Origin of the sequence: Embleya sp. NBC_00896, assembly GCF_045207785.1 — a bacterium.
In the GTDB taxonomy this organism is placed as follows: domain Bacteria; phylum Actinomycetota; class Actinomycetes; order Streptomycetales; family Streptomycetaceae; genus Embleya.
Map to the genome: position 1 here is coordinate 5,152,694 of NZ_CP108776.1, position 57,671 is coordinate 5,210,364.

General features: G+C 71.9%; 45 protein-coding genes (2 of these 45 running past the window's edge). 34 read left to right on the plus strand and 11 right to left on the minus strand.

Going from position 1 to position 57,671, the window contains the following annotated elements:
* The 3 genes from OG928_RS23470 to OG928_RS23480 form a co-directional block, all read left to right on the plus strand.
* Nucleotides 1-1,286 carry the 3' portion of a gamma-aminobutyraldehyde dehydrogenase gene (locus tag OG928_RS23470; RefSeq protein ID WP_406286965.1) on the plus strand. The gene continues 145 nt to the left of window position 1, outside the view, so only the last 1,286 of its 1,431 coding nucleotides appear in the window; its start codon lies off the left edge, out of view; the stop codon is at nucleotides 1,284-1,286.
* A 223-nt stretch (nucleotides 1,287-1,509) separates the two neighbouring features.
* Entirely contained in the window at nucleotides 1,510-2,727 is a 1,218-nt protein-coding gene (locus tag OG928_RS23475) for a spermidine/putrescine ABC transporter substrate-binding protein (protein ID WP_406286968.1), read from the plus strand.
* A gap of 103 nt (nucleotides 2,728-2,830) precedes the next feature.
* On the plus strand, nucleotides 2,831-4,051 hold the full coding sequence (locus OG928_RS23480) for a geranylgeranyl reductase family protein (protein ID WP_406286970.1): 1,221 nt from the start codon (nucleotides 2,831-2,833) through the stop codon (nucleotides 4,049-4,051).
* Between the two features lie 97 nt (nucleotides 4,052-4,148).
* Here the strand turns inward: OG928_RS23480 and OG928_RS23485 are convergent, their stop codons facing one another.
* Entirely contained in the window at nucleotides 4,149-5,300 is a 1,152-nt protein-coding gene (locus OG928_RS23485) for a hypothetical protein (protein ID WP_406286973.1), read from the minus strand.
* A gap of 251 nt (nucleotides 5,301-5,551) precedes the next feature.
* Between OG928_RS23485 and OG928_RS23490 the strand changes: the two genes are divergently transcribed.
* Complete coding sequence (locus OG928_RS23490; protein WP_406286975.1) at nucleotides 5,552-7,306, plus strand: serine/threonine-protein kinase; 1,755 nt, start codon at nucleotides 5,552-5,554, stop codon at nucleotides 7,304-7,306.
* A 130-nt stretch (nucleotides 7,307-7,436) separates the two neighbouring features.
* Here the strand turns inward: OG928_RS23490 and OG928_RS23495 are convergent, their stop codons facing one another.
* On the minus strand, nucleotides 7,437-9,050 hold the full coding sequence (locus OG928_RS23495) for a PucR family transcriptional regulator (protein WP_406286978.1): 1,614 nt from the start codon (nucleotides 9,048-9,050) through the stop codon (nucleotides 7,437-7,439).
* A 326-nt stretch (nucleotides 9,051-9,376) separates the two neighbouring features.
* Between OG928_RS23495 and OG928_RS23500 the strand changes: the two genes are divergently transcribed.
* From OG928_RS23500 to OG928_RS23535, 8 genes are all read left to right on the plus strand, one after another.
* Nucleotides 9,377-10,873 (plus strand): gamma-aminobutyraldehyde dehydrogenase, encoded by a 1,497-nt coding sequence (locus OG928_RS23500; RefSeq protein WP_406291149.1) that lies wholly within the window; start codon nucleotides 9,377-9,379, stop codon nucleotides 10,871-10,873.
* A 107-nt stretch (nucleotides 10,874-10,980) separates the two neighbouring features.
* Nucleotides 10,981-12,132, plus strand: coding sequence for an ABC transporter ATP-binding protein (locus OG928_RS23505; RefSeq protein WP_406286981.1), 1,152 nt, complete (start codon nucleotides 10,981-10,983; stop codon nucleotides 12,130-12,132).
* 5 nt (nucleotides 12,133-12,137) lie between these two features.
* Nucleotides 12,138-13,067: an ABC transporter permease gene (locus OG928_RS23510; protein WP_406291151.1), complete on the plus strand. Its 930-nt coding sequence runs from the start codon at nucleotides 12,138-12,140 to the stop codon at nucleotides 13,065-13,067.
* Nucleotides 13,067-13,867, plus strand: coding sequence for an ABC transporter permease (locus OG928_RS23515; RefSeq protein ID WP_406286984.1), 801 nt, complete (start codon nucleotides 13,067-13,069; stop codon nucleotides 13,865-13,867). The genes OG928_RS23510 and OG928_RS23515 overlap by 1 nt, the downstream gene beginning before the upstream one ends.
* A 106-nt stretch (nucleotides 13,868-13,973) precedes the next feature.
* Nucleotides 13,974-15,404 carry an NAD(P)/FAD-dependent oxidoreductase gene (locus OG928_RS23520; protein ID WP_406286986.1) on the plus strand — a complete coding sequence of 477 codons (1,431 nt, stop codon included), beginning with the start codon at nucleotides 13,974-13,976 and terminating at the stop codon, nucleotides 15,402-15,404.
* Nucleotides 15,405-15,586: 182 nt separating this feature from the next.
* On the plus strand, nucleotides 15,587-17,134 hold the full coding sequence (locus OG928_RS23525; RefSeq protein ID WP_406286987.1) for a CoA-acylating methylmalonate-semialdehyde dehydrogenase: 1,548 nt from the start codon (nucleotides 15,587-15,589) through the stop codon (nucleotides 17,132-17,134).
* Between the two features lie 188 nt (nucleotides 17,135-17,322).
* Nucleotides 17,323-18,282 (plus strand): metallophosphoesterase, encoded by a 960-nt coding sequence (locus tag OG928_RS23530; RefSeq protein WP_406286988.1) that lies wholly within the window; start codon nucleotides 17,323-17,325, stop codon nucleotides 18,280-18,282.
* 67 nt (nucleotides 18,283-18,349) lie between these two features.
* Nucleotides 18,350-19,144: a tyrosine-protein phosphatase gene (locus OG928_RS23535; protein ID WP_406286991.1), complete on the plus strand. Its 795-nt coding sequence runs from the start codon at nucleotides 18,350-18,352 to the stop codon at nucleotides 19,142-19,144.
* A gap of 92 nt (nucleotides 19,145-19,236) precedes the next feature.
* On the opposite strand, the gene OG928_RS23540 is transcribed toward OG928_RS23535, so the two are convergent.
* Together OG928_RS23540 and OG928_RS23545 are read right to left on the minus strand one after the other, a co-directional pair.
* Nucleotides 19,237-20,652 (minus strand): APC family permease, encoded by a 1,416-nt coding sequence (locus tag OG928_RS23540; protein ID WP_406286992.1) that lies wholly within the window; start codon nucleotides 20,650-20,652, stop codon nucleotides 19,237-19,239.
* Between the two features lie 322 nt (nucleotides 20,653-20,974).
* On the minus strand, nucleotides 20,975-21,628 hold the full coding sequence (locus OG928_RS23545; protein ID WP_406286994.1) for a phosphatase PAP2 family protein: 654 nt from the start codon (nucleotides 21,626-21,628) through the stop codon (nucleotides 20,975-20,977).
* Nucleotides 21,629-22,163: 535 nt separating this feature from the next.
* Here OG928_RS23545 and OG928_RS23550 point away from each other — a divergent pair.
* Nucleotides 22,164-22,610: an anti-sigma factor antagonist gene (locus OG928_RS23550; protein WP_406286996.1), complete on the plus strand. Its 447-nt coding sequence runs from the start codon at nucleotides 22,164-22,166 to the stop codon at nucleotides 22,608-22,610.
* A 132-nt stretch (nucleotides 22,611-22,742) separates the two neighbouring features.
* Here OG928_RS23550 and gabT read toward each other — a convergent pair whose 3' ends face one another.
* A complete protein-coding gene (gene gabT, locus OG928_RS23555; protein WP_406286999.1) occupies nucleotides 22,743-24,098 on the minus strand; it encodes a 4-aminobutyrate--2-oxoglutarate transaminase in 1,356 nt (451 codons plus the stop codon).
* A gap of 269 nt (nucleotides 24,099-24,367) precedes the next feature.
* Between gabT and OG928_RS23560 the strand changes: the two genes are divergently transcribed.
* The 11 genes from OG928_RS23560 (at nucleotide 24,368) to OG928_RS23610 (ending at nucleotide 40,609) form a co-directional block, all read left to right on the plus strand.
* A complete protein-coding gene (locus OG928_RS23560) occupies nucleotides 24,368-26,737 on the plus strand; it encodes a hypothetical protein (RefSeq protein ID WP_406287001.1) in 2,370 nt (789 codons plus the stop codon).
* A gap of 45 nt (nucleotides 26,738-26,782) precedes the next feature.
* Nucleotides 26,783-28,294 carry a PucR family transcriptional regulator gene (locus OG928_RS23565; RefSeq protein ID WP_406287003.1) on the plus strand — a complete coding sequence of 504 codons (1,512 nt, stop codon included), beginning with the start codon at nucleotides 26,783-26,785 and terminating at the stop codon, nucleotides 28,292-28,294.
* Nucleotides 28,295-28,401: 107 nt separating this feature from the next.
* The gene (locus tag OG928_RS23570; protein WP_406287005.1) at nucleotides 28,402-29,844 is read left to right on the plus strand and encodes an aldehyde dehydrogenase family protein; all 1,443 of its coding nucleotides are present in this window, start codon (nucleotides 28,402-28,404) and stop codon (nucleotides 29,842-29,844) included.
* Nucleotides 29,845-30,042: 198 nt separating this feature from the next.
* Nucleotides 30,043-31,968, plus strand: coding sequence for an acyl-CoA dehydrogenase family protein (locus tag OG928_RS23575; RefSeq protein ID WP_406287008.1), 1,926 nt, complete (start codon nucleotides 30,043-30,045; stop codon nucleotides 31,966-31,968).
* 138 nt (nucleotides 31,969-32,106) lie between these two features.
* Entirely contained in the window at nucleotides 32,107-33,369 is a 1,263-nt protein-coding gene (gene dxr / locus OG928_RS23580; RefSeq protein WP_406287011.1) for a 1-deoxy-D-xylulose-5-phosphate reductoisomerase, read from the plus strand.
* Nucleotides 33,370-33,377: 8 nt separating this feature from the next.
* The gene (locus tag OG928_RS23585) at nucleotides 33,378-34,670 is read left to right on the plus strand and encodes a M50 family metallopeptidase (protein ID WP_406291153.1); all 1,293 of its coding nucleotides are present in this window, start codon (nucleotides 33,378-33,380) and stop codon (nucleotides 34,668-34,670) included.
* Nucleotides 34,671-34,826: 156 nt separating this feature from the next.
* Nucleotides 34,827-35,984 carry a flavodoxin-dependent (E)-4-hydroxy-3-methylbut-2-enyl-diphosphate synthase gene (gene ispG, locus OG928_RS23590; protein WP_406287013.1) on the plus strand — a complete coding sequence of 386 codons (1,158 nt, stop codon included), beginning with the start codon at nucleotides 34,827-34,829 and terminating at the stop codon, nucleotides 35,982-35,984.
* A 136-nt stretch (nucleotides 35,985-36,120) separates the two neighbouring features.
* Nucleotides 36,121-37,572, plus strand: coding sequence for an alpha/beta hydrolase (locus OG928_RS23595; protein ID WP_406287016.1), 1,452 nt, complete (start codon nucleotides 36,121-36,123; stop codon nucleotides 37,570-37,572).
* On the plus strand, nucleotides 37,569-39,065 hold the full coding sequence (locus OG928_RS23600; RefSeq protein ID WP_406287019.1) for an alpha/beta hydrolase: 1,497 nt from the start codon (nucleotides 37,569-37,571) through the stop codon (nucleotides 39,063-39,065). Before OG928_RS23595 ends, OG928_RS23600 begins: the two co-directional genes overlap by 4 nt.
* 125 nt (nucleotides 39,066-39,190) lie before the next feature.
* Nucleotides 39,191-40,048: a GNAT family N-acetyltransferase gene (locus OG928_RS23605; protein WP_406287021.1), complete on the plus strand. Its 858-nt coding sequence runs from the start codon at nucleotides 39,191-39,193 to the stop codon at nucleotides 40,046-40,048.
* Nucleotides 40,049-40,081: 33 nt separating this feature from the next.
* On the plus strand, nucleotides 40,082-40,609 hold the full coding sequence (locus OG928_RS23610; RefSeq protein WP_406287024.1) for a GNAT family N-acetyltransferase: 528 nt from the start codon (nucleotides 40,082-40,084) through the stop codon (nucleotides 40,607-40,609).
* A 159-nt stretch (nucleotides 40,610-40,768) separates the two neighbouring features.
* Here the strand turns inward: OG928_RS23610 and OG928_RS23615 are convergent, their stop codons facing one another.
* Genes OG928_RS23615 through OG928_RS23625 form a run of 3 tightly spaced genes read right to left on the minus strand, consistent with a single transcriptional unit; the run spans nucleotide 40,769 to nucleotide 42,644 of the window.
* On the minus strand, nucleotides 40,769-41,686 hold the full coding sequence (locus OG928_RS23615; protein WP_406287026.1) for an aminoglycoside phosphotransferase family protein: 918 nt from the start codon (nucleotides 41,684-41,686) through the stop codon (nucleotides 40,769-40,771).
* Nucleotides 41,683-42,168, minus strand: a complete 486-nt coding sequence (locus OG928_RS23620; protein WP_406287028.1) for a ferritin-like domain-containing protein — start codon at nucleotides 42,166-42,168, stop codon at nucleotides 41,683-41,685. Before OG928_RS23620 ends, OG928_RS23615 begins: the two co-directional genes overlap by 4 nt.
* Complete coding sequence (locus OG928_RS23625; protein ID WP_406287029.1) at nucleotides 42,165-42,644, minus strand: hypothetical protein; 480 nt, start codon at nucleotides 42,642-42,644, stop codon at nucleotides 42,165-42,167. The genes OG928_RS23620 and OG928_RS23625 overlap by 4 nt, the downstream gene beginning before the upstream one ends.
* Before the next feature lie 223 nt (nucleotides 42,645-42,867).
* Between OG928_RS23625 and rimP the strand changes: the two genes are divergently transcribed.
* From rimP to OG928_RS23670, 9 genes are all read left to right on the plus strand, one after another.
* Complete coding sequence (gene rimP, locus OG928_RS23630; protein ID WP_406287030.1) at nucleotides 42,868-43,422, plus strand: ribosome maturation factor RimP; 555 nt, start codon at nucleotides 42,868-42,870, stop codon at nucleotides 43,420-43,422.
* Between the two features lie 3 nt (nucleotides 43,423-43,425).
* Nucleotides 43,426-44,448, plus strand: coding sequence for a transcription termination factor NusA (gene nusA / locus OG928_RS23635; protein WP_406287032.1), 1,023 nt, complete (start codon nucleotides 43,426-43,428; stop codon nucleotides 44,446-44,448).
* 8 nt (nucleotides 44,449-44,456) lie between these two features.
* The gene (locus tag OG928_RS23640) at nucleotides 44,457-44,825 is read left to right on the plus strand and encodes a YlxR family protein (protein ID WP_406291155.1); all 369 of its coding nucleotides are present in this window, start codon (nucleotides 44,457-44,459) and stop codon (nucleotides 44,823-44,825) included.
* A gap of 98 nt (nucleotides 44,826-44,923) precedes the next feature.
* Nucleotides 44,924-48,109 (plus strand): translation initiation factor IF-2, encoded by a 3,186-nt coding sequence (infB, locus tag OG928_RS23645; protein ID WP_406287034.1) that lies wholly within the window; start codon nucleotides 44,924-44,926, stop codon nucleotides 48,107-48,109.
* A 202-nt stretch (nucleotides 48,110-48,311) separates the two neighbouring features.
* The gene (locus tag OG928_RS23650; protein ID WP_406291156.1) at nucleotides 48,312-48,605 is read left to right on the plus strand and encodes a DUF503 domain-containing protein; all 294 of its coding nucleotides are present in this window, start codon (nucleotides 48,312-48,314) and stop codon (nucleotides 48,603-48,605) included.
* Nucleotides 48,606-48,725: 120 nt separating this feature from the next.
* Complete coding sequence (rbfA, locus tag OG928_RS23655; RefSeq protein ID WP_406287035.1) at nucleotides 48,726-49,211, plus strand: 30S ribosome-binding factor RbfA; 486 nt, start codon at nucleotides 48,726-48,728, stop codon at nucleotides 49,209-49,211.
* A complete protein-coding gene (locus OG928_RS23660) occupies nucleotides 49,208-50,341 on the plus strand; it encodes a bifunctional oligoribonuclease/PAP phosphatase NrnA (RefSeq protein WP_406287037.1) in 1,134 nt (377 codons plus the stop codon). The genes rbfA and OG928_RS23660 overlap by 4 nt, the downstream gene beginning before the upstream one ends.
* A complete protein-coding gene (truB, locus tag OG928_RS23665) occupies nucleotides 50,338-51,231 on the plus strand; it encodes a tRNA pseudouridine(55) synthase TruB (RefSeq protein WP_406287039.1) in 894 nt (297 codons plus the stop codon). The genes OG928_RS23660 and truB overlap by 4 nt, the downstream gene beginning before the upstream one ends.
* 136 nt (nucleotides 51,232-51,367) lie before the next feature.
* Complete coding sequence (locus tag OG928_RS23670) at nucleotides 51,368-52,303, plus strand: bifunctional riboflavin kinase/FAD synthetase (RefSeq protein ID WP_406287042.1); 936 nt, start codon at nucleotides 51,368-51,370, stop codon at nucleotides 52,301-52,303.
* Between the two features lie 72 nt (nucleotides 52,304-52,375).
* Here the strand turns inward: OG928_RS23670 and OG928_RS23675 are convergent, their stop codons facing one another.
* Nucleotides 52,376-54,793, minus strand: a complete 2,418-nt coding sequence (locus tag OG928_RS23675) for an AAA family ATPase (RefSeq protein ID WP_406287044.1) — start codon at nucleotides 54,791-54,793, stop codon at nucleotides 52,376-52,378.
* 537 nt (nucleotides 54,794-55,330) lie between these two features.
* Between OG928_RS23675 and OG928_RS23680 the strand changes: the two genes are divergently transcribed.
* A complete protein-coding gene (locus OG928_RS23680) occupies nucleotides 55,331-55,627 on the plus strand; it encodes a hypothetical protein (protein ID WP_406287047.1) in 297 nt (98 codons plus the stop codon).
* Nucleotides 55,628-56,347: 720 nt separating this feature from the next.
* Here OG928_RS23680 and OG928_RS23685 read toward each other — a convergent pair.
* Nucleotides 56,348-57,187, minus strand: a complete 840-nt coding sequence (locus OG928_RS23685; protein WP_406287049.1) for a hypothetical protein — start codon at nucleotides 57,185-57,187, stop codon at nucleotides 56,348-56,350.
* A gap of 40 nt (nucleotides 57,188-57,227) precedes the next feature.
* Nucleotides 57,228-57,671 carry the 3' end of a type VII secretion protein EccE gene (gene eccE / locus OG928_RS23690; protein WP_406287052.1) on the minus strand. The gene runs 711 nt beyond the window's last position, so only the last 444 of its 1,155 coding nucleotides appear in the window; the start codon falls outside the window, past its right edge; it ends in the stop codon at nucleotides 57,228-57,230.

Consider the following 57,671-nt stretch of genomic DNA (forward strand, 5'->3'; position numbering starts at 1 on the left):
CGATGCGCGCGGCGGCCACGGCGTTCGAGAGCTGGAGCGAGACCACACCCGCCGAGCGTCAGCTCGCCCTGCTCAAGATCGCCGACGCGGTCGAGAAGCGCGCGGACGAGCTGATCGACGCCGAGTGTCTCAACACCGGGAAGCCCCGGGCGCTCACCGCGTCCGAGGAGATCCCGCCGATGGTGGACCAGATCCGCTTCTTCGCGGGCGCCGCGCGCATGCTCGAGGGCAAGTCGGCCGGCGAGTACATGGCGGGGCACACCTCCATGGTGCGCCGTGAGCCGGTCGGGGTCTGCGCCCAGGTCGCGCCGTGGAACTACCCGATGATGATGGCCGTGTGGAAGTTCGCGCCGGCGATCGCCGCGGGCAACACCGTGGTCCTCAAGCCGTCGGACACCACTCCCGCGTCCACCGTGCTGCTCGCCGAGATCATCGGCGAGATCCTGCCCGCCGGCGTGTTCAACGTGATCTGCGGCGACCGGGACACCGGGCGCCTGATGGTCGAGCACAAGACCCCGGCGATGGCCTCGATCACCGGTTCGGTACGGGCCGGCATGTCGGTCGCCGAGAGCGCGTCCAAGGACCTCAAGCGGGTCCACCTGGAGCTCGGCGGCAAGGCCCCCGTCGTGGTCTTCGAGGACGCCGACGTCGACGCCGCGGTCGCGGGCATCACCGGCGCGGGCTTCTTCAACGCCGGCCAGGACTGCACCGCCGCGACCCGCGTGCTCGTGCACTCCTCGATCCGCGACGAGTTCGTCACGGCCCTCGCCGCCGCCGCGAACGCCACCTCGACCGGCCCGCACGACGACGCGGACTACGGCCCGGTCAACAACATCAACCAGCTCAAGCAGGTCAGCGGCTTCATCGAGCGCCTCCCCGCGCACGCGAAGGTCGAGGCCGGCGGGCACCAGGTCGGCGACAAGGGCTACTTCTACGCCCCCACCGTCGTCTCCGGCCTCAAGCAGGACGACGAGATCATCCAGCAGGAGGTCTTCGGCCCGGTCATCACGGTCCAGTCGTTCGAGGACGAGGCCGAGGCGCTCGCCAACGCCAACGGCGTCGACTTCGCGCTCGCGTCCTCGGTGTGGACCAAGGACCACAGCCGGGCCACGCGGATGGCCAAGCGACTCGACTTCGGCTGCGTGTGGATCAACACGCACATCGTGCTGGTCGCCGAGATGCCGCACGGCGGCTTCAAGCACTCCGGCTACGGCAAGGACCTCTCCGGCTACGGCTTCGAGGACTACACCCGGGTCAAGCACGTCATGACGAACTACGACGCCTGATCGAGGCGACTTCGCCCGCGCGGCCGCCCGCCGCGCGGGCGGCCCGCGGCGCCCCGACACGCACCCTGTCAACTCCTGTCCGTGAGGGTTGACAGGGTGCGTGTTGCCGTCGGGGGTACGGCACGGCCACGATGCGGTGGGCCTTTCCGGCTCGGCTCGCGGCCCGGCTCACCCCACAGCCTCGCCCGCGGGCCCGCACCCGTCCCTCGCCAAGGAGTCGCCGATGACCCGCGCCCGCAATCGCGCCCAGTCCCCGATGCGGATCACCGGGCACGCGGTCGATCGCCGGATGTTCCTGCGCGGCACCGGCGCCGCCGCCGCCGTCGGGACCCTGGCAGCGTGCGGCGTGCCGTCCGCGTACGTCGAGGAGAGCAAGCGCGGCGGTCCGGACAAGTCGACCAAGGAGAAGCTCGTGCGCTTCTCCAACTGGGCGCTGTACATCGACATCGACGACGACGACGAGCAGAAGCACCCCACGCTCGACGCGTTCACCGAGAAGACCGGGATCAAGGTCCGGTATTCCGAGGAGATCAACGACAACGACGAGTTCTTCGGCAAGATTCACCCGGCCATCCAGGCCGGCAAGGAGCCGGGGCGCGACGTGATCGTCATCTCGGACTGGATGTGCACCCGCTTCGTCCGGCTCGGCTGGGTGCAGAAGCTGGACAAGGCCAACCTGCCGCAGGTCCAGGCGAACCTCGCCGAATCGCTGCGCAGCCCGGGCTACGACCCCCGGCGCGAGTACACCGTGCCGTGGCAGAGCGGGATCACCGGCATCGCGTACAACAAGAAGCTGGTCGGTCGCGAGATCACGTCGGTGAACGACCTGTGGCGGCCCGAGCTCAAGGGCCGGGTCACCGTCTTCGCCGGCTTCATGGAGGCCGTCGCGCTGCTCATGCTCGGCGAGGGCGCGGACATCAAGGCGTTCACGGACGCCGACGTGGACAAGGTCATGGAGCGGATGCAGAAGCTCGTGGACAAGGACCACATCCGCAGCTTCACCGGCAACGACTACACGTCCGGCCTGGCCAGTGGCGACATCCTGGCCTGCCAGGCGTACTCCGGCGACGTCGGTCAGCTCCAACTGGACAACCCCGACATCGAGTTCGTGGTGCCCGAGGAGGGTGCCGAGCTGTGGTCGGAGAACCTGATGGTCCCGAACAAGGCCGCGCACAAGAGCAACGCCGAGAAGCTGATGGACTTCTACTACGACCCCGAGGTCGCGGCGGAGCTCGCGAACTACGTGGCGTACGTGTGTCCGGTGCCGGGCGCGCAGCAGGTCATGGCCGAGTCCGAGGACGCGGAGATGCGCGAGTCGGCGACCAACCCGCTGATCTTCCCGGACGCCGAGATGACCGCGAAGCTGCACGGCATGCGCGAGACGACCGAGGACGAGGAACGGCGCTGGGAGAAGGCGTGGGGCGCCATCATCGGTCTGTGAGGGCCGGGTCGATGCGCATTCGGTAGATATCGGGACGGGCGCGCAGACCCGCGGCCGACCACCCCGGAAGAGCCGCCCGGTGGACGCACTAGGGTCGATGGCCATGACAAGCAGCTCCCCCGAGGCCGCCTCCGGGCCCGCCGTCGAACTGCCGGAAAACGCCGATACCGAGCCTGTGAGCTGGGATGTCGTGGTGATCGGAGCCGGCCCCGCCGGGGCGTCCGCGGCGCTGGCCGCCGCTCGCGCGGGGCGCCGCGTACTCGTCCTGGAGCGGGCCGAGTTGCCGCGCTACAAGACCTGCGGCGGCGGCATCATCGGCCCGTCCAAGGGCGCACTGCCGCCCGGGTTCGAACCGCCCGTGGCGGACCTGGTCCGCGAGGTCGAGTTCACCCTGCGCGGCCGCCGCCGGCGGGTGCGCTCGTCCCGGACCACGCTGATCGGCCTGGTCGACCGGGCCCGCTTCGACGAGGCGCTGACCCGCGCGGCCGTCGACGCGGGCGCGGTCCTGCGCGAGGGCGTCGCGGTGTCGCGGATCGCCGAGCACGACGGCGAGGTCACCCTGACCCTCGCCGACGGCGACACCGTGCGGGCCCGCGCTGTGGTCGGTGCGGACGGCAGCGCGGGGCGCACGGCGGCCTACGTCGGGGTCACGTTCGAGCAGGTCGACCTCGGTCTGGAGGCCGAGGTGCCGGTGCCGGCCGAGGTCGCCGAGCATTGGCGCGGCCGGATCCTGCTCGACTGGGGCCCGATCCCGGGCTCGTACGGCTGGGTCTTCCCCAAGGGCGACAGCCTGACCGTGGGCGTCATCTGCGCGCGCGGCGAGGGCGAGGCGACCCGCGCGTACCTGCGCGACTTCATCGGGCGGCTCGGCCTCGCCGGGTTCCGGCCGGCGATCGAGTCGGGCCACCTGACCCGCTGCCGCACGGAGAGCGCGCCGCTGTCCCGCGGCCGGGTCCTGGTCGCGGGGGACGCCGCCGGGCTCCTGGAGCCGTGGACGCGCGAGGGCATCTCCTACGCGCTGCGCTCGGGCCGGATGGCGGGGGAGCGGGCCGCGGCCGTCGCCGGGGTCGGGACCGACGCGGAGGTGGAGAAGGCCGGCGCGGACTACCACGCCGAGATAGACGCGGTGCTCGGCCGCGAGATGCGCGCCGGTCGCATCCTGCTCGGCGTGTTCGAGCGGCACCCGGCGATGCTGCACCGCGCGGTCACCACGCTGCCCCAGGGATGGCGGGTGTTCCGCAAGGTCGTGCAGGGCCGTACGACGTTCGCCGACCTGCTGGAGCGGCCCGCCGCGCGGCGGGTCCTGGAGTTGACCCGGCACTGACGTCGAACGACCCCGGGCCCGCCGTTCACGGGTCCGGGGTCGTCCGGTCCGGGGCGCTTCCGGCCGCGTACTCGCGTTCGCCGTCGGCGCCTTGCGCTCAGTCCCGCTCGACCTCGTCGGCCTCGGCGGATCGCACGCGCCGCAGGCGGGCGCCCTGGAACAGCGCGTTGCCCACGAGCATCAGGCCGAGCGCGCCGCCCGCGAGCGACACGGCGTCGTCGTCGGGTCCGGTCTTGGGCAGTGTGGTCGGGGGCGTCGGCTCGCCGGTCGTGCCGCCGGTCGTCGAACCGCCGGTGTCACCGCCGCCGGTGGTGCCGCCGGTGGTGGTTCCCCCACCCGTGGTCGTGCCGCCCGTCGTGCCTCCTCCGGTGGTCCCGCCGCCCGTCGTACCGGGGATGCCCGGGTTGGCGGTGTTGACGGTGTAGCCGATGAACGACGGGTCGTTGTTGTTCTCCCGGTTGACGAGCGTCAGCGGCCCGGCCCGGCCCAGGACCACGGTCGTGTCCGTCGCGCCCTCGGGCACCACGAGCACGCAGAACGTGGAGATGTCGGTCTCCGGGGCGAGCGGCAGCCGCACCTCGGCCCGCGCCGCCCGTTGCAGGGCCGGCGGGTATTGCACCGACGCCGACCAGCTCCTGGTCTCGTGCGGCTTCAGCGCGCCCGGGGTGCACTTGAACGTGCTCGTCCACGCCGGGCCCGGGTCCCGCAGAGCGGGCGCGGCCGAACACCCGGCCACCGAGAGGATCTTGAGCTGCCCCGTGCTGCGCGCGTACACGTCGCGGGCCGGTTGGACCTTGTCGGTGCTGTTCGTGACGGTGAACGCGATCGTGGCCCGGCCGTTGGCGTCGAAGGTGATCTGCGAGGACGCGCTCACCGCGAACTGCGGGGTCGCGGGCGGCTCGGTGGGCGGCTTCGAGGTGGTCGGCGGCCTGGTCGTCGGCGGCTTGTCGGTGGGCGGCGTCGTGGTCGGCGGGGCGGTCGTGGGCGGCTTGGTCGTCGGTGGGACGGTGGTCGGCGGCCGCGTGGTGGGCGGCTTCGTGGTCGGCCGCTGGGTGGTCGGCGGAGCGGTGGTCGGTGGTTTCGTGGTGGCCGGTGGTTTCGTCGTGGCGGGTGGCCTCGTCGTGGCCGGCGGCTTCGTCGTGACGTCGCCGGTCGGGGTCTGGGGCCGGGTGTGGTGCCCGCCGGCGGTTTGGTGCGCGGCCCCGGTTCCCTCGGTATCCGCGACGGCGAGCCCGGCGTTCAGAATCATCGCTATTCCGACCGGAACAGAAATGATCAACGCCGCTCTCTTGGCGTTTTCTGATCGAAGTTTTTTCGGGACGAACATGCGGTATCCCCCTCCCGCTATGCGTGACGATTCGTTCTACCATGTCCGTCCTAAGCTTTCGCAGGGCCTTTCCGGGGTAATCCCACGAAAGTGGCAATGGTCTGATCTTGAAAAGCGGCGGGACCTGGGGGAAGCCGATGCCGGGCGGGCCTGGAGACGGTTGGGCGGGGTTCGTGGTGGGAGCCCGATACGAGCTGGTGAGCGTGCTCGGCAGCGGCGGCATGGGCACCGTCTGGCGAGCCCGGGATCGGCTGCTCGATCGACCCGTGGCGGCCAAGGTCATCACGACCGGTTGGGGTCGCAGCGCCTCGCAGCGGTCCTTTCGCGAGCGCAGTCTGCGCGAGGCGCAGGCGACCGCGCGGATCAATCACCCCAACGTCGTGCGGGTCTACGACTACGTCGAGGACGACGACCGGTTGTGGATCGTGATGGAACTGCTCGACGCCCGCTCCCTGGACACGATTCTGGAGGAGGACGGCCCGCTCACCCCGCACGCCGCGGCCGCGGTGGCCGTACAGATCGCCCGGGCGCTCGCCGTCGTGCACGCGCACGGCGTCATCCATCGCGACGTCAAGCCGGGCAACGTGCTGATCGAGCGGGACGGGCACGCCGTGCTGACCGATTTCGGCATCGCCGCGCTCGAAGGGGTCAGCGGGCTGACCGGGACGGGCGCGATCCTCGGCTCGCCCGAGTTCATGGCGCCGGAGCGGATCGAGAGCGAACACCCGGGACCGGCTTCCGACCTGTGGTCGCTCGGGGTCACCCTGTGCGCGGCGGTCACCGGCGCGTCGCCGTTCCGGCGGTCCACGCCGGTGGCGACCATGCACGCGATCGTGATCGCCGAGCCCGAGGTGCCCGAGGAGATCGGCCCGCTCGAACCGCTCGTTCGCGCCCTCTTCCGCCGGGACCCGGCGCTGCGGCCGGGCTCGGCGGAGGTGGAGGCCCGGCTGAGCGACCTGCTGGCGATCGAGGGCCGCCGGCACGTGGGCGACTCGACCCGGCCGATCCCGCCGACGGCGCTCGGCCGGAGCCCGGACATCCGGCCGACCGAGCCGGAGGACGACGAGACGCTCGTGCCGACCGCCGGTGCGCCGCCGCGGCGCGACGTCGTACCGCCCGCCCGGGTCGCCCCGGACGACGCGGCCGGGGCCGACCCCTTCCCCCGGGTTCCGGCGCCGCCGCCGGATCAGCGCCCGCACCCCCCGAGCGAGTCCGCCGGCGCGCACGCGCCGACCTTCCTGCTGCCGCGCGGCGGGCAGCGGCGGCCGCCGTCGCGGCGTCGTCGACTGGCGATCCTGATGCCGATCGTCACGCTCGTCCTGGCCGGCGCGATCGTGGCCGCGGTGCTGCTCGCCAACGGAAACGGGGACGGGGACAAGGGCTCGACCGGGACGGGCGCGCCGACCGGCCGCTCGGGCAGCGTCGAACCGTCGGCGAACCCGGTCGCCAACCTCGCGCCGTATCCGACGACATCGCCGGGAACCCCGCCGATTCCGGTGCGCAAGGCGGACGAGAGCACCTTCACGTGGCTGATTCCGACGGGGTGGACCCGCAAGGAGCAGAGCCAGAGCATCGTCTACAGCGATCCGGCCGGCGCGAGCGTATTGTCCGGACGCACCGCGTTCCAGCAGACCACGGATTTGTTGGAACAGTGGCGCGACGACGAACAGAACGCCCCCGCGGTTTTTCGCGACTATCGAAAAGTGGTCTTCGAGGAACGCGCCATTCATGGCGAGAAAGGCGTGGTCTGGGAATACACGTGGACCGAGTCCGGCATTCCCCGACACGCGACACTGGCCGCGGTGATCATCAAGGGCATCTACATCGAGGTGGACCTGTTCAGCACCGAACAACAATGGCCCCGAGACTCGGCCCTACACGCCACCGCACTCACCGACTTCACCCTCAGCACCACCCACCCAGGCTGACCTCGCGCGGTGCTTGAGGACAGGCTTTTTAAGCCCGCCCGGTGCTTGAGGGCAAGCTTCCCGAGCCCGTCCGGCGTTTGAGGACAAAGCGGGCCGCAGGCCGGCCGACCACTACCGGGAAGCCCAAGCGCTAGCGCCTGAGCGCTTCCAGCCCCAACAGCGCCACGTGCAACGAAAGGCAGCTCTCGACCTGGTCGAGATCCACGCCGAGCACGCGCTCGATCCGATGCAGCCGCTCGTAGAACGACGGCCGCGACAGATGCGCCGCGTCCGCCGCCGCCGACTTGTTGCGGCCGTGCTCCAGGTACACCTGCAGCATCGGGACCAGTTGCGTGCCCTGCTGGGCGTCGTACGCGAGCAGCGGCCCCAGTTCGCGCTCGACGTACGTCTGAAGCCGCGCGTCGTCGCGCAGCAGATGCAACAGGCCGCGCAACCGCACGTCCGGCAGCCGATAGAACGCGGCCTTGCCGCCCTGGTGCAGCGCCGCGTCGGCGACCTGGGTGGCCTCCAGCAGCGAGCGCCGAGCGTCCCGCACCGCCCCCACCGACGAGCCGACCGCGACCACGATGTCGTCCGCGAGGTCCGGCGCCAGCCGCCGGACCGCGGCCGAGAAGCCTTCGAGCGCGCCGTCCTCGGTGTCCTGCGAGGCGAGTGCGACCAGCAGCCCGACGTTCTCGTCGTCGAGCCCGCCGACGAGGGCGGCCAGCCGCCGCTCCCGCACCGCCGCGGCGGCGATCTCGGTGAAGTCGCGCAGCCGCGCCTGGGATTCCAGCGCCGCGGGGGTCACGCTCCGCCGCAGCCGCAGCACCACGCCGACCAGCCGTCGCCCCTCCAGCGGGACGCCCAGCGCGCGGGCCCGCAGGGTCACCTCGGCCACGGTGTACGAGTGGGTCAGGATTCCGGAGAGCAGCGTGCGATGGGTCTGCCGTTCCAGGCTCTCCCGATCCCGCACCACGAGCCGGTTGAGCGCGAGCGTGGACGCGGCCCGCTCCAGGAGCATCGTCTGCTGCGGGGGCGGCGGCGTGCCGTCACCGACCAGAACCAGCCGGCCCCAGTCGTGGCCGCGGGCGCCGACCGTGGTCACCAGCCACCCCGTGCGCTCGTCGAAATCGGTCCGCGCGGTCAGCCGGAGCCGGCGTGAGCGGTCCTCCCAGTTCTCCAACAGGGTCTCGGCGACGATGCCGGCCGCGTCGTACGCGAGCACCTGGTGCGCGAGGTTCTCCAGGATCACCGGCCGGCCGGCCATCCGGGACGCCTGCCGGACGATCTCGGCGGGCTCGGCGCCCTCGACCGCGAGCTCGTTGAACGCCTGGTGCACGGCCTCGGACGCCTGCAGTTCGGCCAGCTGCGCGTCGATGATCAGCCCGTGCACGGCCTCCGTGATGCCGATGAACCGGGTCTCGTTGCGCAGCGTGATCACCGGCAGGCCGGCCTGCTCGGCCGCCGCCACCAGCGCGCGCGGGAGCTGATCGGTGTAGCGCCGGCCCAGTTCGAGCACGAGCCCGGCCGCGTCCACTTCCACAAGATCGCGGATGTACCGTTGCAGACCTTCCCGCTCCTCGGGCAGCGCGATGCCGGTGGCCATCACCAGCTCGCCGCCCTTGAGCAGCCGGGTCACGTCCGGCAACTCGCTGATGTGCACCCAGCGGACCGGCCGAGCCAGGCCGCGCTCGCCCGCGACCACCTGCGGACGGCCGCGCTGGACGGTGTCGAGGGCCAGTACGTCGGCGACGGTGGGGAACATGTGAACTACCTCCGCGAGCTGACCACGGCCCGACCGCACGTGCGGTTGGTTCCCGGGGGAAGCGGGAATCCGTATGCAATCTGTAAGCGGCTCGGCCGCCGGCACTTCCATGGTGACAGGTCGCCGACGATCTTGAGCCTCGCCCCCGGGTCCCCGGGAGGCGGTTCACGACGTGTAAAGCCCACGTCGTCAGACCTGTCGGTGTGCCTGTTGCGGCACCCCGTGTCGAAACGGCATCGTCCTACGCTGACGCGGCTCACGCGCATAACCACCCCGCACGGTGCCCGTCGGCTCATCGAAAATCCCCTTGGAGGGCTCCCATGCCTATGCAGGACTTCGGCAAAGGTCATCAGTACGTCGGGGGACAACTGCGGCAGGGCTCGTCCGGGGAGACCTTCGACGTCACCAACCCCGCGACCGGCGAGACGGTCGAGACGATCACGCTCGCGAGCACCGCGGACGTGGACGCGGCGGTAGCCGCCGCCAAGGGCGCGTTCCAGGAGTGGTCGCGGGCCACGCCGGGCGAGCGCGCGACGGCGCTGAACAAGCTGTCCGTGCTGCTCGAAGAGCGCGCCGACGACTTCGCGCGGGTCGAGAGCGCGCAGGCCGGCAAGCCGATCCGGCTCACCACCGAGTTCGACGTGCCGGGCACGATCGACAACACCGCGTTCTTCGCGGGTGCGGCCCGCAACCTCGAGGGCAAGGCGGCCGGCGAGTACTCCGCCGGATCCACCTCGATGGTGCGCCGCGAGGCGATCGGCGTGGTCGGCTCGATCGCGCCGTGGAACTACCCGCTTCAGATGGCCGCGTGGAAGATCCTCCCGGCGATCGCCGCGGGCAACACGATCGTCCTCAAGCCCGCCGAGATCACCCCGTTGACCTCGCTGATGTTCGCGCGGGCGTGCACCGACGCGGGCATCCCCGACGGCGTCGTCAACGTGATCACCGGCAAGGGCCGGGTCGCCGGCGAATACCTCATGGGCCACGGCGACGTGTCGATGATCTCGTTCACCGGCTCGACCGGCGTCGGCAAGCGGGTCGGCGAGGTCGCCCTCCAGACCGTCAAGCGCCTGCACCTCGAACTCGGCGGCAAGGCCCCGTTCGTGGTCTTCGACGACGCCGACCTCGACGCCGCGATCAACGGCGCGGTCGCCGCGTCGCTGATCAACTCGGGCCAGGACTGCACCGCCGCGACCCGCGCCTACGTGCAGCGCCCGCTGTACGACGCGTTCGTCGCCGGTGTCGCGGAGCTGTACGACACCGTGCGCCTCGGCGACACGATGGACCCCTCGACCGACCTGGGCCCGCTCGTCTCGCGTCGCCAGCAGGAGTCGGTGGCCGGCTTCGTCGAGCGTGCCCGCGGCTACGGCGCCACCATCGTCACCGGCGGCGAGATCCCCGGCGGCGAGCTCGCCAAGGGCGCGTTCTACCGCCCGACCCTGGTCACCGACGTGGCGCAGGACAGCGAGATCGTCCAGGACGAGATCTTCGGCCCGGTCCTTGTCGTGCTGCCGTTCGACAGCGACGAGGAAGGCATCCGGCTCGCCAACGACACCCCGTACGGCCTGGCCGCGTCCGCGTGGACGCGCGACATCTTCCGCTCGCTGCGCGCGACCCGGGAGATCCAGGCCGGCTGCGTGTGGGTCAACGACCACATTCCGATCATCAGCGACATGCCGCACGGCGGCTACAAGGCGTCCGGCTTCGGCAAGGACATGTCGCAGTACTCCTTCGACGAGTACACCCAGGTCAAGCACGTCATGTACGACGGCACGGGCATCGCCCGCAAGGACTGGCACCGCACGATCTTCGGAGACCGGTAACCACACCCTGTTCGAGACGACGGCCGGGAACGGAAGTTCTCGGCCGTCCTTGTGGCCGGCGGACGGGCCCGGGTCAGGCCCCGGCCCGCCGGGCGGCGAGAGGAATCATGACTGAGCAGCAGCGGGCCGGCGTCTCCGGCGACGTCTCCCTGGTGGGCCTGAGCAAGCACTACGGTGACTTCACGGCCGTCCACCCCATGGACCTGACGATCCCTCAGGGATCGTTCTTCGCCCTTCTCGGTGCCTCGGGCTGCGGCAAGACCACGACACTGCGGATGATCGCCGGACTGGAACAGCCCTCGACGGGCAGCGTTCGCATCGGCGACCGCGACGTCACGGCTCTTCCGCCGTACAAGCGCCCCGTCAACACGGTGTTCCAGAACTACGCCCTGTTCCCGCACCTGACCGTGGCCGACAACGTCGGCTTCGGACTCAAGCGTCGGGGGATCAAGGACACCGCGAAGCAGGTGTCGGACATGCTCGACCTGGTCGAGCTCGGCCACCTGGCCAAGCGCAAGCCCACTCAGCTCTCCGGCGGCCAGCAGCAGCGGGTCGCGGTCGCCCGCGCGCTGATCAACACCCCGCAGGTGCTGCTGCTCGACGAACCGCTGGGCGCGCTCGACCTCAAGCTGCGCCGCCAGATGCAGCTGGAACTCAAGCGCATCCAGACCGACGTGGGCATCACGTTCGTGCACGTCACCCACGACCAGGAAGAGGCCATGACCATGGCCGACACCATCGCGGTGATGAACGGCGGCCGAATAGAGCAGCTCGGTTCGCCGGTCGAACTCTACGAATCGCCCCGCACCACGTTCGTGGCGAACTTCCTGGGCCAGTCCAACCTGCTGGAGGCCAAGGTCTCCGGGCGCGCCGACGGCGACCTGCTGCTCGACGTGCAGGGCAACCGGATGGCGCTGCCCGCCGACCGCTCGGCCGCCGACGGCGACCGGATCGTGATGGGCATCCGACCCGAGAAGATCACCATCACCTACGCGGCGGACGCGAAGGTCGCGGACGACCGCAACCGTCTCGAAGGCGGCGTGATCGTGGACGCCGGCTTCATCGGCGTCTCCACGCAGTACGTCGTCCGGATGCCCTGGGACCAGGAGTTCACCGTCTTCGAGCAGAACATGGAGCGCGACGCGCGCCTCGTGCCCGGCGCGAAGGTGACCCTGCACTGGAACCCGGGCCACGGCTTCGGCCTGGAGCCGGGCGATCCGACCGCGGGCATCGCCGAGGCGATCGAGGACGCCGCGTGAGCGCCCTGGGCACCCTCGGCACCGGCTCGGTGGGGGGTGTGGAGACCAAGGCACCGACGCGGGAGCCCAAGCGGCGCGGCAGATGGGTGCCGTACGCGTTGCTCGCGCCCGGCCTGCTGTGGCTGGTCGTGTTCTTCGCGGTCCCGATGGCCGTCCAGGGCTCCACCTCGCTGCAGACCGGCAACCTGACCAAGGGCTACGACCTCACCTGGCACTGGGCGACCTACTGGGACGCGATCGACCAGTACTACCCGCAGTTCCTGCGCTCGTTCGGGTACGCGGCCGCCGCGACCGTGCTGTGTCTGCTGATCGGCTACCCGGTCGCGTACGCGATCGCGTTCAAGGCCGGCAAGTGGCGCGGCATGTGGCTCGTGCTGGTCATCGCGCCGTTCTTCACCAGCTTCCTGGTCCGCACGCTGGCCTGGAAGACGATCCTCGCGGACAACGGCATCGTCGTGGACGTGCTCAACACGCTGCACTTCACCAACGTGACGGCGTTCCTCGGGCTCACCCAGGACGATCGGGTGCTCGCGACGCCGCTCGCGGTGATCTGCGGTCTGACGTACAACTTCCTGCCGTTCATGGTGCTGCCGCTGTACGCCTGTCTGGAGCGGATCGACCCGCGCCTGCACGAGGCGGCCGGCGACCTGTACGCGTCGCCGCGGACGACCTTCGCGAAGGTCACCTTCCCGCTGTCGCTGCCGGGCGTGGTCTCCGGCACGCTGCTCACGTTCATCCCGGCGTCCGGCGACTACGTCAACGCCCAATGGCTCGGTTCGCCCGACACCGGCATGGCGGGCAACGTCATCCAGACCCAGTTCCTGCGGGTCCTGGACTACCCGACGGCCGCCGCCCTGTCGTTCATCCTGATGCTCCTGATCGTGCTCATGGTGACGGCGTACATCCGCAAGGCGGGGACGGAGGACCTGGTCTGATGGCCGTCGTCAACTGGTTGCGTCGCAACGTCGTCGTCCTGTTCGGCCTGCTCGCGCTCGGGTACATGACGCTGCCGAACATCGTCGTGCTGATGTTCTCCTTCAACGACCCGAACGGGCGCTTCAACTACAGCTGGAACGGCTTCACGCTCGACGCGTGGAAGGAGCCGTGCGGGGTCGCGGGCATCTGCGACTCGGTCGCGATCAGCATGAAGATCGCGGTCCTGTCCACGATCGTGGCCACCGTGCTCGGCACCGCGATCGCGTTCGCGCTCGGCCGGTACCGCTTCCGCGCCCGCGGCGCGATCAACACCCTGCTGTTCCTGCCGATGTCGATGCCCGAGGTCGTGATGGGCGCCTCGCTCGGCACGCTCTTCCTGAACATGCGGATCAACACCGGGTTCGTGACGATCCTGATCGCGCACATCATGTTCTGCCTGAGCTTCGTCGTGGTCGCGGTCAAGGCCCGCGTGCTCGGCATGGACCCGAAGTTGGAAGAGGCCGCGGGGGACCTCTACGCCTCACCCACGCAGGTGTTCCTGCGGGTGACCCTGCCGCTCGCGGCACCCGGCATCGGCGCCGGCGCGATGCTCGCCTTCGCGCTGAGCTTCGACGACTTCGTGATCACCAACTTCACGTCGGGCAACACCGTCACGTTCCCGATGTTCGTGTACGGCGCGGCGCAGCGCGGCACTCCGCCGCAGATCAACGTGATCGGTTCGGCGATGTTCGTCATCGCCGTGCTGATCGTGATGATCGGGCAGATCCGCGCGACGCGACGGGCCAGACAACGGGCGTAGCCTCGCCCGTTGCATGATGATCAATCCCAGTTCTGTAGCTATGCGGTGAAACCGCCGGGACCCGACAAGGTGGTCCCGGTGGGCGCCGCGAAAGTGGTGAAACCCCATGGGTCCCCGGAACACGTCGGATCCTGCTCCCTCGGTCGAGGCCGTCCGCTCGCTCGCGGACGCCGCACCGGTTCCCTTCTGGCTCGACCAGCCCGCCCGCCCCGAGCCGCTCGCGGCCCTGGTGGGCGACGACCACTGCGATCTCGCGATCGTCGGCGGCGGCTACTCGGGCCTGTGGACCGCGCTCATCGCGAAGGAACGCAACCCTTCGCGCGACGTGGTCCTGATCGAGGCGCACGAGATCGGTTGGGCGGCCTCGGGCCGCAACGGCGGATTCTGCGCCGCGAGCCTGACCCACGGCTTCTACAACGGGCTCGACCGCTGGCCGAACGAGCTCGCGAAGCTGGAGAAGCTGGGCGAGCACAACCTCGACGAGATCGAGGCGGCGGTGAAGCGGTACGGCATCGACTGCGCGTTCGAGCGCACCGGCGAGCTGAACGTCGCGACCCAGCCGCACCAGGTCGAGGAACTGCGCGAGGAGATCGAGCTCGCGGGGCGGTACGGCACCGAGCTGACCTTCCTGGATCAGGACCAGGTGCGGGCCGAGGTGGCCTCGCCGACCTACCTGGCGGGCGTCTGGGACAAGACCGGCTGCGCCATGGTCGACCCGGCCCGGCTCGCGTGGGGCCTCAAGGCCGCGTGCGAGTCGCTCGGCGTGCGGATCTACGAGCGCACCAAGGCCACCGAGCTGGCCGAGCACGGTTCGGGCATGGTGCTCAAGACGGCGTACGGCCGGGTGTTCGCCGGCAACGTGGCGCTCGGTACGAACGTGTTCCCGTCGCTGGTCAAGCGGCTTCGACCGTTCGTGGTCCCGGTCTACGACTACGCGATGATGACCGAGCCGCTGAGCGAGGAGCAGCTCGCGTCGATCGGGTGGCGCAACCGCCAGGGCATCGGCGACACGAACAACCAGTTCCACTACTACCGGCTCAGCGCGGACAACCGGATCCTGTGGGGCGGCTACGACGCCATCTACCACTACGGCTCCAAGCTGTCCTCGGACCTGGACCAGCGGCCGGAGACGTTCGCGAAGCTCGCGCAGCACTTCTTCGACACGTTCCCGCAGCTCGACGGTCTGCGCTTCACCCACACGTGGGGCGGCGCGATCGACACGTGCAGCCGCTTCTCGGCGTTCTTCGGCACGGCGTACAAGGGCAAGGTCGCGTACGCGATGGGCTACACCGGCCTGGGCGTGGGCGCGACCCGGTTCGGCGCGGAGGTCATGCTCGACAAACTCGACGGCCGCCCCACCGAGCGCACCGAGCTCAAGATGGTCCGCACCAAGCCGCTCCCGTTCCCCCCGGAACCGATCAAGTGGGCCGGCGTCTCGATGACCAAGTGGTCGATGGACCGCGCCGACAAGAACGGCGGCAAGCGCAACCTGTGGCTCAAGGCCCTGGACAAGGTCGGCATGGGCTTCGACAGCTAGCAGCGCGCCGGTGAGCCGGGTGGGCAGGCGTCCCACCCGGCTTCCGGAACGCCCTTCAGCGGCCCCGGCAGGCCGTGGAAGGGTGGTGTCGAGACGGTCTGTAAGGCGAACGTGCCAACCGCCGACAGTCTGAAGCTTGAGGCGCGTTCAACGGGCGGCGAGACTGGCCCTGTACGGGGCTTATGCGGCCCCTCGGCCAAGCACCGTATCCCCGGAAGGCAAGACCCTTGACGAAGCACGTAACCCACTGGATCGCCAACGCGGAGTGGACCGGCACCTCGGAGCGTCGGGGCGACATCCACAACCCCGCCACCGGCAAGGTCACCGGCACGGTCGACTTCGCCTCGGTGGCCGAGGTCGACGAGGCCGTCTCGGTCGCCGTCCGCGCGTTCGCCACGTGGAAGAACGCCTCGCTGGCAAAGCGCTCCCAGGTGCTCTTCAACTTCCGCGAGCTGCTCAACTCCAAGAAGGACGAGCTCGCCGCGATCATCGTCGAAGAGCACGGCAAGGTGCACTCCGACGCGCTCGGCGAGATCGCCCGCGGCCAGGAGGTCGTGGAGCTCGCCTGCGGCATCCCGCACCTGCAGAAGGGCGGCCACTCCGAGCAGGCGTCGACCGGCATCGACGTCTACTCGATCCGCCAGCCGCTGGGTCCGGTCGCGATCATCTCGCCGTTCAACTTCCCGGCGATGGTCCCGATGTGGTTCTTCCCGATCGCGGTCGCCACCGGCAACACGGTGATCCTCAAGCCGAGCGAGAAGGACCCCTCGACCGCGAACTTCCTCGCGGACCTGTGGAAGCAGGCCGGCCTGCCCGACGGCGTCTTCAACGTCGTGCACGGTGACAAGGTCGCCGTCGACCGCATCCTGGAGCACCCGGACATCAAGTCCGTGTCCTTCGTGGGCTCGACCCCGATCGCCAAGTACGTCTACGAGAACGGCACCCGCTACGGCAAGCGCGTGCAGGCCCTCGGCGGCGCCAAGAACCACATGCTGGTGCTTCCGGACGCCGACCTCGACCTGGTCGCCGACGCCGCGGTCAACGCCGGCTTCGGTGCGGCCGGCGAGCGCTGCATGGCGATCTCGGCCCTGGTCGCGGTCGAGCCGATCGCCGACGAGCTGATCGCCAAGATCAAGGAGCGGATGACCAAGCTCCGCGTCGGCGCGGGCTGCCAGGCCACCTCCGAGATGGGCCCGCTGGTCACCCGGCAGCACGCGGACAAGGTGCTGTCGTACGTCGAGGCCGGCGTGAACCAGGGCGCGACGATGGTCGTGGACGGCCGCGAGCACCCCATCGACGGTGACGACACCGCCGACGGCTACTGGGTGGGCCCGACGCTGTTCGACAACGTCACCCCCGAGATGTCGATCTACACCGACGAGATCTTCGGCCCGGTCCTGTCCGTCGTCCGGGTCGAGTCGTACGACGAGGGTCTGGCCCTGATCAACGCCAACCCGTACGGCAACGGCACCGCGATCTTCACCAACGACGGTGGCGCGGCCCGCAAGTTCCAGAACGAGGTCGAGGTCGGCATGATCGGCATCAACGTGCCGATCCCGGTCCCGGTCGCCTACTACTCGTTCGGCGGCTGGAAGAACTCGCTCTTCGGCGACCTGCACGCGTACGGCGCCGACGGCGTGCAGTTCTTCACCCGCGGCAAGGTCGTCACGCAGCGCTGGCTCGACCCGAGCCACGGCGGCATCAACCTGGGCTTCCCGACCAACGACTGACGTCGGTCGAGCACCCTCGCAACACCGCAAACCCAGCTGGAAAGCACTCCGGGCGAAGCCCGCCGGACCCCAATGACGTGGTCCGGCGGGCTTCGCCATTTCTTCCGCACGCCTTCCCTGGCAGCATGCGTGACGGGTCGTCAGATGATCAGTCGACGGCCGCCGCGCACGTGACAGGGGAACGGCACATGCCCATCGAAGACAGTACGACCGGCGCCGGCGCCGTCCGCTTGATCCAGATCTCGGACGTGCACTACCGGGACGCGCCGGGCGGCCACGGTCTGGTGCGACACGATCCCGCGGACGGCCTGGCCGCGGCACTCGCCGACGCCGCCGACGCGATCGCCGCGGCCGATGTGCTGATCGCGTCCGGAGACCTGGCCGACACCGGCTCCGCGGGCGCCTACAACGCCCTCGGCGACATCCTGGACGCGCTTCCGCTCCCGGTGTACTGCCTCCCGGGCAACCACGATCGGCACGACACCTACACGGCCTGCCTGCCGCGCACCGGCGTCCACCTCGAACCGGCCGTCCGGGTGGGCCCGTGGCTGCTGCTCATGGTCGACACCAACGCGCTCGGGCGCGAGCACGTCGGCGAGGGCGTGTACCGCGACCTCGACGAGCGGATGACGCTGGCCTCGGGCCCCGAGGTGAGCGCCCCCGACGCCGCGCGGGCCAGGGAGATCCTGACCGGGTCGGACGCCGAGCACGTGCTCGTGTTCGTGCACCAGCCGCCACTCGCCGAGATCTGCCCGACCCTGGACCCCTCCGGCCGACTCGCCGCACTGGTGCGCGACTTCCCGCGGATCCGGGCGATCGCCGGCGGCCACCTGCACGGCGGCCTGGAGGGCGAGTTCGCGGGGGTGCCCGTCTTCGTGGCGCCCTCGACGACCTTCAGCATCGACTACGTCGGCGGGACCTTCGACGGCCCCGGCTACCGCACCTTCACGCTGCACCCCGACGGCCGGGTCGACACCCTCGCGCACACCGCTCCCGGCCCGATCACCGATGCCCTGCGGAGCACCCCCGCGCCGCGCTTCCTCACCGAGCTGATGACCGGCCTGGTGCGGGTGGAGGAGTTGCGCGCGATGACCGACGAGCAGTTCGAGCGGCGCTTCGGGGAACCGCGTCCCGTTCGCGAGCACTGAGATCCCGGCGCCGATCGCGGTCGCGACCGGCGCCCGCACGGACCCGGACACCAGCACGAGGAGACACGTGACACAACATCAGGCGGACGCCGGACTCACTCTCGAAGGGGTCCGCAACTTCCGCGACATCGGCGGCCTGCCGACCGCCGACGGGCGACGGGTGCGCTCCGGTCGCTACTTCCGCAGCGGCCACCTGGCCAAGCCCACCGAGGCGGACCGCGCGACCATCGCGGGCCTGGGCATCCGGCTCGTGGTGGACCTGCGCAGCCCGGCCGACATCGAGCTGGACGGCGCCGACGTGCTGCCCGAGGGCGCGACGTGGCTCAACCTGCCGATGAGCGACCCGGCCCGGCACTCCGACTTCTGGGGGCAACTGCGCAGCGCCGACATGAGCGTGCTGCGCGAGCGGCTCGGCAACGGGCGCGCGGAGCAGTCGATCGCGGCGGACTATCGCGACCAGGTGTCGAATCGTGTCGACAAGCACGCCGCGATGCTGCGCGCGATGACCGAGGCCGACGGCCTGCCGGTGGTCGTGCACTGCTCGGCGGGCAAGGACCGCGCGGGCATAGCGGCGGCCCTGATCCAGCGGATCGTCGGGGTCTCGCACGACGACGTGGTGGCGAACTACCTGGTGAGCAACGAGCCGGGCAACCGCTACGAGCCGAACACCGACAAGCTCGCGATGCGACCGGGTCTGCTGGAGCTGTTCCAGCCGTTCCTGGAGGTGCGCGAGGAGTACCTGCGCGGCGCCCTGGAGGTCATGGACACGCACTGGGGCGGCTTCGACGCCTACCTGGAGCGGGGCCTGGGCCTGGACGCGGACCGGCTCGAACGGCTGCGGGCGGCGCTGGTGGAGGACTGAGCGCGCCCGACCGAGCGCGCGGAGGACGACGCCCCGGTGCGGTGACTCGCGGAGGAGACACCGCACCGGGGCGGGCGACGGTCGCGGACCGATCAGGAGTCGTCGGCCATCAGTTTGATCTTCCAGCGGGTGTCCTGGCGCGGGCGCAGGTACAGCAGCCAGTACAGCGAGGCGACCACCAGCACCCCGCCCGTGATCAGCAGCGCGCGGATCGGCTGTTCGGTCAGCACGTAGACCATGGACGCGATGAGCGCGATCGGCACCACCGGCCACAGCGGCATCCGCCACGCCTGCGTGCCCTTGTGCGTGCCGCGGCGGGCGGCCAGCGCGGCGCCGGCCACGACCAGGTAGAGCGCGGCGACCGCGACACCGGTGACCTCGCCGAGGATCTCCAGGTCCACGAAGCACAGGAGCGCGCCGGGCACCCCGACGACGAGCGTCGAGATCCACGGCGAACCGAACCGGTTCACCTTGCCGAAGGCCCGGTTGATCGGCTCGGGCCAGGCCCGGTCGCGGGCCGAGGCGTAGACCACGCGGGAGTTCTGGATCACCATGACCACGCCGGCGTTGATGATCGCGAGCGCGATGCACAGGCCGATGAAGGTCGCCATGCCGTGGTTCGACCATCCCTCGACCAGGCCGAGGATGTCGCCGCCCGCCAGGGTCGCCTGGTCCGGCGCGCCCAGCGAGATTGCGATCGTCGGGACGATCAGGATCACGCCGCCCAGGCCCAGGGTCCACAGGACCGTGCGCGAGACGGTGCGCCGCGGGTTCTCCATCTCCTCGGCGAGATAGACCGCCGTGGAGAAGCCCTGCAGGGCGAACAGCGCGCCGGCCATGCCGGCGATCAACAGGCCCATCTTGAGCGGGTCGGTGGTGTTCGACGCGGCGTCCACGACGACCTCGGGCTTGACCAGCGTCGAGGCCGACTGGTGGACGTTCGCGAAGCCGAGGAAGGCGACGATGGCCGCGGCCACGACCTCCAGGGACAGGAAGACGCCGGTCACCCACGCGTTCGCGCGCAGGTCGAGCAGACCCATGATGGTCGCCAGGATCATCACCGCGGCGCCGGCCCACATCATGTCGATCGTCGCGATCGAGGTCAGATAGTCGGCGGTGCCCAGCGCGATGATCGGCGGCACGATCATCACCACGATCGTGGCGATGATGAAGACCAGCCAGCCCATGAAGCGGCCCATCAGGGTGCCGACCATGGCGTACTCGCCGCCGGCGCTGGGGATGAGCGTGCCGAGCTCGGAGTAGCAGAACGCGACGCCGATGCACAGGACGGCGGCCACGACCAGGGCCAGCGCGGTGCCGGAGCCCAGGTCCGCGAACATCCCCGGAACGATCACGAAGAGCGAGGAAGCGGGGGTCAGACAGGAGAGGGTCAGGAGCGTGCCACCGAGAACACCGATGGATCGCTTGAGCGGTGCGGGCGCACCGTCGACATCGAGCGTGACTGGCGTCGCGGTCCCGGCCGGCGGTGGGGTTGTTTCTACAGCCATGTGCGCTACCTCTGCAGGACAGCGGGGTGCGGTTATCGCCTCCGGGACGGATGGTGAGCCGTTCGAACCTTCCGAACGGTGCGGCGTAATACAAACGCCCGTATGAACATGCGTCAAGATCCCGTTAGCAACTGATTCCGTAGGTTGTACGCCCAGATTTCACCGCATGTCGCTGCAAGCTGGCATCTGATGCCGCGTAATCCGCAGATTAAGTTGCGGGAAAAGTTCTCTCACCGTTCACCTGTCGAGATGGCCTCCGGCCATGGTCGACCGCGTCCTCGCGCACACCGACCTGCCGCCGGCCGCGGCCGGCGGGGTCGGATCATCGATCGGACGATGACCGGATTACGGGCGGCGATGGAGACGGCGGCGAAGCGGGCGGCCGAGCTCCGAGCCCGGCGGCGTCCAGGATCCGGGCCGCCGCCCACAGCACGATCCCGCACAGCGCCCACGCCGCGACCACGTCGGCGAGCCAGTGGTAGTCGCACCACAGCAGCGCGAACCCGATCAGGGCGCACAGCACCGCCGCGCCCGCGTGCCATCGCCGCCGCGCCGCCGCCGACCCGACACGCCCGAGCAGGAGCACGGCGAGGCCGTAGCAGATCGTCGAGGTCGCGGTGTGCCCCGACGGGAAGAAACCCCACTGGTCGGCCGTCACCGGCGACTCGCCGGGGCCCGGCCGGCCGATCAGGTCCTTGCCGCCGATCACCGCGATCATCACGACCGCGACCGCGCCGAGACAGACGAGGATCGGGTACGCCCGGCGCAGGCGCCGGGTCGCGAACAGCGCTGCCGCGGCGAGTACGATCCCGCCGGGGACCGGCCCGCCCAGGTCGGCCAACGCGTGCGCCGGGCCGTCCAGCCAGGCCGTGCCGGGCCCGGCGGCCAGGTCGCGGACCGCGTCCCGGACGGTGCGATCGAGCGTGCGGAGGGGGTCGCTTTCGGCCACTACCGCGACCGTCAGCACGAGCAGCACGATCGACAGGATCAGCGTCGCTACGAGGCCACGCGTGTACTGTGAGTGAACAGACCGCCGCCCCGGAACGGGGGGCGTTGTCCCGGGGCGGCCACCGGCTTGCTCAGGGCCGATGTCGGAGGAAGGTCTGTGCATCTCACTCGAAGATACGCGGAGAACAGGTCGACAAGTTCCCTGATCCCAGCCTTGTCACAAAGCCTGCACACGTTCTCCACGCTCTGAAAGGCGCTCTGGAAGGCGAGACATACACGCTGTACGTTGGGTCCATGGAGGATGTGAGCGGGGTCACAGCGCGTGCCGCGTGACATCGGCCGTCCCGGAGGGTCCAAGTACGCGGAGAACAGTCGTAAGCAGGACAAATAGACGGTGGCTCGAGTGACGTCGCATTGACGCAATGTCGTCGATCGCCCCTCTGCTGTCAGCACGCAAAGGTAGGGTTGGCCAGGTGGTTGAAGAGTCCGATTACTCGACATACCGCGTGCCGTGCATCCCGGCCCCTGCGGGGAGCGGGCGCGTCCGCCGGACCGAGGCTCCGGTGGTTTCCAAGGGCGTCAAGGCGGGCGGTGCCGTGTTCGATTCCTCGGTGGAGCCCCGACCGGGTCGGGGCGCGGGTGCGATGGGTGTGGTCCTGACCAGCGACCGCCAGCTGCGGGTGGTGCGCATGACCCGGCCCCGCGGCCTTCGCCTCGAAGGCGAGATCGACCTCGCCAACGTGGACGTGGTGCGCCGCGTCCTGTCGTCCGCCGCCCGCGACGGCGGCGACATCCGGGTCGACGTGAGCAAGCTGGTCTTCATCGACGTCGCGGGACTGCGCGTGTTCGTCGACCAGGCGGGCATGCTGGCTCGGCGCGGCGGGCACATGGTCCTCGTCGGCGCGAGCCGACAGATGCTGCGCGTCCTCGCGCTGTGCGGATGGGACACCGTGCCGGGTCTGACGATGGTCGAGCGGATCGCCCCGGCGCCGCGCCGACCGCGGATCTGACCCCTTCGCTCGCGCCCCGGAGCGCGTTCGAACGTCGCTTTCCGGTCGAGTTTCCCCCGAACGCCGAACCCCCCGTCCACCGGAGTCATCCGGTGGACGGGGGGTTCGTGGCGTCGGGGGTGCCCCGGCGGATCAGACCGCGTTCGCGAACGCGGTCTCCAGCACGTCCAGACCCTCGACGAGCAGGTGCTCCGGGATCACCAGCGGCGGCAGGAAGCGCAGCACGTTGCCGTAGGTGCCCGCGGTGAGGACCAGCACGCCCTCCGCGTGGCACGCCTTGGCGACGGCGGCGGCCAGCTCGGCGTTCGGCTCCTTGCCGCCCGGCTTGACCAGCTCGATCGCGATCATCGCGCCGCGACCGCGAACCTCGCCGATCTCGGCGAACTTCTCCTGCATCGTGCCCAGGCGAGCCAGCATGATCTCGCCGATCCGGCGGGCCGCGCCGTTGAGGTCGAGGCCGCGCATGGTCTCGATCGCGCCGAGCGCCGCGGCACAGGCGACCGGGTTGCCGCCGTACGTGCCACCGAGGCCACCCGCATGGGCGGCGTCCATGATCTCGGCGCGCCCGGTGACGGCGGCGAGCGGCAGGCCGCCCGCGATGCCCTTGGCGGTGGTGATCAGGTCCGGGACGATGCCCTCGTCGTCGCACGCGAACCACTGGCCGGTGCGGCAGAAGCCGGTCTGGATCTCGTCCGCGACGAAGACGATGCCGTTCGCCTTGCAGAACTCGACGATCTTCGGCAGGAAGCCCTTGGCCGGCTCGATGAAGCCGCCCTCGCCGAGGATGGGCTCGATCACCACGGCGGCGACGTTGTGCGCGCCGATCTGCTTGGTGATGACGTCGATCGCCTGCGCGGCGGCCTCGTCGGCGCAGTTGTCCGCGCCGGTCAGCCAGCGGAAGGGGTAGGCGACCGGGACGCGGTAGACCTCGGGCGCGAACGGGCCGAACGACTCCTTGTACGGCATGTTCTTCGCCGTCAGGGCCATCGTCAGGTTGGTCCGGCCGTGGTAGCCGTGGTCGAACACGACGACGGCGGGGCGCTTGGTGTGGGCGCGCGCGATCTTGATCGCGTTCTCCACCGCCTCGGCGCCGGAGTTGAACAGCGCGGTGCGCTTCTCGTGGTCACCCGGGGTCAGCTCGTTGAGCTGCTCGGCGACGGCCACGTACGACTCGTACGGGGTCACCATGAAACACGTGTGGGTGAACCGCTGGAGCTGCTCGGACGCGCGACGCACCACGCCCTCGGCCGAGTTGCCCACGCTGGTCACGGCGATGCCGGAGCCGAAGTCGATCAGCGAGTTGTCGTCCACGTCGACGACCACGCCGCCGCCCGCCTGGGTCACGAAGACCGGCAGGGTCGTGCTGACGCCGCGCGCGACCGCCTTGTTCCGGCGCGTCATCAGCTCGGTCGACTTCGGGCCGGGGATGGCGGTGACGAGCCGGCGCTCCTGCGGGAGCGAGGGCCCACCGGGCTGCGAAGCGCCCATGCTGGTCTCCTATGGGTCGATGCGGGGGTACGCGGTGGCACCGCGGTCCTATACGAGCAGGCTAGGCGCCGCGCCACCCGCGCCGCATGCGCCGCATCGGTGAGTCACCCGGTTGCTTGTGTCCGGGATGGACAAAAGCCGGCCGGGAACAAGACCGGAGACGGGCGTGTACGAACACGCGTGGGACTCGCACCGGAATGATCATCACGACAGCGGGTCCGGCACCTAGATTGAGTCGTGTCGAAGGCGTGGTTCCGGGAGGACGAGACGTGGACGTGGAACGGCCGGAGCCCCCGGCATCGCCGGCTTTCGAGGCCGCGGCCTTCGCGGACGACACCCGCCCGACGCCGGCCCGCCGCGCGCGGGCCGCCGAGACGCGCGTACCGCCCCCGGCGCGACCCCGCCGGGCCGTCGACCCCGACGGCTTCGACCTGCGCGGGTGGCTCCGCGGCCCGCGTCACCGGGACGCCCCGGGCGTGTACGGATACGGCCGCGACGCGCGGGAGATCAAGCTCAAGGAACTCGAACGCGAGGCGCGCACGCGCCCGGACGGCGCGCTGATCCGCCGGGCCGTGCTGTGGCTGGTGATCGGCGTGCTCAGCCTGAACTGGGTGATACTCGCCTATGTCTGGCTGGTCCGGAAGGTCCTGCCCGAGTTCGTCTGGCCGCTGCTGTTCAACAACCTGCTCTACGTCGTGCTGGTCGTCTTCTTCGGCTACCTCGGCCGCTGGCACGAACTGGTGTGGCCCTACCTGCGGCCGCGGTGGCAGCGGCTGGACCGGCGCGCCGAACTGAACGGGCGTCCGCGCCCCGAACAGTTCCGCCGGGCCGCGCTGTTCCTGGTGCTCGGCTTCGTCGCCTGGATCGCGCTCATGCGGCCGTTCGTCGAACTGCTCCTGCTGATCTTCCCGCGCGGGCTCCTGCACGACGGGCAGTGGTTGGTCCGGCTGCTGTACAACGGCGCGTTCCTGTTCCTGGCCGGCCGACTGGGCCGCTGGGACGTGGTGCTCAAGCCGTACGTGCTGACCCCGCGCGAGAACGCGAGCGCCGCCGAGGACGAGGACGCCGCGGTCGCCGATGCGGACCTGTGGCCCGAGTTGCGCGAGGCCGGGCTGCACGAGGCGGCCGACGTGCTCGACGACGAGGTCGACGCGGGCCGTCTGCGGGACGTGGACTACCTGCGCCTGCGCCGGGTCATCGAGGCCGGCGACCACGACGCCGAATACCTCGCCGACGTGGCCGACGAGATCACCGACCACGGCGCCGCGGCCTGCCGACACGGCTCCGGACAGCGCGACGTGCGACCCCGCCGGGCCGAGCACGACCTGCTGACCGGCCAGGTGCGGGTCGGCATCGGCACCGACCACTCGCGAAACCCCGCCGTCTACCGCGAGACCGCCTTCGGGCTCGACCCCGACGTGCTCGGCGCGTCGATGCTTGTGGTCGGCGCGGCCCGGGCCGGCGAGCCGGGCCGCCTGCTCGAACCCGTGGTCGAGGCGATGAGCCTGCGCGCGCTCACCGGCACCGCGTCGCTCGTGGTCATCGACGCCAAGGGCGACGAGTTCGAACGCCCCGGCGGCTACGACCGCGAGGTGATCGTCGGCGACCCCGACTCGCCCTCCGGCCTGGACCTGTACGGCGGCGCGGCGTCGCCCGAGGACGCCGCCGACCGGCTCGCGGCCGCCGCGTTGCCGCCCAACGCGATCGGGCTCGCGGACGGCGCGAGCAACGTGCTGCGCCAGGTGCTTGCCGCGCACGTGGCCGCGCACGGGCGCTACCCCGAGGTCGGCACCCTGCTGGACCTGCTCGACGGCACCGAGGCCGCGCTGGCGGCCCTGGAGCAGGCGCTGCGCGCGGCCGACCGATTCGCCGAACACGAACGCGCGCTGCGGGCGATGGCTCGCGGCGACGACGCCGCGCGGCTGCTCGTCCAGCGGCTCGCGGTGCTGGAACGGCCGGGCGTCGCGGGCCTGTTCGGGCCCGACCGCGTGCGGTTCGCGGCGGGCGACATCCACCGACCGCTGCGGGTGCGGATCGCGCTCAACGAGGCCGCGCACCCCGAGGCGGCGCGGCTGATCGGCCGGCTCGTGTTGTCCCAGTTCGTCCAGGCGATGGCCACGCCCCGACGCGAGCGCGGGCCGCGCAAGGTGTTCGCGTGCCTGGTCGCCGACGACGCCGGGCGGCTCGTGGACGAGTACGCGGCCAAGGGCCTGCAATGGGCCCGCAACCGCCGGGCCGGCCTGGTGCTGTCGGTGCGCTCGCTCGACGACCTCGCGCCCGCGCTGCGGCACACGGTGTTCGCCGCGGCCGGCTGCAAGGCCGTCGTACCGGGCGCCTCGCGCGCCGACGCCGAACTGTTCGCCGAGCACTGGGGGATGACCAAGGAGCAGGAGCGCTCGATCACGAGGGGCACACCCGAGGGCGGTCTGCTCAAGCGCGCGCGGTACTCGGTCATGGGCTCGCTGTTCGGCGACAAGGCCAGCGGCCGCTCCGAGCGGGTCACCACGCGCACGGTCGAGCGCTACCGCTGGTCCCCGGCGGAGATCACCGGCGACCTGCCCACACGGCACGCGATCGTCAGCCTCACCACCCGAAAGGGCGAGCGAACCCCTCCCGTGCTGATCGATCTCGGCCACTGAGTCAGACTGGAAGCCTCCCCCCACTCCAGTCTGGACAACGCCCACATGCCGCCCACCCTCGCCTCACTGGTCCGCGCACCCGCCCTCGACCTGCGGGTGCTCGCGGGCGAGAGCGGGCTCGACCGCGAGGTCCGGTGGGTGCACACGAGTGAACTCGCCGATCCCACGCCCTACCTGGAGGGCGGCGAACTGCTGCTCACCACCGGGATGAAGCTCGGCCGCACCAACGCCGAGCGCCGCGCGTACGTGGACCGGCTCGCGGCGGCCCGGGTCGCCGGGCTGGGCATCGGGGTGGGGCTCTCGCTCGACCGGGTGCCCGCGGTCATCGTCGAGGCCGCCGAGCAGCACGGCTTCCCGGTGTTCGAGGTGCCGCGACCGACGCCTTTCATCGCGATCAGCAAGGTCGTCTCCTCGGCGCTGGCGGCCGAGCAGTACGAGACCGTCACGACCGGGTTCGCGGTCCAGCAGGAGCTGACCCGGGCCGCCGCCGGGCGCGAGGGCGCCGCGTCGCTGGTCCGCCGGCTCGCGGCCCGGCTGGACGGCTGGGCCGCGCTCTACGACGCGGACGGCACGCTGCGCCAGGTCGCGCCGGCCGCCGCGCGCTCGCGCACCGACGCGCTGCGGGCCGACATCGACAAGCTGCGCGGGATGCCGGCGCCGTCGTCCGCGTCCCTGCAGGGGGTCGAGGGCGACGGACGGGTCGTGGTCCAGTCGCTCGGCGCCGAACGGAGGATCAGCGGATTCCTGGCCGTGGGCACCGACCGGCCCCCGCGCACCGCCGACCGGCAGACCGTGGGCACCGCCGCGTCGCTGCTCACCCTCGCCCTCGAACAATCCCGGGAGAGCGCCGACGCGGGGGCCCGGATGCGCACCGCGTTGCTGCGGCTGCTGCTCACCGGCGAGCGCGCGACGCCCGCCGAGCTGGCCCACGACATCGCCGCAGACCTGCCGCCGGGGCCGTGGCGGGTGGTGGTGGCGACCGGACCGGAGCCGATCGTGGCGGCGTTCGCCGAGCGGGTGGGCGCGCCCGCCGTCCGGGCCGGCACGCCCGCGCTCACCGGCCTGCTCGCCGGGGCCACCGTGCTCGTGCTGCCCGACGCGGTCGAGCCGGTCGAGCCGACCGACCTGCCGGGCCTGATCGCGGGCGTGTCCGGCCCGGTCGAGCCGGCCGCCGCGGCCGACGGCTACCGGCAGGCGCTCGGCGCGCACGCGGTGGGCCTGCGCTCGGAGAAGGCGCTGACCGTGCACGGCCGGGACGCCGGGGGACTGCTGCCGCTGCTCGACGGGGACGCCGTGCACGCGTGGGCCGGGCAACTCCTGGCCCCGCTGCGCGCGCACGACGTGGGCGGGCGGGGCGATCTGGTCGAGTCGCTGCGCGCGTGGCTGGCCCGGCACGGGCAGTGGGACGCGGCGGCCGGTGACCTGGGCGTTCACCGGCACACCCTGCGCTACCGGATCCGCCGGGCCGAGGAGATCCTCGGCCGTACCCTGGACGATCCGGACACCCGCGCCGAGCTGTGGCTCGCGCTGCGCGACCCGCGCGAGGACAAGTCGTAGCGCCGACGCATCGCACTTGGCCGGCATGGACAAAAACCCGAGCGGGCGATCCCTTTACCGTGGGCTCACCGGGATCATCGGTGCCCGTTGACGGAGAAGGAGCAGCAGTGACCACCACCCACGCGTTCTGGTCGGCGTGCCGCCAGGCCACCGGCGAGACGGCCTTCGACGTCACGAACTCGTACGACGGCCGGGTCGTCGGCCGGGTCTCCGAGCCCACCGACGCCCAGATCGAAGAGGCCGTCGCCGCCGCGCACGCCTGCGTCCACGAGTTCGCCGCGCTGCCCGCCTACCGGCGCGCCGCGGCCCTCGACCACGTCGCCAAGCGGCTCGGCGAGCGCGCCGAGGAGATCGCCCGGCTGATCACCGCCGAGAACGGCAAGCCGATCAAGTGGGCGCGCGGCGAGGTCGGCCGCGCCGTATCGGTGTTCCGCTGGGCCGCCGAGGAGGCCCGCCGGTTCAACGGCGAGGGCATGCGCCTGGACACCGACGCGGGCGGCACCGGCCGCTACGCGCTGGTCCGCCGGATCCCCAAGGGCGTCGTCCTGGGCATCGCGCCGTTCAACTTCCCGCTCAACCTGGTCGCGCACAAGGTCGCCCCCGCGATCGCCGTCGGCGCGCCGATCATCCTCAAGCCCGCCCCGGCCACCCCGCTGTCCGCGCTCGTGCTCGGCGAGATCCTGGCCGAGACCGACCTGCCGGCCGGCTCGTGGAGCGTGCTGCCGGTGCCCAACGACCGGATGCCGGCCCTGGTCAAGGACGACCGCCTGCCGGTCATCTCGTTCACCGGCTCGGGCCCGGTCGGCTGGAGCATCATGGACTCCGTGCCGCGCAAGCACGTGACCCTGGAGCTGGGCGGCAACGCCGCCGCCGTCGTGCTCGCCGACTGGTCCTCCGAGGCCGACCTGGAATGGGCCGCGCAGCGGATCGCGACGTTCTCGAACTACCAGGGCGGCCAGTCCTGCATCTCGGTGCAGCGGGTGATCGCGGACGCGAGCGTCTACGACCGCCTGGTCGAGAAGATCGTCGAGAAGGTCGCCGCGCAGGTCACCGGCGACCCGGAGGACGAGACGGTCGACGTCGGCCCGCTGGTCAGCGTGGCCGCCGCGGAGCGCGTGCAGGCGTGGGTCGACGAGGCCGTGCAGGCGGGCGCAAAGGTGCTCGTCGGCGGTACGCGCGACGGCGCGTCCTACGCGCCGACCGTGCTCAGTGAGGTCCCCGACGGCGTCACGATCGCGTGCGAGGAGGTCTTCGGCCCGGTCCTGACGCTGACCAGGGTGGACGGCACCGACGCGGCCTTCGCCGCCGTCAACGACTCCGACTTCGGCCTCCAGGCGGGCGTGTTCACGCACGACATCCAGACCGCCTTCCGGGCCCAGCGCGAGCTGGAGGTGGGCGGCGTGATCATCGGCGACGCCCCGTCCTACCGCGCCGACCAGATGCCGTACGGCGGCGCGAAGAACTCCGGCGTCGGCCGCGAGGGCGTCGCGTACGCGATGGACGACTTCACGTACGAGCGCGTGATGGTGCTGACGGGCCTCACCCTGTAGGCGCACCCCCATGAACGAAGGGCCCGGCCACCTGGGGTGGTGCCGCCGGGCCCTTTCGCGCGTTTCGCATGTCTTGACCGCAACGGTGGCATAGCTCTGGACAAACGGCCTTCTCCCGGCATTCATTGGAAGCGCACGGGCAGGTAACACCGGCCGGTAACAACGTCGGTTCCGCTGCGAGTCCGCGAGGAGTCCGCCATGCCCCCTGTCAGCGAACGCGAAGCCCGCAAGGTCGCCGAGGAAGCGCGTCAACAGGATTGGGACAAGCCCAGTTTCGCGAAGGAACTGTTCCTCGGCCGCTTTCGGCTCGATCTGGTCCACCCCCACCCCGAGGCCGACGCGGAGGAGATCCGGCGCGGGGAGGACTTCCTCGCGATCCTGCGGGAGTTCCTCGCCACCCGCGTGGACCCCGCGGTGATCGAACGCGACTCGAAAATCCCGGACGAGGTACTCAAGGGCCTCGCCGAGATCGGCGCGCTCGGGATGAAGATCGACACCGAGTACGGCGGCCTGGGCCTGAGCCAGCTCTACTACAACAAGGCCCTGGTCCTGGTCGGTTCGGTCAACGCCGCGCTCGGCGCGCTGCTGTCCGCGCACCAGTCGATCGGCGTACCGCAGCCGGTCAAGATGTTCGGCACCGACGCGCAGAAGCGCGAGTTCCTGCCGCGCTGCGTGCGCGAGGTGAGCGCGTTCCTGCTGACCGAACCGGACGTCGGCTCCGACCCGGCCCGGCTGGCCACCACCGCGGTGCCGACCGAGGACGGCGAGGCGTACGTCCTCGACGGCGTGAAGTTGTGGACCACCAACGGCGTGGTGGCCGGCCTGCTCGTGGTGATGGCCCGGGTGCCCAAGGCCGAGGGCCGGCGCGGCGGCATCACAGCCTTCGTCGTGGACGCCGACAGCCCCGGGATCACCGTCGAGAACCGCAACGCCTTCATGGGCCTGCGCGGCATCGAGAACGGCGTCACCCGCCTGCACAACGTGCGGGTGCCCGCCGCGAACCGGATCGGCGCCGAGGGCGCGGGCCTGAAGATCGCGCTGACCACGCTCAACACCGGCCGGCTCTCGCTGCCCGCGATGTGCGTGGGCGCGGCCAAGTGGTCGCTCAAGGTCGCGCGCGAGTGGGCCGGCGAGCGCGAGCAGTGGGGCCGGCCGATCGCCGGACACGAGGCGGTCGCGGGCAAGATCGCGTACATCGCGGCGAGCGCGTTCGCCCTGGAGGCGGTGCTCGAACTCACCGCCCGGATGGCCGACGAGGACCGACGCGACATCCGGATCGAGGCCGCGCTCGCGAAGCTGTACGCGTCCGAGGTGGGCTGGCTGGTCAGCGACGAACTCGTGCAGATTCGCGGCGGCCGCGGCTACGAGACCGCCGCCTCGCTCCGGGCCCGCGGCGAACGCGGCGTGCCGGCCGAGCAGATGCTGCGCGACATGCGGATCAACCGGATCTTCGAGGGCTCGACCGAGATCATGCACCTGCTGATCGCGCGCGAGGCGGTGGACGCGCACCTGGCCGTGGCAGGCGACATCATCGACCCCGAGGCGAACCTCAAGGCCAAGGGCAAGGCCGCCGCCGACGCGGGCGTCTTCTACGCCAAGTGGCTGCCCAAGCTGGTCACCGGCAAGGGCCAGGTGCCCACCTCCTACCGCGAGTTCACCCCGGTCGACGGGCCCGGGCTGGCCCCGCACCTGCGCTTCGTCGAGCGCGCCTCGCGCCGGCTCGCCCGCTCGACGTTCTACGGGATGGCCCGCTGGCAGGGCGCGATGGAGCGCAAGCAGGGCTTCCTGGGCCGGATCGTCGACATCGGCGCCGAGCTGTTCGCGATGAGCGCGGTGTGCGTGCGGGCCGACATGCTGCGCCGCCAGGACCCGGAGCGGGGCCGGGCCGCGTACGAACTCGCCGACCTGTTCTGCCGCCAGGCGCACGTGCGGGTCGAGGAGCTGTTCGGGCGGCTGTGGACCAACACCGACGCGCTGGACGTCAAGGCGGTCGAGGGCGTGCTCGCCGGCCGGCACCTGTGGCTGGAGGAGGGTGTCCTCGACCCGTCCACGGAGGGCCCCTGGATCGCCGACGCGACCCCGGGACCGTCCAAGGTCGACAACGTGCACCGGCCGGTCGGCTGACCCGGCGCCGCGGCCGGCGGGCTCGACCCCCGCCGGCCCGGCCCGGCCCGGCCCGGCACGCCCGCCCCGGGGCAGGCACGTCGGGGCAATCGACGGACCTGCGCTCCCGCGCCCGGCGGCCCGGGACACAATGGTCGGATGGACTCCCTGGCCGATCCGTACGCGCCCTTCGCCGCCCCCGACCAGCCGACCGCCCGGCGGGACGTCGTCCTGCTCGGATCCACCGGGTCCATCGGGACCCAGACCATCGACGTCGTGCGTGCCCACCCCGAGCTGTTCCGGATCGTCGGCCTGTCCGCCGGCGGCGGTCGGGTGGACGAGCTCGCGCGGCAGGCGCTCGAACTCGAGGTCGAGGTCGTCGCGGTCGCCAAGGCGTCCGCCGCACAGGACCTCCAACTCGCCTTCTACGCCGAGGCGCAAAAACGCGGCTACGCCAAGGGGCGGTACAAGCTGCCGCGCATCCTCGCCGGCCGCAACGCCGCGGCCGAGCTCGCCGCGCATCCGTGCGACGTCGTGCTCAACGGCATCACCGGCTCGATCGGCCTGGCCCCCACGCTCGCCGCGCTGACCGCCGGCCGCACCCTCGCACTGGCCAACAAGGAGTCGCTGATCGTCGGCGGCCCGCTGGTCAAGGCGATCGCCAAGCCCGGCCAGATCGTCCCGGTCGACTCCGAGCACTCCGCGCTGATCCAGGCCCTGCGCGGCGGCCGGGCCGACCAGGTCGCGCGGCTCGTGGTGACCGCCAGCGGCGGCCCGTTCCGGGGCCGAAAGCGCGCGGACCTCGTCGACGTCACCCCGAAGGAGGCCGCGGCCCACCCCACGTGGGACATGGGCCCGGTGATCACGATCAACTCGGCGACCCTGGTCAACAAGGGGCTGGAGGTGATCGAGGCACACTTGCTCTACGACATTCCGTTCGACCGGATCGAGGTCGTCGTGCACCCGCAGTCGATCGTGCACTCGATGGTCGAGTTCGTCGACGGCTCCACGCTCGCGCAGGCGTCGCCGCCGGACATGCGGCTGCCGATCGCGCTCGGCCTGTCCTGGCCCGACCGGGTGCCGAACGCGGCGGCCGGCTGCGACTGGACCAAGGCGTCCACGTGGGAGTTCTTCCCGCTCGACCACGAGGCCTTCCCGGCCGTGCGGCTCGCGTGCGACGCGGGTCGGGCCGGCGGCACCGTGCCGGCCGTGTTCAACGCGGCGAACGAGGAGTGTGTGGACGCGTTCGTCGCGGGACACCTGAAGTTCAACGGCATCACCGACACGGTTGCCCGAGTGGTGGGCGAACATGATGTACGCGGGGACGGCAACCAGCTGACGCTGGAGGACGTCCTCGACGCGGAGGACTGGGCGCGCCGACGGGCACGCGAGATCATCGCCCACGGAGGAGAACCCCGTTGACCCTGTTCATGACGATCCTCGGCATCGTCGTATTTGTCGTGGGCCTGCTGTTCTCCATCGCGTGGCACGAGGCCGGACACCTGATCACCGGCAAGATGTTCGGCGTCCGGGTGCCGCAGTACATGGTCGGCTTCGGCAAGACGCTGTGGTCGAAGAAGATCGGTGAGACCGAGTACGGCATCAAGGCCGTTCCCGCCGGCGGCTACTGCCGGCTGATCGGGATGTTCCCACCGGACGCCGACGGCAAGATCCAGGCGCGCAGCACGTCACCGTGGCGCAGCATGATCGAGGACGCCCGCGAGGCCTCGTACGAAGAGGTCGGTCCGGGCGACGAGAACCGGCTGTTCTACCAGCGCAAGCCCTGGCAGCGGACGATCATCATGCTCGCCGGGCCGTTCATGAACCTGATCCTGGCGATCGTGCTGTTCGCGGTGTTCCTGATGGGCTTCGGGATCAACCAGCCCAGCACGACGGTGGGCACCGTCTCCGAGTGCGTGGTCAGCGCCGACGCCAAGACCGACAAGTGCCCGCCGGGCGCGCCGGACGCTCCCGGCAAGGCGGCCGGGCTCCGGGCCGGCGACCGGATCCTGACCTACAACGGGGTCAAGATCACCGACTACGACAAGCTGCGCGACCTGATCCGCAACACCGAGGGCCAGGCGACGATAGTGGTCGACCGCAAGGGCGAGCGGATCACGCTCACCCCGACGATCGCCCGCAACAAGGTCGCCAAGCTCGACGGCAACGGGATGGCGATCCCGAACCAGTTCGTCGAGAACTCCGGCTTCCTCGGCTTCGGCCCCGCCAGTGGCATCCAGCGGCAGAGCGCCGGGCAGTCCGTCGACTACATGGTCGACATGGTCGACAACGCCTTCCACAGCCTCCTGCGCATCCCCCAGAAGGTGCCCGCCCTGTGGGGCGCGGCCTTCCAGGGCGACGAGCGCGACCAGGACTCCCCGGTCGGCGTGGTCGGCGCGGCCAGGGTCGGCGGCGAGGTCGCCTCGCTCGACATCCCCGCGTCGCAGCGGGTCGGCATGATGATCTTCCTCGTCGCGGGCTTCAACCTGTCGCTGTTCCTGTTCAACATGCTGCCGCTGCTCCCGCTGGATGGCGGACACGTGATCGGCGCGTGGTGGGAATCGATCCGCCGCAGGCTCGCGAGCCTGCGCAAGAAGCCCGATCCGGGCCCGTTCGACGTCGCGAAGCTGATGCCGGTCGCCTATGTCGTGGCGATCGTCTTCATCGCCTTCACCGGCCTGGTGCTGATCGCCGACCTGATCAACCCGGTCAAACTGACCTGACGTCCGACAAGCCGGTCACCCCCACCCGCTCCGACCCACCTTGTGTCGATCAGGCAACAGGTGCGTCGGGGCGGGGGTACGGGCGCGTCCGGAAGGGCGGGCGGTGGCGTAGCGTTGTGTCGACCTACCGCGTCGACCCACGGGACTTAAGCGAAGATGACCGCGATCCAGCTCGGAATGCCGTCCGTACCTGCCCGGCCCCTCACGCCGCGCCGCAAGTCACGGCAGATCATGGTCGGCAACGTGGCCGTCGGCGGAGACGCCCCGGTGTCGGTGCAGTCCATGACCACCACCCTCACGTCCGACGTCAACGCCACGCTGCAACAGATCGCCGAGCTGACCGCCTCCGGTTGCCAGATCGTCCGGGTCGCCGTCCCCTCGCAGGACGACGCCGACGCGCTGCCCGCGATCGCGCGGAAGTCGCAGATCCCGGTGATCGCGGACATCCACTTCCAGCCCAAGTACGTCTTCGCCGCGATCGACGCGGGGTGTGCGGCGGTCCGGGTCAACCCGGGCAACATCAAGCAGTTCGACGACAAGATCGCCGAGATCGCCAAGGCCGCGTCCGCCGCGGGCACCCCGATCCGGATCGGCGTCAACGCGGGATCGCTGGACAAGCGCCTGCTGGAGAAGCACGGCAAGGCCACACCGGAGGCTCTCGTCGAGTCGGCGCTGTGGGAGTGCTCGCTGTTCGAGGAGCACGACTTCCGCGACATCAAGATCTCGGTCAAGCACAACGACCCGGTCGTGATGATCGAGGCCTACCGGCTGCTCGCCGAGCGCTGCGACTACCCGCTGCACCTGGGCGTCACCGAGGCCGGCCCCGCGTTCCAGGGCACGATCAAGTCCGCGGTCGCCTTCGGCGCGCTGCTCGCGCAGGGCATCGGCGACACCATCCGGGTCTCGCTCTCGGCCCCGCCGGTCGAGGAGATCAAGGTCGGCAACCAGATCCTGGAGTCGCTCGGGCTGCGCAAGCGCGGCCTGGAGATCGTCTCGTGCCCGTCCTGCGGGCGTGCCCAGGTCGACGTGTACAAGCTCGCCGAGCAGGTCACCGCGGGCCTGGACGGCCTCAAGGTGCCGCTGCGCGTGGCCGTCATGGGCTGCGTCGTCAACGGCCCCGGCGAGGCCCGCGAGGCGGACCTGGGCGTCGCCTCGGGCAACGGCAAGGGCCAGATCTTCGTCAAGGGCGAGGTGATCAAGACCGTTCCCGAGTCGAAGATCGTCGAGACCCTGATCGAGGAAGCCCTCAAGCTCGCCGAGCAGATGCAGGCCGACGGCGTGATCAGCGGCGACCCGGTCGTCGACGTCTCCTGACCGGACGCCATCCGACCGGATCAATCCACTCGCCCACGCGAGTGACAGATCGTTGATGTGCCCCTACCCCCGGTAATCCACCCCGATCATCGAGACACGTGATCGGGGCGCCCGCCCCGGGGGAAGGGCGCCGCGCGTGAGACGCATCATCGTGGCCGGGCTGACCGCAGCCGGCATGGTCGCGGGAATCGCCGCCGGGCCCGCGCTCGGCGACCGGCCGCGGACCCATCCGCTCGTGCGGGTGTCGCCGGGCATCGGCTGGGGCGCGTGCCCCGCCGACCTCGACGACCCCGGGCTGCGCTGCGGAACCCTGGAGGTCCCGCTCGACCACGCGCGCCCCGACGGGCCCACCACGACCCTGGGCGTCTCGCGCGCGCAGGCGAGCGGCACCGGACCCCGCCTGGGCACCATCGTGGTCAACCCCGGCGGCCCGGGCGGCGGCGGCATGTGGCTGGCCGGCATGGTGTGGAGGGCGCTGCCCGAGCACATCCGGCAGCGGTACGACGTGGTCGGCGTCGACCCGCGCGGCAACCACCACAGCGACCCCATCTCGTGCGTCGACGCGAGCTTCGCCAAGGCCCCCGGGCCCGACCCGGTGCCCGGCGACGCGCAGGCCGAGCAACGACTCGTCGACCGCGCCCGGGCCTACGCGCGCGGCTGCGCCGAGCGGGCCGGCGACCTGCTGCCGCACCTGGGCACGCTGGAGAACGCGCACGACCTCGACGCGGTCCGCGCGGCCCTGGGCGAACCGCGGCTCGACTTCATCGGCTGGTCGTACGGCACCTACCTCGGCGCCGTGTACGGGCAGCTGTTCCCCGAGCGGGTCGGCCGGATGATCCTCGACAGCGTCGTCGACCCCCGCCCCGACCAGGTCTGGTACGGCGCCAATCTGCGCCAGGACGTCGCCTTCCAGAGCCGGTGGCGGGACTTCACCGCGGCCGTCGGCCCGGACATCGAGGACGTCTTCGCCCGCACCCTCGCCGGCGTCCGGGCCCGGCCCGCCGGCGACGTGGTCGGCCCCGCCGAGCTGTTCGACCTGGCCACCCGGACCCTGTACAACTCCCGGGCCTGGAACGAGTTCGCCGGGGTGCTGCGGGCCTACGACCGGGGCGACGCCGCCGCGCTCGCCGCGCGGTACACCCCGCCCACCGCGCAGGACGCCAACGGGACCGCGATCTACACCGCCGTGGAGTGCCACGACGGACCGTGGCCGCGCGACTGGGGGGTCTGGGACCGCGACGCCAAGGCGCTCGCCCGGACGGCTCCGCTGGTCACCTGGTCCAACACCTGGCTGAACGCCCCCTGCGCCTTCTGGCCGGTGCCGGCGCGCGCGCCGCTCGCGATCGACGGGCACGACCTGCCGCCGGTGCTGCTGATCCAGGGCACCCGCGATCCCGCGACCCCGGCCGCCGGGGCCTCGGCGCTGCACGCCGCGCTGCCGTCCTCGCACCTGATCACCGTCCAGGACGAGGGCGACCACGGGATCCTCGCGTTCCAACCCAACGACTGCGTCCTGAAGGCCGCCGCGGCGTATCTGGCCGACGGCACGCTCCCGGCGGGCCGCGACTCCACCTGTGAGGCATCGTGACCCGCGCCGTCCGCGTCCTGCTCGCCGGCGCGCTGACCGCCGCCGCCCTGACCGCCGCGACCCCCGCGCGGGCCGGCGCCGAGGCGATCACGTGGGGCGACTGCCCGCCGGGGACGTCGGCGGGGGAGCGCTGCGGCACGATCGCCGCGCCGCTCGACCACGCGCGCCCGGCCGGCGAGCGGATCAGGGTCGGCGTCTCGCACGTCGCGGCCACCGGGACCGCGGCCGAGCGCCAGGGCATCCTCGTGGTCAACTTCGGCGGCCCCGGAGCATCGTCGGTCGGCTCGATGGCGGCCCTCGCCGGCGGCCTGCCCGAGCGGGTGCGCCGGGCGTACGACCTGGTCGGCTTCGACCTGCGCGGGCGCGGCACCAGCACCCGCGTCGAGTGCGTGGACACCGAGACCTTCGGCCGCGCGCCCAAACCCGACCCGGCCGCGGCGCGCACCCGGGCGGCGCACCGCGCCGCGACCCGCGCGTTCGCTGGCGGGTGCCGGGCCGCCGCCCCGGACCTGCTGCCGCACCTGTCGACCCGGGACATCGCGCGCGACCTCGACCTGGTCCGGGCCGCGTTCGGCGAGGAGCGGCTCACCTTCCTGGGGTATTCGTACGGGTCCTACCTCGGCGCCGTGTACGGGCAACTGTTCCCGAGCCGGGTGCACCGGATGCTGCTCGACAGCCTCGTGGACCCGACCCGGGTCTGGTACGAGACCGGCTTCCTCCAGGCCCGGGCGTTCCACGCGCGCCACCGGGACTGGGCGGAGTGGACCGCCGAGCGGGCCGACCGGTATCACCTGGGGGCGACCCGGGCGGCCGTCCTGGCGAGCTGGGACCGGCTCCGCGCCCGGCTCGCGGCGGCCCCGGCGGGCGGCGTGTTCGGCGGCGTCGAGCTGGACCAGTACACGATCGGCAATCTGTACACCGACCAGGACTGGCCGAGCCTGTCGGCCGCGCTCGCCGGGTACGACGCGGGTGATCCCGGACCGCTGATCGCCGCGAAGCGCCCCGCGACCGCCGAGGCGGTCAACTTCGAGTCGGTGTTCCAGACCGTCTCGTGCGCCGACGCGCCCTTCCCGGCCGACGAGGCCACCTTCGAGCGCGACATGGTCCGGCTCCGGGCGCGCTACGGCGCCCTCGGCGCGGCCATCGCGTCCCCCGGCGCGTGCCTGTACCTGCAGACCAACACCGCACCGCCGACCAGGATCGACGGGGCCGGGTTGCCCGGGGTGTTGCTGATCCAATCCGTCGGCGACCCCGCGACGCCGTACGAAGGGGCGCTGAACCTGCACGCGGCGCTACCGTCCTCGCGGCTGCTGACGGTGCGCGGCAACGGCAACCACGGGCACTACCTTGTCGACGGTCCGTGCGTCGACGACCGCGGTACCGCCTACCTGGTCGACGGGAGCCTGCCCGAGACCGACATCGAAACCGAGTGCGACGGCGCTTTGCCGGAGCCGAACACCCGCAGCCTGGGGGTCGTTCGCCCCCACCGGTGACCGGCCCACCGCGGCCGGCGCGGGCTGGCCGCGGATCCCCTTGCCGCCCGGGCGGCGCACAGGGCTTCGACCTGCATAGGGTGGTGCCGCAATGAGTGGCATTTCCACTGGGTCCGCCTGATGGCATGGTGAGGCACGTGCTGAGCTCGGTTTCCACCAAAGTCCTGGACGGGACCGACCTGTCCGCTGTCCAAGCGCTGCTCGACCGCGACCCCGTGACGAACGTGTTCGTCGCGTCCCGGGTGCGCCTCGCCGGTGTCGATCCGTGGCGCCTCGGCGGCGAGCTGTGGGGCTACTACGAGGGCGGCCGGCTCACCTCGCTGTGCTACGCGGGCGCGAACCTGGTCCCGGTCGAGGCCGGGCCCGACGCCATACGGTCCTTCGCGGAGCGCGCGCGCCGGCAGGGTCGGCGCTGCTCGTCGATCGTCGGCCCGGCCGAGGCGGCCGGGAACCTGTGGCGGCTGCTCGAACCCGTATGGGGTCCCGCGCGTGACGTCCGGCCGGTCCAGCCGCTCATGGTCATCACCGAGCCCTCCCGGGACGTGCCCGCCGACCCGCTCGTCCGGCGAGTGCGGCCGGACGAGCTGGACCTGGTGATGCCCGCGTGCGTGGCGATGTTCACCGAGGAAGTCGGCGTCTCGCCGCTGATCGGCGACGGCGGCACGCTCTACCGTGCCCGGGTGGCCGAGCTGATCGCCGCGGGTCGCGCGTTCGCCCGGATCGAGGACGGCAAGGTGATCTTCAAGGCCGAGATCGGCGCGGTCACCCGGCACGTCTGCCAGATCCAGGGCGTGTGGGTGGCCCCGGAGCGGCGCGGCGAGGGCCTGTCCGAGATCGGCATGGCGGCCGTCGTGCGGCACGCGCTGGGCGAGGTCGCGCCGGTCGCGAGCCTGTACGTGAACAGCTACAACGGCGCGGCCCGGGCCGCCTACCGACGGGTCGGCTTCGCCGAGATCGGCGCCTTCATGAGCGTCCTGTTCTGATGGAGTCGCAGCTCTGATGGAGTGGCTGAACTGATGGAATGGATGTGCAGGGTCGCCGACCTCGCCGCGTACGCCGACGAGGCGGTCGCGGTCCAGGCGTACGCCTTCGGGCTCGCCGACGACGAGATCGCGGTGCGGCAACGGATAATGCGTCGGCACGCGACGTTCGAGGGCGTGCGCTCGCTCGGCGCGTTCGACGCCGACGGTCGGCTGGTCGGGTTCGGCTACGGCTACCCCAACCTCACCGACCAGTGGTGGAGCCTGGTGATCGAACCGCACCTGGCCCGCGAGGGGCACCGCGGCTGGCTCGACGAGTCGTTCGTGGTCGGCGAACTGCACGTGCTGCCGCGTTGGCAGGGGCACGGGATCGGCCGCACTTTGATCACGATGCTGTGCAAGGGACAGGACCGGGACCGCATCCTCCTGTCGGCCCTCGACGAACAAACCCCGGCCCGAAAGCTCTACCGCGCCCTCGGCTTCACCGACCTGGCCCGCCCGGTCCTGTTCCCGGGCAACAACCGCCCGTACACGGTCATGGGCGCCACGCTGCCATTCGACTAGACAGCCCGTCCGGCGTCGATGAGGCCACCTCGCCAAGGGCCGGGCCCGATCAGCCCTGCCGGCGCTTGAGGCCAAGTAGCCCGGCTGGCGTTTGAGGCCAAACAGCCCGGCCGGCGTTTGAGGCCAAACAGCCCGGCCGGCGCTTGAGGCCAACCAGCCTCAGGCCAACCACTCCGCGACCGAAAGCAGGTCCTCCCCGGCCGGGTCGGAGACCGACACGCACCACAGGCCCAGCGCCAGCGACTGCACCAGCGCCCACCCACGCACCCGCTCCGGATCCAGGTCGAGCGCGTTCGCGAGCCACGTCACCCGCCGGCGCACCAGCGCCTGGGGCCGCACCTCGGCGACCACCGTGGCCATCCGGTCCCGCACCAGCGGGCCCAGATCGAAGGCCCGCTCGCCGAGCATCGGCCGCGGGTCGATCGCGAGCCACTTCGCCCGCGTGCCGGCCAGCACGTTGCCGTGGTGGCAGTCGGTGTGCAGGACGACCGTCTCCGGCTGCGACGCGGCCAGCTCCCGGCACAGCGCGACGGCCTCGTCGACGAGCGCCTTCGGGCACGGAGCGGCCAGGTCCGCGTGCCGCCGCGGGATCGATTCGGCCCAGTGCTCGGCCCGGTCCGCGACCGGCTCGATCGCGCAGTCGGCGGGCGGGGTCACCCACAGCTTGCGGATCACCTCGGCGGCCTCCAGCATCGCCCGGTCCTCGGCCAGTGAGCGCAGCGACACATCCGGCCGCAGGCGCTCCAGCAGCAGCGCGCCGCGCTCCGGATCGGCTTCGAGCAGCCGGACCGCCCCGACGCCGTCCCACAGCGCGAGCGCCGTGGCCTCGTGCGCGGTGTAGCGGTCCATGAAGCCCAGCTTGAGCGTGGCCGGCGTCCCGTCGGTCCGCCGGACCAGGAAGGTCAGGCTCAACGCGCCACCGGGGATGATCGGCCGCTCGACGGTCAGCCCCCAGCGGTCCGCGTACTCGGCGACCGCGCTCGGCAGCCCCGCCAGCCACGGACGCGCCGCCTCCTCGCCGCACCAGCGCAACGCCGTCCGGGTCAGCCGCTCCGGTACCTCGACCCGATCGCTCACGCGCGGCCACCCGCCGTCGGAGTCCCCGAGCCGGTCGGCGCGGGCATCCCGGGGAAGGCCGTGCTCGCGCCCCGCCACCGCACCGCCCACACCGCGCTCTCCCGCAGCCAGAGCGCCGCTTCGTCCCGCAGCGGATGCTCGGCCGCCGCCACCAGCGCGCCCAGATGCAGTGCGACCCCGTCCTCCAGGTACACCGCGAGCTTCGTCGCCTCGGCCGGCGTGGCCACCGCGAACGGGATCGTGTACGCGGGTGCCGCCGCCTGCGCGACCGCGCCCCGATCGGTGATCAGCCGCGTGATCGCGTCGCGCCGCCCCCGGTGCGCGTCCAGCGCGGCCCGGGCCTGCGTCTGCGTGGCGCCGGCCAGCCTGCCGCCCACCACGCCGTAGCCGTAGACGGCCGCGTGCTCCGCGTCCAGCGCGCCTTGCAGCGCCTTGACCGCGGGGCCGGCCGAGGGCTTGGCCCCACTCGTGGGTGTGCTCACGGTGCGCTCCGGATCAACTGGGCGTGGCCCGCCAGGCACGCGGCGGTGGAGGCGAGCCGGCGCGCGAGCTCGGGCGAGACGTCGGCGAGGCCGATCAACCGCTCGTCGGAGACCTGCTGGGCCCGGTCCGCGAGCGCGCCGCCCGCGACGGCGGGCTCCGCGGGTCCCGGTACGGCGGGCGGCGCGCTCGGCGTGCCCCGGCCGGCGAAGGCGGCCAGGTGTGCGCGCAGTTCGGCGGACAGCGGTCGCAGCGGTTCGGCGAGGGCCGCGTTCCGCGCCGCGGCCGCCTCGTAGCCCGCGAGCAGCGCCCCGGTCGTGGCGTACGCCCGTTCGCGTGCCGCGTCGTCGATCCCGGCCTTGCGTCGACCCTGGTCAGAGCCCCCGCCGCCGTCGTCGCAACCGGCGACGGTGACGGCGATCGTCGCCGCGGTCACGGTGCCGAGGACGGCCCGTCGCGTCGGCCCCGCGTCGCGCATGCGTCCCGCTCCTGACCCTCGTCGGTGATGTCGGTGGTCGGCCTCCGGCCGTGTCGGACGCTATCGCATATGCGGGCGTGCGGACCTCGGTGGACATCCGGCGTACGCCGGCCGGACGTGCGCGAGATGGCTCGCGGACCGGATACTGTTGTCCTTCCACGCCCCGCTCCGGCGGTCGACGCACTTGAGACAACAGCACACACGCAGCCGAGGAGTCACCCGGATGAGCACCACCACATTGGACCGGCTGCGGGAAATGCTGGAACCAGTGGTATCGACGACGAGCGTGGACCTCGAGGAACTCTCCTTGAGCCCCGCCGGCAAGCGCCGTGTGCTCCGCGTGATCGTGGCCGCCGACAACGGCGTCGATCTCGACAAGGTCGCCGAGGTCAGCCGAGCCGTCTCGGACACCCTCGACGCGAGCGACGTGATGGGCGGGCTGCCCTACACGCTGGAAGTCACCACCCCGGGCGTGGACCGCCCGCTGACGCTGGAGCGCCACTGGCGCCGCGCGGCCGGCCGTCTGGTCCAGGCCCAGCTGAACGACGACACCACCGTGACCGGCCGGGTCACCGCCGCCGACGCCGAGGGCGTGGAGCTGGACGTCGACGGCAAGCCCCGACGCCTGGCGTACGACGCGGTGGCCAAGGCGGTCGTGCAGATCGAGTTCAACCGCAAGAACGCGGAGGCGGCGGAAGCCGCCGCCGAGGACGAAGACGTCGACGACGAGATCGACGACGACACCGACAACGACGACACCATGGACGAGGAGGCGTAGGACGTGGACATCGACATGAGCGCCCTGCGCGGGCTTGAGCGCGAAAAAGAGATCAAGTTCGACCTCCTGGTCGAGGCCATCGAATCGGCCCTGTTGATCGCCTACCACCGCACCGAGGGCAGCCTGCCCAAGGCACGCGTGGAGCTGGACCGATCCACGGGTCACGTCACCGTATGGGCCACCGAGACCGACGAGGCCGGGCAGCGCGTCCGCGAGTTCGACGACACCCCCGACGACTTCGGTCGGATCGCGGCGACCACCGCCAAGCAGGTGATTCTGCAGCGACTGCGGGACGCCGAGGAGGAGATCACGTTCGGCGAGTTCGCCGGCCGTGAGGGCGAGATCGTCGCCGGCGTGGTCCAGCAGGGCAAGGACAACCGCAACGTCCTGGTGGACCTGGGTCGCATCGAGGCGATCCTGCCGCCCCAGGAGCAGGTGCCGGGCGAGCGGTACGCGCACGGCATGCGCCTGCGTTGCTATGTCGTACAGGTGCGGCGTGGGCCCAAGGGGCCGTCCATCACGCTCTCGCGCACCCACCCCAACCTGGTGCGGAAGCTGTTCGCGCTGGAGGTCCCGGAGATCGCCGACGGTTCCGTCGAGATCGCCGCGATCGCCCGCGAGGCCGGCCACCGCTCCAAGATCGCCGTCTACTCCACGCGTGCCGGGCTCAACCCCAAGGGCGCGTGCATCGGGCCGATGGGCGCACGTGTGCGCGCCGTCATGGCCGAGTTGAACGGCGAGAAGATCGACATCGTCGACTGGTCGGACGACCCCGCACGGATGGTGGCGAACGCGCTGTCGCCGGCGCGGGTGAGCAAGGTGGAGGTCGTCGACCTCGCCGCGCGCTCCGCCCGGGTGACGGTGCCCGACTACCAGCTCTCGCTGGCGATCGGCAAGGAGGGGCAGAATGCCCGACTTGCCGCGCGGCTGACCGGATGGCGTATCGACATCCGGCCGGACACCGAGACCGGTGAATCGGACGACCGGCAGCGGTCGGCCGAACCAGGTCGCGGTGAGGAGCGGTAGACTTGAACGTGTCTGGTCGCAGGCGTGCCCGAGCATGCCCCCGTACAAGGTCGGAAAAGCAGGAAATCACTGCTTCTCCGTGCCGAACATGCGTGGGTTGTCGGCAGCGTGCGGCCAAGGCCGACCTATTGCGGGTCGTGGCGGTCGAGGGCAGTTGTGTCCCCGATCCCCGCGGCCGAATGCCCGGGCGGGGAGCGCATCTGCACCCCCATCCGGAGTGCCTGGCCCAGGCGGAGCGTCGCAAGGCGTTCGTTCGGGCTTTGCGCGTGCCGGGGCCGCTGGACTCGGCACCACTGCGTGCTTACTTGAGCGGTGATGGGTTGTCAGAGGTCGGTCGGACAGGTCCAGCGAAGCAGTACCTCGCGAGTCGGAAGTAGGTCGAGATTGCGATGAGCACTCGATGAGTACGCGATGAGTACAGACATGCGGTAGTGACGGTCCGGCGGACGACCAACCCCGGACCAGAAGGAGCGACGTGGCAAAGGTCCGGGTATACGAACTCGCCAAGGAGTTCGGAGTCGAGAGCAAGGTCGTCATGGCCAAGCTCCAAGAACTCGGTGAGTTCGTTCGTTCGGCGTCCTCGACGATCGAGGCGCCGGTTGTTCGCAAACTGACAGAAGCACTCAAGACGGAAGGCGGGCCCGCCCGCCGGCCCCAGCGTCCCGCCGCGACAGGCGCGCCGCAGGGCACCCCCAGCTCTCCGCAGGGCGCCGCGACGCGTCCTGCACCCGCTCCGGGCCCGCGCCCGGCGGGTGCGCCGACGCCGGGCCCGCGCCCGACGCCGCGCCCGGCCCCCCAGGGCAGCACCGCCGTACCGGTCGTGCCCAGCGCGCCGGAGCCCGCCGAGCCCGCCCAGCCGTCTCGCGCGGCCGAGCGTCCGGCGGCCCAGGCGGGTCCGCGTCCGGCCGGCGCACCGGCTCCGGGCCCGCGCCCGGCAGCGGCGCGTCCCGCCGAGCGCGGTCCGGCCGAGCGTGGCCAGGACCGCGGTCCGGCCGAGCGCGGTCCGCGTTCGGACCGTCCCGCGGCCGCCTCGTCGGGTCCCTCGGCGGGTGGCCGTCCGGGTCCGCGTCCGGCCGGTGCCGGTCAGGGCGGCCCCGGTGGTCGTCCCGAGCGTGGTGGCGACCGTCCCGAGCGTGGCGAGCGTCCGTCCGGCCCCCGTGCCGGTGGCGCCCCGTCCGCCGGTGGCGCCCGTCCCGCGGGTGCCGGTCAGGGTGGTGCCGCCCGTCCGGGTGGCACGCGTCCCGCCGGTCCGCGTCCGGGCAACAACCCCTTCACCTCGGGCAGCACCGGCATGCCGCGGCCGCAGGCCGCAGGTGGTGCCGGTCGACCGACTCCCGGTGGCATGCCGCCCCGTCCGCAGGGTCCTGCGTCCGGTGGCCCGCGCCCGGGTGGTTCGGGTGGTCCCGCAGGTCCCCGTCCGGGTGGTAGCGCCGGCCCCGGTGGCCCGCGTCCGAACCCGGGCATGATGCCCAACCGTCCGGCGCCCGCTCGTGGCCCGGGTGGTCCCGGTCGTCCCGGCGGTGCGCCGGGTCGTCCCGGTGGTCCCGGTGGCGGCGGCGGTCGTCCGGCCGGTGCCGGTGGCGGCGGCGGTGGCGGTCGTCCCGGCGGTGGCGGTGGCGGCTTCGGCGGTCCCCGTCCCGGCGGTGGCGGTGGCGCTCCGGGTCGTCCCGGTGGCGGCGGCTTCGCCGGTCGTCCCGGTGGCGGCGGTCGTGGTGGCCCCGGTGGCCGCGGCGGCACGCAGGGTGCGTTCGGTCGTCCCGGTGGGCGTCCGGGCCGCGCGCGCAAGTCGAAGCGTCAGCGTCGTCAAGAGTTCGACAACATGCAGGCTCCGTCCGCCGGTGGCGTGATGGCCCCTCGCGGCAACGGGCGTGTCGTCCGACTGTCGCGCGGTGCCTCGCTCACCGACTTCGCGGAGAAGATCAACGCGAACCCCGCGGCTCTGGTCCAGATCATGTTCAACCTGGGCTCGCTGCTCACCTCGACCCAGTCGGTCAGTGACGCGGAGCTCCAGATCCTGGCCGGCGAGCTCGACTTCGTGATCCAGATCGTCTCCCCGGAGGAGGAGGACCGCGAGCTTCTCGAGTCCTTCGACCTCGAATGGGGCGAGGACGAGGGCGACGAGGACGACCTCGAGGCGCGTCCGCCGGTCGTGACCGTCATGGGTCACGTCGACCACGGCAAGACCCGACTCCTGGACGCGATCCGCAAGACGAACGTGATCGCGGGCGAGGCCGGTGGCATCACCCAGCACATCGGTGCCTACCAGGTCGCGACCACGGTCAACGACATCGACCGCAAGATCACCCTCATCGACACCCCCGGTCACGAGGCGTTCACCGCCATGCGTGCCCGCGGCGCCAAGTCGACGGACATCGCGATCCTCGTGGTCGCGGCGGACGACGGCGTGAAGCCGCAGACGATCGAGGCGTTGAACCACGCGCAGGCGGCCGGCGTGCCGATCGTCGTCGCGGTCAACAAGATCGACAAGGAAGGCGCGGACCCGACCAAGGTTCGTGGCCAGCTCACCGAATACGGGCTCGTCGCCGAGGAGTACGGCGGCGACACGATGTTCGTCGACATCTCGGCGAAGCAGGGCATGGGCATCGACGAGCTGCTCGAAGCGGTCGTGCTGACCGCGGACGCGGCTCTGGAGCTCACCGCCAACCCGCACCAGGAAGCCCAGGGCATCGCGATCGAGGGTCACCTCGACAAGGGCCGCGGCCCCGTCGCGACCGTCCTGGTCCAGCGCGGCACGCTGCACATCGGCGACGCGATCGTGGTCGGCGAGGCGTACGGCCGGGTCCGCGCGATGATCGACGAGAACGGCAACAACCTCACCGAGGCCACGCCGTCCCGTCCGGTCATGGTGCTCGGCCTGACCGCCGTGCCCGGTGCCGGTGACAACTTCCTCGTGGTCGAGGAAGAGCGCACCGCGCGCCAGATCGCCGAGAAGCGGGCGGCCCGCGAGCGCAACGCGCTCCTGGCCCGTCGTTCGAAGCGGATCTCGCTCGAGGACCTCGACCTGGCCCTCAAGGCCGGCGAGATGCAGCAGCTCAACCTCATCCTCAAGGGTGACGGCTCCGGTTCGGTCGAGGCGTTGGAAGACGCCCTGCTCAACCTGGATGTCGGCGACGAGGTCGAGCTGCGGATCATCGACCGGGGTGTCGGTGCGATCACCGAGTCCAACGTCAACCTGGCGATGGCCTCGGACGCGATCATCATCGGCTTCAACGTGCGGCCCGAGGGCCGTGCGCGGACGATGGCGGACCGCGAGGGCGTCGACATTCGCTTCTACTCGGTGATCTACCAGGCCATCGAGGAGATCGAAGCCGCGCTCAAGGGCATGCTCAAGCCCGAGTACGAAGAGGTCCAGCTGGGCACGGCGCAGATCCGCGCGGTGTTCCGCTCCTCCAAGCTCGGCAACATCGCGGGCTGCATGGTCACCGGTGGCACGATCAAGCGCAACACCAAGGCGCGGATCATTCGCCAGGGGGCTGTCGTCGCCGACAACCTCAACGTCGAGGGCCTGCGTCGCGAGAAGGACGATGTCACCGAGGTCCGCGAGGGCTTCGAGTGCGGTATCAACCTTGGTTCGTTCAACGACATCAAGGTCGAGGACACCATCGAGACGTTCGAGATGCGGGAGAAGCCGCGAGGCTGACCTTGTAGGTCGAACGGTTCGAACCGCTGAGACAGCACGACGGATCCGCCCGGTGCACACCGGGCGGATCCGCCGTCTCGCAGCACCAGAAGGTCAGCGTGACCAGTCGTATCCGGGCCGCGACGTGCGTGCCCGGCTCTTTTCGTCGGCGCCCTCAGCGGCCCCGACCCGAGGCCTCCCGGGCCGGCCAGGCCCGTCGCCTATGTTTGTGGGAACCATCAGCCTCGACGTGCTGTTCGGCGATGTGCACTCGTTGAAGGAAAAACGATCTTTGATCCGCCCCATCCTGGCGGACCTTCAGCGCAAGAATGCCGTTGCCGCCGCCGAGGTGGAGCATCAGGATTTGCATCGACGCAGCGTGATCGGCATCGCGGTGGTCTCCGCGACTGTCGAGCGGTGCGCCGAGGTGTTGGACAGCTGTGAACGGCTGGTCGCCGGCCGGCCCGAGTTGGAGTTGCTCTCCGCGCGCCGCAGGGTGTTCGGGGACGACGACTGAGCGGCGGGCCGATGATCGGGCCGTACAGACGCAGAACAACGAGTACACGAGCGGCCCCGCGTCCGGTGATCCCGGGCGCGGGGGGTTCCGCCGAAATGCCGAGCAATCGCAGGAGGATCAGTGGCCGACACCGCGCGGGCGCGCAAACTCGCGGACCGTATCCAGGTCGTGGTCGCGGAGACCTTGGAGCGCCGGATCAAGGACCCGCGCCTCGGGTTCGTGACGATCACCGCCGCACGAGTGACCGGTGACCTCCGTGAGGCGACCGTGTTCTACACGGTCTACGGCGACGAGACCGAGCGCGCGGCGACCGCCGCGGCGCTGGAGAGCGCCAAGGGCGTCCTCCGCAGCGAGGTGGGCCGCCAGACCGGCGTGCGTCACACGCCGTCGCTGACGTTCATCGCCGACGCCCTTCCGGACAACGCCAAACTCATCGACGATCTCCTCGCCCGGGCGCAGCAGGCCGATGCGGCGGTACGCTCAACCGCCGCGGGCGCCGGCTATGCCGGTGACGCGGACCCCTATCGGACCCCGGCGGTGGACGACTCCGACGACGAGCCGGAGGCGGAGACCAAGGGGGATACACAGGAGGGCGACCGACCTTGACACCAGGCGTGGCGGCGGACCGGGACCCCGGCCAGGCCGCGGGAGCGGAGCCTTGGACCGGTGACGGTCCGGGCTCGGAGGTACGACGGCCGCCGACCGCGCCGGGTGCGGCCGAGTGGGACGAGGCGGTCCGCCTGATCCTGGCGGCCGAGGACATCACCCTGCTGGCACACGTCAGCCCCGACGGCGATGCGCTCGGTTCGGCGCTCGCCGTCGGGCTGGCGTTGCGCGAGCTGGGCCGGACCGTGCGGGTCTCCTACGGCGACGACCCCCTCGTGGTGCCGTCGTCGCTCGAGTTCCTGCCCGGTCAGGACCTGCTCGTGCCGCACGACGAGGTGCCCGAGGCGCCCGAGCTGGTCGCGGTCTTCGACGCGGCCGGATCGGCCCGGCTGGGCCTGCTCGAGGCCAAGGCCAAGGCGGCCCGCACGCTGTTGGTGGTCGACCACCACGCGTCCAACACGCGCTTCGGCACGCACCACCTGATCGACGTGGCGGCGCCCGCGACCGCGGTGCTCGCCGACGAGCTGGTCACCCGACTCGGGGCGACGCTCACCGCCGACATCGCGACCGCGCTGTACACGGGCCTGGTCACCGACACGGGCTCGTTCAAGTACGTGGGGACCACGCCCGAGACGCACACCTTCGCGGCTCGGCTGATGGCCACGGGCATACGGCACGACCTGATCCAGCGGGCGATCTGGGACACCTGCCGGTTCGGTTATCTCAAGGTGCTCGCCGCCGCGCTCGCGGGGGCCGAGCTGGACGCCGAGGCGGCCGGGGGCCTGGGCCTGGTGTCCACCGTGATCACCCGTGCGGAACGGGCCGAGCACGGGATCCGCCTCGACGAGATCGAGGGCGTGATCGATGTGGTCCGCAAGAGCGGCGAGGCCGAGGTCGCGCTGGTGCTCAAGGAGGACGACGACGGCGCGCTGCGCGCGTCCGCCCGCTCCAAGGGCGCCGTGGACCTGGGACGCGTCTGCGGGGCCTTCGGCGGCGGCGGACACGCCTTCGCGGCCGGATTCACCGCATATGACCCACCGGCCGAGGTGGTGGCCCGATTCCGGGACCTCCTCGCCGACGCACTACTGCCGGTCGCGCCGGCGCACGCAACCCCGGGAGACGACGCGTGAAGCGCCGCAACGCAGGACCCCCGCCGCCCGACGGCCTCGTGATCGTCGACAAGCCGGCCGGACTCACCTCGCACGACGTGGTGGGCCGGCTCCGCCGGATCGCCGGCACCCGGCGGGTGGGCCACGCGGGCACGCTCGACCCGATGGCCACCGGGGTCCTGGTGATCGGCATCGAGAAGGCGACCCGCCTGCTCGGCCACCTCGCGCTCACCGAGAAGCAGTACGACGGGACGATCCGGCTCGGGCAGAGCACGGTCACCGACGACGCCGAGGGCGAGGTCAGCGAGACCGCCCCGGCCGGGCACGTGCCCGACGAGGCGATCACGGCCGGCATCGCCGCGCTGACCGGTCCGATCATGCAGGTGCCGTCCAAGGTGTCGGCGATCAAGATCGACGGCAAGCGCTCGTACTCGCGCGTGCGCGACGGCGAGGAGTTCGAGCTCGCGGCCCGGCCGGTCACGATCTCGGCGTTCGAGGTGCTCGCGATCCGCCGCGACGGCGACACGATCGACCTCGACGTGAGCGTCACCTGCTCGTCCGGCACGTACATCCGCGCCCTCGCGCGGGACCTGGGCGCCGGGCTCGGCGTGGGCGGCCACCTGACCGCGCTGCGGCGTACCCGGGTCGGCCCGTACGCCCTCGACCAGGCCCGCACGCTCGAACAGCTGGAGGAGTCCTTCGGCGTCCTGCCGATCGCGGCGGCGGCCACGGCGGCCTTCCCGCGGCGCGAGGTCACCGAGGACCAGGCCCGCGCGGTCTCGCACGGCGGCCGGCTGCCCGCCGACGACAGCGAGGGCCCGGTGGGCGTGTTCGGCCCCGACGGCACCTTTCTCGCACTGGTGGAGAACAAGCAGGGAGTGGCTCGGCCGCTCGCCGTGTTCGTGGGCTAGCCGGCACCAGCCGCTGTCCGGGGACACGGCCCGGCCCGCGGGGTGATCGTCGCCACGGCGGGGCCGCGATCGGACCGGGCCGCATACGTGGGAGGCTGGACCCGCTACACGTCACGAAGAACGAGGAGCGGTTACGGTGCAGCGTTGGCGGGGCTTGGAGGACGTCCCCAGCGATTGGGGACGCTCCGTCGTCACGATCGGGTCCTATGACGGTGTGCATCGCGGGCACCAACGGACGATCGGCCAGGCGGTCGAGCTCGGCCGCGAGCGCGGACTGCCGGTGGTCGTGGTCACGTTCGATCCGCACCCGAGCGAGGTCGTCCGCCCGGGGAGCCACCCGCCGCTGCTGACGCCGCACTATCGGCGCGCGCAGCTGATGGCGGACCTGGGTGTGGACGCGGTGCTCGTACTGCCGTTCACGCTGGAGTTCTCCCGGCAGAACGCGGTCGACTTCGTCCGCCAGGTCCTGGTGGACACGCTGCACGCGGCCGTGGTCGTGGAGGGACGCAATTTCCGGTTCGGCCACAAGGCGACGGGCAACGTCGCGCTGTTGGAGGAGTTGGGTGTGGCGAACGACTTCACCGTCGTCGAGCCGGAGCTGTTCGTCTCCGGCGAGGTGACCTTCTCGTCGACCGTCGTGCGCGGCCGGGTCGCCGAGGGCGACGTCGCGGGCGCGGCCGAGCTGCTCGGGCGACCGCATCGGGTCGAGGGCGTCGTGGTGCGCGGGGACCAGCGCGGGCGCGAACTCGGCTACCCGACGGCCAACCTGGAGGTGCTCCCGTACACGGCGATTCCGGCCGACGGGGTGTACGCGGGCTGGCTGGTCATCGAGGGCGAGCGGCTGCCGGCGGCGATCTCGATCGGCACGAACCCCACCTTCGACGGCACCGAGCGACGGGTCGAGGCGTACGCGCTCGACCGCACCGACCTCGACCTGTACGGCATGCACGTTGCCGTGGACTTCCTCGAATACCTGCGCGGGACCGAGAAGTTCGACTCGATCGACGACCTGCTCGAACACATGGCGCGCGATGTGAAGCGGGCCCGCGAGCTGATCGACGCGGCCGGCTGAGCCGGTCCGCACCGCTGCACGAAGGGCCGCCCCGGATGTCGAAATCCGGGGCGGCCCTTCGGCGTACGGTGGTCAGCCCTGCTGCGGCCAACCGCCCGGCGGGGGCTGCTGGTAGTACGGCTGTTGCTGCTGCGGTGGCTGTTGGTGTTGCGGGTGTTGTGGTTGCTGCGGGTTCTGCGGTTGTTGCTGCGGTTGCTGCTGTTGGTATTGCTGCTGCTGTTGTTGCGGGTAGCCCTGGGGCTGTCCCTGCTGCGGCTGCCCGTAGTAGGGCTGTTGCGGTTGCTGCTGTTGGTATTGCGGCTGCCACTGCTGCTGTTGGTCGGCGGTCTGCGTGCGGTGGAAGTCCTCGGCGACGAGGGCGGCCAGCTCGAAGTACGCCTCGCGGGTCTTGGGCCGCATCATCTCCAGGTCCAACTCCGCGCCCGCCGACAGGTGTTCGTCGAACGGCACGACGACGACCGCGCGGCAGCGGGTCTCGAAGTGGGCCACGATGTCCTCGGTCTTGACCATCTTGCCGGTCTCGCGCACGCCGGAGATCACCGTGATGCTGTTGGCGACCAGATCGGCGTAGCCGTGCGCGACGAGCCAGTCGAGCGTCGTGCTCGCGCTGGTCGCGCCGTCGACGCTGGGCGTGCTGATCACGATGAGCTGGTGCGCGAGGTCGAGCACGCCGCGCATCGCGCTGTAGAGCAGGCCGGTACCGGAGTCGGTGAGGATGATCGGGTACTGCTTGCCCAGCAGGTCGATCACCTGCCGGTAGTCCTCGTCGTTGAACGTCGTGGACACGGCCGGGTCGACGTCGTTGGCCAGGATCTCCAGGCCGCTGGAGGCCTGCGACGTGAAGCGCCGGATGTCCATGTAACTGTGCACGCGGGACATCGAATTGACCAGGTCGCGGATGGTCGCGCCGGTCTCGCGGCGGACGCGGCGGCCCAGCGTGCCGGCGTCCGGGTTGGCGTCGATCGCGATCACCCGGTCCTGCCGCTCGGTGGCGAGCGTCGAGCCGAGGGCCGTGGTGGTCGTGGTCTTGCCGACGCCGCCCTTGAGGCTGATCACCGCGATCCGGTAGCAGCCCAGGACGGGCGTCCGGATCCGTTCGAGCCGTTCGGCCCGGCGGGCGTCGGCGGTCTTGCCGCCGAGCCGGAAGCGCGGGGTCTGCCGGCGCGGCTGCGGTTGCTTGCGCAGCAGCCGGTCGCTGGTCAGCTCGACGGCGGCGGTGTAGCCGAGCGGTGCGCCGCCGACGGTGCGGGCGGGGGCGCCGGCGCCCTCGGGGGACCAGGCCTGCTGCTGTGGGGTGGCCTGGTTGGCCGGGTTGTAGGGCTGGGGGGCTTCCGGGGCCGGGTTCTGCGGGTTCTGCGGACCTTGCGGGCCCTGGGGGCCCGGTCCCTGCGGGCCGGGTACGCCGTGCGGCGGGGTGCCTTGGGCGTACGGGTTCTGCGGCTGACCCTGGGCGGGCTGCCCGTAGGCCGGCCCGCCGTACGGCGGCTGCGCCTCGTGGGCCTGGGGGCCGGGGGCGCCGTGGCCGTACGGGTTCGGGGCTTGCTGCTGCGGTGCCTGCGGTGCCTGCGGTGCCTGTGGGCCGGGCGCGCCGTGTGGGGGCGTGCCCTGGGGGTACGGGTTGTGGCCCTGGTTGGGGTCGGGCTGCGGGTACGGGGTCTGGGCGTGCGGTGCCTGCGGGCCGGGGGCGCCGTGTGGGGGGGTGCCCTGGGCGTACGGGCCCGGGGCCTGGTTGTACGGGCCGGGTGCCTGGCCGTACGGGGGCTGCTGCGCGCCCTGCGGCGACTCCGGCGGTCCGGCCTCGTCGTTGGTGCCGAACGCGCGCCGCATCCACGAGCGCTCGTCCCGCTGCTGCGGGGGCTGCACCGGCTCGCCGCTCGGGGGCGGCAACGGCTGCGAGGAGTTCGGCGGCGGCAACGGCTGCCCGGTGGGCGGCGGTGCGGCACCGCCCCACGCCTCGCCGTTGCCGGGCGCCGCGCCGCTCCACCCCGGCGGGGGCATCGGTGCACCGTGCGGCGGCGTCATCGGGCGCGGCGGGCCGGCGGCCTGCGGCTGGGCCTGCTGCGGGATGGCGGAGGGCGGGGGCATGTCGTCGGTGATCGGCGCCATCAGCCGGGTCGCCGGGTCGGACAGCGGAGCGCCTTGGCCCTGGCCCGGGTACTGCTGCTGCGGTTGCTGGGGCTGGGGGTACTGGGCGGCGTTGGGCTGCGGTGCCTGCTGGTAAGGCGGGTACGGCGCGGCGGGCGGCGGCTGGTGGCCCGCGGGTTGGCCCGGGGCCTGCTGCGGATGGCCGCCGACCTGCGGCGGGGCGTCGTCAACCGGGCCCTGGCCCTGGTGCGGGACCGCCGGCGGCGGCTCCGCGGTCCGTACCTCGGGCTGGGGCGCGGACGGCGCGGGCGGCGCGGGCTGTTCGGCGACGGGCTGCCGCGGGGGCTCGAACGGCTCGGGGGCCGTCGGAGGAGCCTGTTCGGGCGGGTTCACGGGCGAGTTCACGGGCGGGTTCAGCTGAGCGTTCGCCGGCGCGGGCGGGTACGGCTCGGCCTGCGGTCGGCTCTCGTACTGCGGGGGCTCGGGCGTGGGGAACCGGTCGGGCGCGCCCGGTGCGTCGGATCGCTCGGCGCTCGCCGGCTCGGTCGCCGGGGCGGGGTCCTGTCGCGGCTCCGGCTCCGGTGTCGGCTCCGGTGCCGGCTCGAACTCGGGCGCAGGCTCGGCCGGGCTCGGGTGGGCGGCCAGGAGCCCGGGATGGGCGTGCCGCCGGCCGGCGTGGTCGGCACCTCGTGATGCCCGAAGGGCGTGTCCGCGTGCGCGTCCTCGGCGCGGTCCGGCGGCGGCGGGGCGACGGGCGCCTCCTCGGCCGCGGGCGGGGCCGGAGGCGCGGGCGGCTGCTCCACCGGCCCGGCCTCGGGCGGTTCGAAGGTCGGCTCGTGCGGGTCGAACGCCGGCGGAACCACCGTGGTCGGCTCACCCGACGGGGCGGTTTGGCGGTCGTCACCCGTCGGGCGATCCGACTCGAACGTCGGCGGGAGCACCGTGGTGGGTTCGCCCGGCGTGTACGGCTCCGGGGCGGGCGGTTCGGGCTCGAACGGCGGGAGCACTGCCGTCGGTTCGCCGGGCGTGTACGGCTCGAAGGCCGGCGGTACGACCGCGGTCGGTTCGCTCGGCGAGAACACCGGTGCGGGCTCGGGTGCCTCCTGCGCCGGGGGCGGGACGACGAGCGGCTCGGGTGCGGGCGGGTCGAAGCCGCTCGGGTCCCGGGCGGGCTCGCTCGCCTCGTGCGGCGGCGGCGTGCCGGTGGGCCGGTCGGGCGCGCTGCTGTCGTGGCCGTAGGGGCCCGGCGTGTGGGCGGCGGCTGCTCGGCCTGCCTCGGCGCGCCGAGGTCGGCACCGTACGGAGCCGGCGCGGGGTCCTGCGGGTGGTGCGCCGGCGGTACGGCGGCGGGCGGCTCGGCCCCGGGGGCGCCGAAGCCGTGCGGGTCGTGGGCCGGCCGGTCGTCCGCCCGATGCTGCGGCGCGGGCGCGCCGGCGTCGTTCCCGTACGGACCGGGCGCGTGGGCCGGCGGCTGCTCGGCGGGCCGGGGCGCGCCGAGGTCGGTGCCGTACTGCGGCGGCAGTTGCGGATCCGGCGTCCGCGCCGGCGGCACCAGCGTCGGATCGTCGGTGCCGTAGAAGGGCGGCGGCGGCACCTGGTCACGCTGCGGCGGCCCGGCCGGGGGCGAGGGCGCGCGGACTCCCGAGGGTGGTGGCGCGGGCGCGCCGCCGTCCTGATGCGTGTACCACGAGGGCATGGTGAAGTCGGGTCCCGACCACTCCTCTTCCTCGTCGGCCCCCGGCTCGATGTGTGCGCCGTCCTGCTCGCTGCTCACGGTGTGGTCCTTCCGATCGTCCGGAGGCGGCTCGGTATCAGATCACCGCGGCGCCGCCGTCCGCCATACCCCGACCCGGGTCGGGGCTGCCCCCTACACGAGTCTCACAGCGTAGTCAGCGGCGCCGGCACCCGTCGCGGGTCCGTCCGCCTGTTCGCCCAGAGCGAGCCGATGGACACTCTTCGTCAATCCATGCGGCGCGGCGGGCCGAGCAGTCCGACCTCGGCCTGAGTGGGCGTCAGCAGTACGTACTTGCGCGACTTCCGGGTGCTCCACAGGGTCAGTTCGTCGCCGAGCGTCGGCAGCGCGACCTCGTCCTCGGGGGGTAGCGCGAGCACGGTCGCCGCCGCCTGCGCCTCGACCGGGGAGACCCGTTGGATGCCGACCAGGCCCGTGCCGGGGCCGATTCGTTGCCTGGCCTGCGCGGGGTCCAGGAACGGCAGCAGGGTCAGCGTGGTCTGCCACGCGGCGGGGGCGAGTCGGTTGCGCGGCGGGCGCGCGCCGCAGTCCCGGATGACCAGGACGGGGCTCCCCGGGGTGGGGCCCTGCGGGCCGAGCCGGCCCACCTGATGCACCGTCACGCACGGCTGCGCACCGCCCGCGGCCTGGGCCATCGCGGACCACAACTGCGGCCGGCCGGACTCGATCGCGACGCGCGCGCCGATCGCCGCCGCCCGCAACGCCATGATTTGCACCACATACGCGCCGCCGACGAACGCCACGTCCAGCGCCTCGGGCCGGAACAGCCCGAGCACCGCCGGATTGCGCTCGGCGTCGACCCCGATCACGACGCCGTCGTCGCCCACCGGCAGTCCGAGCGCGGGAAGCTGAGCCGTCGTCAGCACGTGCCGCTCGTGCCGCGGCCCGACCAGGCGGGCGATGCCCTTGCGGCGGCCGGGCGGCGGGGCGGGCGGACCGGAGTCCGGTGCCGGGCTCGGCGCGGGGGCCGGTGGGGCCGGATTCCGGTTGTTGCCGCGGCCGGTCGGGGCCCGGCGTCGGCCGCGTCCGGTGTTGGTGGTGCTCACTGGTCGATCCTCCCCGTACATGTGCACATGTGACGCCTCGTCACAGCAGGCCGCCGAGCGGCAGCGTGGCCAGCACGGCCGGCTGCTGCTCCCAGTCCAGCCGGGTCAGGCCGATCTTCGCGGTACGCGCCCGTCGTTCCAACTGCCGTGTCACGTCGGCGAGTTCGCTGCTCGAGCGGGCGGCGATGCGGACGTGCGTGGTGAGCGCGGTGGTGCCGCCCACGCCGTGCGACGCGGTCAGCGCGAACGTCGTGGCGATGGCCGGTGTCGCGGTGAGCGCGCCGACCAGGTCGGATGTCTGCCCCTGGGTCAGCTGCGGCCACCGGTTCGCCCAGTAGGTGGTGTGCCATCGGTCGTCACAGCGCCACGCGCGCTTGGACTCGGTGGTGCGTCGCCCGCCGCGTCCGTACTGGCGTGTGGTGCGGTTCACACTGCACGACGTCGCCAGCGCCTGGATCAGCTCCGGCTCGTCCAGCGCACGGGC

What these genes read in the sequence shown, in the direction of transcription:
- dxr (WP_406287011.1), top strand. Translation starts at nt 32,107, where the DNA reads ATGGACTCCCTGGCCGATCCGTACGCGCCCTTCGCCGCCCCCGACCAG.
- OG928_RS23500 (WP_406291149.1), top strand. Translation starts at nt 9,377, where the DNA reads ATGCAGGACTTCGGCAAAGGTCATCAGTACGTCGGGGGACAACTGCGG.
- OG928_RS23485 (WP_406286973.1), bottom strand. Translation starts at nt 5,300, where the DNA reads ATGATTCTGAACGCCGGGCTCGCCGTCGCGGATACCGAGGGAACCGGG.
- OG928_RS23610 (WP_406287024.1), top strand. Translation starts at nt 40,082, where the DNA reads ATGGAATGGATGTGCAGGGTCGCCGACCTCGCCGCGTACGCCGACGAG.
- OG928_RS23565 (WP_406287003.1), top strand. Translation starts at nt 26,783, where the DNA reads ATGCCGCCCACCCTCGCCTCACTGGTCCGCGCACCCGCCCTCGACCTG.
- gabT (WP_406286999.1), bottom strand. Translation starts at nt 24,098, where the DNA reads ATGGGCGCTTCGCAGCCCGGTGGGCCCTCGCTCCCGCAGGAGCGCCGG.
- OG928_RS23625 (WP_406287029.1), bottom strand. Translation starts at nt 42,644, where the DNA reads ATGCGCGACGCGGGGCCGACGCGACGGGCCGTCCTCGGCACCGTGACC.
- ispG (WP_406287013.1), top strand. Translation starts at nt 34,827, where the DNA reads ATGACCGCGATCCAGCTCGGAATGCCGTCCGTACCTGCCCGGCCCCTC.
- OG928_RS23525 (WP_406286987.1), top strand. Translation starts at nt 15,587, where the DNA reads ATGCGGCCCCTCGGCCAAGCACCGTATCCCCGGAAGGCAAGACCCTTG.
- OG928_RS23515 (WP_406286984.1), top strand. Translation starts at nt 13,067, where the DNA reads ATGGCCGTCGTCAACTGGTTGCGTCGCAACGTCGTCGTCCTGTTCGGC.
- OG928_RS23605 (WP_406287021.1), top strand. Translation starts at nt 39,191, where the DNA reads ATGGTGAGGCACGTGCTGAGCTCGGTTTCCACCAAAGTCCTGGACGGG.
- rimP (WP_406287030.1), top strand. Translation starts at nt 42,868, where the DNA reads ATGAGCACCACCACATTGGACCGGCTGCGGGAAATGCTGGAACCAGTG.
- OG928_RS23575 (WP_406287008.1), top strand. Translation starts at nt 30,043, where the DNA reads ATGCCCCCTGTCAGCGAACGCGAAGCCCGCAAGGTCGCCGAGGAAGCG.
- OG928_RS23495 (WP_406286978.1), bottom strand. Translation starts at nt 9,050, where the DNA reads ATGTTCCCCACCGTCGCCGACGTACTGGCCCTCGACACCGTCCAGCGC.
- OG928_RS23480 (WP_406286970.1), top strand. Translation starts at nt 2,831, where the DNA reads ATGACAAGCAGCTCCCCCGAGGCCGCCTCCGGGCCCGCCGTCGAACTG.
- OG928_RS23585 (WP_406291153.1), top strand. Translation starts at nt 33,378, where the DNA reads ATGACGATCCTCGGCATCGTCGTATTTGTCGTGGGCCTGCTGTTCTCC.
- OG928_RS23540 (WP_406286992.1), bottom strand. Translation starts at nt 20,652, where the DNA reads ATGGCTGTAGAAACAACCCCACCGCCGGCCGGGACCGCGACGCCAGTC.
- OG928_RS23505 (WP_406286981.1), top strand. Translation starts at nt 10,981, where the DNA reads ATGACTGAGCAGCAGCGGGCCGGCGTCTCCGGCGACGTCTCCCTGGTG.
- OG928_RS23520 (WP_406286986.1), top strand. Translation starts at nt 13,974, where the DNA reads ATGGGTCCCCGGAACACGTCGGATCCTGCTCCCTCGGTCGAGGCCGTC.
- OG928_RS23650 (WP_406291156.1), top strand. Translation starts at nt 48,312, where the DNA reads ATGTTTGTGGGAACCATCAGCCTCGACGTGCTGTTCGGCGATGTGCAC.
- OG928_RS23530 (WP_406286988.1), top strand. Translation starts at nt 17,323, where the DNA reads ATGCCCATCGAAGACAGTACGACCGGCGCCGGCGCCGTCCGCTTGATC.
- OG928_RS23475 (WP_406286968.1), top strand. Translation starts at nt 1,510, where the DNA reads ATGACCCGCGCCCGCAATCGCGCCCAGTCCCCGATGCGGATCACCGGG.